Origin of the sequence: Colwellia sp. Bg11-28 (assembly GCF_002836245.1) — a bacterium.
Taxonomy (GTDB): domain Bacteria; phylum Pseudomonadota; class Gammaproteobacteria; order Enterobacterales; family Alteromonadaceae; genus Colwellia; species Colwellia psychrerythraea_A.
This window is the reverse complement of the sequence record NZ_PJBA01000002.1, coordinates 57672-115342: the sequence shown is the minus strand read 5'-3', so window position 1 is coordinate 115342 and position 57671 is coordinate 57672. Positions and strand designations below refer to the sequence as shown.

Here is a 57671-nt window from a genome sequence, read left to right as displayed (position 1 = left end):
TAATATTCGTATTCGTTACTGGTGTTAATTAGGTTTTTATTGAGAAGAAAGCGGCTTAGGAATAGATCCTAATGTTATGGAAGTTGACTCTATATAATTTCATACCATTGGCGAAAATAACGGGAAATAGTCAATAATACGAACAGAGTTAGCATTAAATAATAGGTTTTGTATTAATAACTGCGTTTTAAGTTGAGAGTAATAGAAACATAAGAAGTGAATGTAATTGTATTGAGGCAACTGTAATTTTTCGAATTATTCTAATTAATACAGTGGACTTATCGAACGATGACAAGTCCACTGATAGCATTGTAATCTATTCTGTCGTTGCTGTTTTATCTGAATCCGATGCCTTGCTTTGTTTTAACAATTTAACTTGTTGGTCTTTCATGTACATTGGATGATATGGCCCAACTGGCATACTACCAATAAATCTACCATTCGCTTGTTTTGCATAAGTAGTATAATCCGCTGCTGCGGTATTGATTGCTGTTGCTATTGCACTAACAAGAAGGCCAGCTATTCCGCCGCCACCATTTACTGCTAAATCGACGACAACCGTACCATTGTATTGCCATAAAACCTCTGAGGTTTTAGTTGATTTTATCTCTGCATTGATAGAAACAGTCAGTGTTGAGGCTAAAACAGTATATGACGTATCCCAACTAACAATTTTTGTAAAAAGCACTGCGTCGGCACCAAAGTATTCATGAAACTTATTTAGCGGTACATCATAAACTAACTCACTATCATAAATCCCTTGTTGTCTTAATACATCAGCAGTAAGTTGATAAGGAAAAGTATAATAACCATGTAAAGCAATAGGCATTTCAACAGTCGTTGAATAATAATCCTTTGCTTCAGCATCAGTACTTAGATTTATTGGCGGCATAACAAGCAGTGAACGTGGCTTTTCTTCGTACATTTTAGGGAACTCTTCCCCTTTTGTTATGTAGGTTGGCGCTACGCAGCCACTCAGAAATAATATAGATAGGATTAGTAGTGAAGTTTTTATTTTTTCAATGTAATTCATTTTCTATTACCCTTTCACTTTTGCTTTTTTAATTAAGTTTTCCATAAATCGGCTTGATTCAGGGTAAATACTTTTTTCTTGTTCAAAAAATTCAATCGCTTTTGGGTAATTGTTTGATTTTAATTGAATATAACCTAAGTTCGCGTAAATTCCTGGTGGAACTCTTACCGCTTTCGCATTTGATTTTTGAACGATACTTTCTAATGAACTCTGCCATTGAGCATCACTTTCATGACCACTTTCTTTTTTTAAGGCATAAAAACTTTCAGAGTAATTTTCATACATATACATTGGTGGTGTTGATTTACAGCCACTAAGGAAAGCGGTAAATATCAAAAGTGTTAATACTAATTTCATGTTGATCCTATGATGATTATAATTATTGTTATTGGTATTTTTATTGAGGAATATTTATTTCTTTCTCATGACCATCACCAAGCAATACGTTACGTTGAACAACTACCTTGCCTTGTTTAGTCACTATAATTGTATGCTTACCTGGTGTTACTTTATATTGCTGCTTAGGGCCTGCTTTGGTCACTATAAATGATGGGGCATCATCAATAGAAACTTCAGCGCCGGTAATATTTCCTGAAAAATAAAGATAGGATACGGGTTCAGCCGTCGTTTGACCTGAACTATAAGTATTGTAGCTACTACAAGCTGATGTAATGGCCAGAAGTGAAAATATAAATAATGTCCGAATGATATTCATTTTAATGTCCTTATGTTGTTATTTAATAATTTCTTGAATAAACAAATTTGTATAATCATTTGCTTTGATATAAGAATCCAAGTTGCCTTCAATTATTTGGCTAAATGAAACTTCTGATTCTGGTGTCTCACCAAATGAGCTAGTCACTTTAACTTTGGCAATCGTTTTACCGGGTAAGGTGATAAACATACCTGTTTGTGGATTTTTAACTTTTTTACCTGACTTGACTACTTCAAAAGTTGACCCTGGTTTAATATTTTGAGACTTACCACCAGAGATTATTAAATTACCTTCATCATAAGAAAGAACATAAGATCGCCATGCTTTACCTAACATATTTTCAACAATATTTGAGGCTAAATCTGTAATAGCAACATCTATTACTTTGTCATTTAATGAGCTATCGTAAGCCGCTTTGTCACCTACACCGAGCACAGTACCGGCTTCTGAATAAGCGATGCCTTTACCTTTTTCTGAATAGATAATTTGACCTGTAGATACATCAATAATGCGAATGTTCACAGTAGCATTGGCTTCTTGACGTTTAACACGAGAGAAAACCCCGACATCGCTAACTTCTTTGCGTCCAAATTCAGTAATTGAACCAACAATTATAAAGTCAGCGGCATTTTTTAGTGCCGAACTGCCAGACATTGAAAGTTCTTTTTCAATTTTACTTAAGTCAGCACGCTCAAGCATGATGAACTTACCTGTTTCAAATAATTTAGATGAAAGAATATCCATTGCTTGTTTACCAATACGATTATTATCGCTATCAATAAAAAAGCTCTGTCCGTAGGTTGTTTCGTTGGTGAAACGACCAATCGCTACTTTTCTTTTGAGATATTTAGTTTGATCGGCAGTTGCTGTGATTGTTTTACTTATAGCAGGGGCTTGTACAGGTGTTGTGTGGATTTCCTTTTTCTCAACGGTTGCACAGCCAGTAAATATTAGACTAACCGACATTGCTAGCATTAGTGTTTTATGATTCATCTTATCCCTTGATAACATTAATAATTAACAGGATAATAACATAGATAAATCAAATTATCGTATTGTTTTATGATGATATTTTTGACTACATCTCCAAACCATTTATTCTACTCTACACTGACCATTACTCTTCTTCAATCGATCAGTAGAGGCCAATCAGCCGAATTAAAAACTGACCTTTAATATCATCACAGAGTCCTCTTAGATGGTTTTAATGAAACTACGACTCCCAATATAATAAGCACTTGATTTAAAAGTTTTCAATGCAAGCCATGAAAAGTTGCTCACCCTCATAAAAGTTTAAGGGAAAATGAGTACTTAGAATTCAACAATACTTTGCTTAACCAAAAGTTCAGCAGTTTCTTGTTGAGCATGAACGAAAGATCTAATATTTATATCTGCCAAAGCAGCCTTTTCTTCAATCGTATTCACTTTAACCACTAAATTAGCATCAGGATAGTAATCAAGCACAGACTCACAAATTATTTGCTTATTTTTTAATGTGTTAACAGTAATAATAATACTACTGGTCTGATCTACATTGAGTGATTCCAATACGGGGAGTTTATCTAAATGTCCAAAATAGGCATCATAACCACGCTTTCTCGCGAGTAATACATGTTGTAAATTATCAGAAATAATTAAAAATTTAGCCTCACGTTTTGATAGTTCTTTAGCGACAATTCTCCCTAAAACTGCAAACCCACACACGATAGTATGATTAGTAGTTTTTACCGTGGCAATATTGTCTGCTTCAAAGTATTCGACCACAAAAACTGATGCTATTTTATAAATATTATTAACCATGAAAGGCGTTAAAATCATCGATAACACTGTAATCAATATCAGGAAACTGCCTAATTCATCGGCAATAATATCTTGATTCATTGCCAGAGCAAAAATAGCGAACGAAAACTCACCTACTTGGCATAAAGCAACCGCAGACTTAATTGAGTCACTTTTATTCAGCTGCTTTCTCATCAGCATATAAATGATGATCGCTTTGATCATCATAACCAATACTAAAATCCCCAACACCCAATGTAAGTGGCTGATAAAATATTCAATATTAATTTTTGTTCCAATTGAAAAGAAAAAAGCCCCTAAGAGTAAATCTTTATAAGAAGAAATATCAGACTCTACTTTTATGTGAAACTTAGTTTCAGCAATGATCATACCTGCGATAAATGCGCCTAGTGAATAGGTAAAGCCCATTTCATGAGCAAATAATGATGCACCTAAAACGATTGTAAAAACAGAGCTTAAAAACAACTCCTCCATTCGAGCTTTAGAGGAGAAATGAAGTAACCAAGCAATAATTTTTTTACCTATCGTGAACATGAAGATAATAATGCCGCTGGCATATAACAATGTTTTTAATAAGACATCTGTCAGTGATAATTCATTATTCGAAAGGAAACTCATCAGCAATAAAATAGGAATAACAGCTAAATCTTGAAAGACTAAAATAGCAACAGACCTTTCACCGTAAGGGGTAACAATATCTTTTGATTTTTTAAGGTAAGGTAATACTATCGCCGTTGAAGACAAACTAAATGAAAGCGCAATAACGAGTGACGATACCGCATCAAGAGTGAAAGCATAAAGCGCTATGATAAAAATAATTAAGGCACTGAATGCCATTTGCACAAAGCCATTATAAAATATCAATTTTTTCATTTTATCCAATTTAGAAAAAGACATTTCTAAACCAATAGTAAACATGAGAAAAACAATGCCAAATTCGCCAATGAGATCTAGGGAATGAAGATTTTTACTGCCATTAAAGTCAAAAAGAGTGCTAACCACAGTGCCCGTAATAATGTAGCCAATAATATGAGAAATAGAAAATTTGGTTAGTATAATATTTATAACGCTAGCAATTGTCAGTGATATGGCGATGATTACAAGAATAGAGTCCATTATGTCTCCTGAAGTTAACCTGAAAAGTTACATCAATAATTTATCAATGCTTATGTCGACGAAAAAAAATTGATGAATTCATTTTTTTATTAGTATCTTGCACATTACAGACCATAAAAAAAACAGGTAAAGAAAATTAAAATATCCTTATAATACAATAACATTTTTTATTTTTTGACTATTTAAAAAATGATTTATACAACGATGAGCTAGTTTGCGGTTTATTTTGAGGCAAAAGCACCTCTATGGTGCAAATTAATGGTCTGGGCCATTGATTTTATTCACATTATAAATGACGGTCGCTTAACTTACTTTCACCCAAATAAAAGCCTGCATTTAGCAGGCTTTTTATCTACAATAGTTTGCACTACTCGTTGGTAATTATATACTCGTTACCAATCAATATGCAGGTTTCAGAGTGTTTGAGCTATTTCAATTCAAGGCGCTGTGATGACGTAATGGTTTTTCCATTGTAAATCACTGCAACGATGAAGTGATATTTCTCAAGCGCTTCTTCGATGGGTTTATAATGACTTTATACGGCGTTAAATAATCAAACGATAGAATGACTATGCTTAAATTATTCTCCTTGGCTAAAGTCATTTTAATTCCCACTGAAATCTTGCACTTTGAATGGTAGCGGCTATATGACCTATTGCTCTGTGATTTGATAAACCGTAACCGTTCCTGATACTTCATTACCAATAATTAATAATGGTTTACTCGTTGGACTATCAATAGCCGATACAAACTTGATACTTTCAGGGCCTAAATCACCCGCACTGTTTACCTTAGTACAATCCATACCTTCGCTGCTATCACAAGGGTCAGCTAAATCATCATCCATTTCGTAATCAACAGTAAAGTCACGGTTGTTGTAATGTGTGACAAAAGCTGTTTTAAATGGGTTAGTGATATCATAAACAAATAAATCACCCGCTCGCTCTTGCGCAATAAAAGCGTAAGTTCTCCCTGCTATTTCACCAACATCAATGGCTTCAGGCTCGCCACCTTTGTCATCAGAGCGGTTATCACCTTTATTTTTTGTATGAGCAGCATTGAAATTATTTCCCATTATTGCTGCAGAAATTTTGCCGAAATCATCGCCCGAATCAAAAACTAAATTAGCATTTTTATCCCAGATAGAAAATGAACGAGCTCCATAAGCGAATAACTTTTCAAATTCGTCATTTTGATCTTCATCACCTAATGCGGTAGTAACTTTCAAGCGTCCTAGGTAATTTTTACCCCCTGAAACGTCATATTGACTTTGTAACTCACTTGAGAGTGTTTGGTTTAATTCGTCAGTATCAATAATATCTTTAACGCGAACTTCTTCAGAGAAACCGTCATAGTCTCTAGCATCGCCTTCGTTTGCTGAAACGATGAATGTTGTGTCATTCCAAGTATATGATGCAAGCGTATCAGGTTGATACATGCCATAAAGACCTTGAATACTTTTAAACTCAGGCACTTCATCTTTATTACTAAAATCTAGTTGGTATTTACCCCAATCTTTATAACCGAGGGCTTTCACTTCAATAGTTAACTCTTCAAGGTTGATAATGCCAATGGCATTATTTTCTTGCAGAGATACATAAGCCATTTTGCTGTTACTTGAGGTAGTAATATATTCTGGCTCTAAATCTTTAGCGACAGTATTGCCCGCTGGCCCTGCAAACTTAACACCTGCTTTAGACAAAATAGCCAAGCGCTTTGCATCGGTATCAAAATCTTCGGGCACTAAGTTATCATCACTAAAGACGATGTCTTTACTCAAATTAATTGTTTTGGCAACATTAGCAGGCATTAAATCAACAACAGAAATAACGGAGATAGAGCCCTCAGGGTCATTGGTATAATCAGTGTTTGGCTCGCCTTCATTAGCCACTAATGCTTTACTACCGTCAGGGGTAAAAGTCACCATATCAGGTAAAGCACCAACTTCTACCGCTTTAATAAAAGTCCCTTCTCCTAGTTCATTCAAGCTATAAAACAAAATAGCGCCATGCGCTTGTTTAATCTCACCTTCAACAGCTATGGCTAATAAGTCTTTTTTAATCGCAATGGAATTAACGGCGCCTAGTGACATGTCTTTTTCAACGCCAGCACTGTTTGTTACTGACACATTGAGTGGAAAAATAAAAGCGTTTGAAGTCAAACTTTCATCAGCAACTGGATTACCGACTGCAGTTGTTGAAAGGTTAGTTAAGCTAATAACTTCTATTTGATTGGAAGCGCCATTAATGGCAAAAGCAGCGTTTGAGCTTTTATGGAACTGTACTATTTCTGCGGCACTTTTACCGTAAATACCCGTAGCAAAACGGCCAACAACTTCAACATTCAGATCGCGGGGTAAACTTTTACCGTCATTGCCATCAACACCTACAACACCTGGTGCTCCTTGCTCGCCCTTCAATCCTTGTTCGCCATCATCACCGTCACTAACACAGCCGGTTAATGCCATTGATAACGCCAGCGCTAACACGCCTACTTTATAGCTATTATTTTTAAACATTTGTTGCCTCAGTCTTATCTCATTACTTAAATGAGATAAGACTAGGTAATCTACATGGCAGAATAATGACTTAACGATGAAAGAAAAATGACAAACCTTAAGACTTAATCCACAGTAATAGTGCTAAATTCTTTGTTTACCCATTGGTTTCGTCCCTGACTTTTTGCCTGATATAGCGCTTGATCAGCCACTTTTAACACTTGATTTATAGTTGTCCCTTCACTAAATTTCGTGATAAAACTTGAACCTATGCTGCATGTTAACGAAAGCGTTGGCTCATTGGGTATGTTCACCAATCTGATGTTATCGAGAATTCGTACTATTATTTTTTCTAATTCATCCTTAGATACATTTTTCAAAATAATAGCAAACTCGTCACCACCAATACGTGCGTGGAAGTCACTTTTTTGTCTTAGCGCCTTCGAAACAGCATTAACAACAGCGACTAAACACTCATCACCAATATCATGACCAAAACAATCGTTAACCGCCTTGAAATAGTCTAAATCATAAAAAATCAAAGCAATTGGCAGTATCGGATCTACATCATTAATCATTGCCTTACTAACCTCATCAAAATACCGTCGGTTAGCAATTTTTGTTAACGCATCTTTATAGGCTAATTCGTTGAGTAGCAGCGTTCTTTCTTCCACTTTCAGTTCAAGTTCTTTGGTGAGGTTATTTGATCGCTTTAAGGTAAAAAACATACAAAATAAACCAATCCCAGAAAAAGAGGTAAACATCACATAAGCGTAACCAACAGTCATAGCAACATCATCAGTATCAGCGGTTAATGGAATAGTTATATCAAGAGCACCGCGTACATCACCTACTTTCCAATCCTTTCTTGGGCTTGATAAATGACTATTATGGCAACCTATGCAGCTTTCCTTCATAAAGATAGCTTCAGCGCGACGCAAAACAGGAAGCCCATTAAGTGTTTCTACTCGTTCAAAAACATTGTTTTTCGTTGATAATTTTTCGAGTGCATCTTGTTGAAAGTCATCTTGTGGACCCGCTGAATTTTTTCGCCCTTTAAATGGATATTTACTGTAAGTACTGAGAATGAAGCCTTCATCTGGCCTTGATATTGACTGACCTAACTCAATAGCAAAAGTAGCAGGGTTAGGAATGGCTAGATTATGGTCACGGTAATTAGCTTGAACGTGAATATCGGGGTGTAATCTTATTTTGGCAGCAGCATTAACACTGTAAGAAACTCTTGCTTGATTTATAGCTGAAGCCAGAACTTCAGCGGTTCTTGAGGCAAGCGCTCTTGAGGCTGAATATTCCAACTTTTGAATAGCGATTAATGAAATTATGGCCATTAAAATAAAGAACAATGCAAAGAAACTCAGCACTTTATTTTGAGAACTACTCATAAGAATGAAGTAAACCTTATAATAATCAATTGAGTTAGGCTTAAGATATTGACCTTTGAATAAAATGAAACATCACCGACATACTCCAATATTCAAAGCAATATCAAATGGTCAATGAAGTTAGATTTGGCAAGCTACTCTTAATAATAGTCGAGTTTTATTCATCTATGATGATAAAGCTCAATTTCAGATAGTTTCTACTCGATATACTTAGAAACGCTGTAACAGATTCGTTAATTAGCAACGAGCTTATATCCATAATGGCAAAGACACTTTATTGGAAACTAAAAGCTAATAACAATAGTTGAAATTAGCTTTTGATTAGCTCAACCTTTACTTTTGTGCAGCCAGTTTACGTGCTTGATGCAACTTCTTGTAGCTTTCAATCAATCTTAAGTGTTTATCTAAACCTTCTAATTTCATGCTGGTTGGCGTTAGACCATAGAATCTAACCTCACCGTATACTGAGCCAACTACTTGCTCCATGTTTTCTGCACCAAACATTCTATTAAAGTTACCCAGATAGTCTTCGAGTTCCATCTCTTCATCAAGCGTGACTTCAAGAACAGCATGTACGGCTTGATAAAATAAACCACGTTCAACGGTATTATCATTATATTGTAAAAACTCACCCACTAGCTCAGTCGCATCTTCAAGTGCACCTAAAGCTAAACAAATAAGAATTTTCAATTCAAGAATAGTAAGCTGGCCCCAAACAGTATTTTCATCAAACTCAATACCAATTAACGTGCGAATGTCGATGTAGTTATCTTGTTGGCTTTCTTCTAAACGGTCAAACAAACTTGTTAATGCTTCATCATCTAAACGATGAAGATTTAAGATATCTTCGCGGTAATCTAATGATTTGTTGGTATTATCCCAAATAAGATCTTCTACTGGATACACTTCTGAATAATCAGGAACTAGAATACGACATGCGGTAGCGCCCAATTGATTGAACTCAGCTATATACACTTCTTTGTCTAAATCTTTTAAAATGTCCATTAAACCGGCATTTTCTTCTTCATTCGTACCAGAAAAATCCCATTCAACAAATTCATAATCATGCTTAGCACTAAAGAAACGCCATGAAACTACACCCGTTGAGTCAATAAAGTGGTCAACAAAGTTCTCAGGCTCAGTCACTGCCATGCTATTAAAGGTAGGTTTAGGTACATCGTTTAAACCTTCAAAGCTTCGACCTTGTAATAACTCAGTTAAGCTGCGTTCAAGCGCTACTTCAAAACTTGGATGTGCTCCAAATGAGGCAAAAACACCGCCCGTTTTCGGATTCATCAAAGTAACGCACATTACTGGGAATTTTCCGCCTAATGAAGCATCTTTTACGACCATAGGAAAGCCCTGCGCTTCTAGACCTTCAATGCCTGCTAATATAGCTGGGTATTTAGCGATAACGTCTTTAGGTACATCAGGTAAAACAATTTCTTCAGCAATGATTTGTTTTTTAACTGCGCGTTCAAATATTTCTGACAAACATTGCACTTGTGCTTCAGGTAAGTTGTTACCTGCACTCATGCCATTACTTAAGAATAAATTCTCAATAAGATTTGAAGGGAAATAAACCGTTTCACCGTCTGATTGACGCACATAAGGAATTGAACAGATACCGCGTTCAGTCATACCTGAGTTAGTATCAATCAGGTTTGAAGCACGTAGTTCATCGTCTGGGTTGTAAATAGCTAAACAATAATCATCTAAAATATCGCTTGGTAGTGCATCATCTGCGCCCGCTTTAAACCATTTTTCATTGGGGTAATGCACAAAATCACTGGTGGCAATGTCAGTACCGAAAAATTGATCGTTATAAAAGAAATTACAATTAAGGCGCTCAATGAATTCACCTAAAGCTGAAGCAAGTGCACTCTCTTTCGTTGCGCCTTTACCGTTAGTAAAACACATAGGGGATGCGGCATCACGAATATGTAGAGACCAAACATTAGGTACAATATTACGCCACGAAGAAATTTCAATTTTCATACCAAGGTCAGCCAATAACTTTGACATATTGGCGATGGTTTCTTCTAGTGGTAAATCTTTACCTAAAATAAAGGTGCTAACACCGTCATCAGGTTGTTGCATCAACATTGCTTGGGCATCGTCTTCAAGGCTAGTAACAGCCTCAACTTTAAACTCTGGCCCTTGCTGAACTACTTTTTTCACGGTGCAGCGGTCAATTGATCTTAAAATACCTTTTTTGTCTTTTTCAGAAATACTTTCCGGCAACTCAACTTGAATTTGAAAGATTTGGTTATGTCTGTCTTCTGGGTCAACAATATTGTTTTGTGATAAACGAATATTCTCTGTCGGAATATCACGAGAATTACAATAAACCTTAACAAAGTATGCGGCACACATAGCTGATGACGCTAAGAAATAATCAAAAGGACCTGGTGCTGAGCCATCACCTTTATAGCGAATAGGCTGATCAGCGATGACACTAAAATCGTCAAACTTGGCTTCAAGTCTAAGGTTGTCGAGAAAGTTAACTTTGATTTCCATTGAATAATTTCCACAGTTATTTACGGCCAATCGGCGTATTGAGCTTTATGGCGCTAATTATCGGATTTTTTACCGCAATAGTCTTGGAAAACTTGTATTAATTTTCTAAATAACAGTCAAAGAAGTGATATTTATTTTACATTTGGTCGATAAGCAGCAACACCTTCAACAAAAAAGCACCTTGTAATCATATTCCAAGGTGCTTTTTATGTCTCAAAATTACGATTTAATCAATCGTAAGCAATTAACTTAGGTTTTTAACTTTTTGCTTGCTCTGATAAATAAGTCAGTGCCTCTAACCGAGTAGAAAAGACATGTTCTGCTGATATTTTATCGAGTAACTTCAATTTATCGAAATCAGCTTTCACTCGCTCGCAAACGCTTGAGAGTAAAATGTCCCGCCCTTGATTTCGATAGCTGACAATAATTTCTTCAATGGCAATGGTACTGGTAATGCCAACAAAACGAGCATCCGTTAAATCGATCAACAAGGTTTTATTTTGATCCGACTCTGAAACGCTTTGCTTCAATCCGCGAGCTACGCCAAAACCGATAGGTCCAGAGATATTGAGCAATAAAACGCTATCGTCCATTGAAGCAAGTAATTCTCTTTCCGGGGCTGATAAATGCTCCGCTTCTTTAGCCGTGCACAACTTAATATTATCAAGCTGTATTTCTGATAAGCGACGAATAGTTACTAAGTTTGCTAAAAACACGCCAACTAATACTGCTGTAACTAAGTCAAAAGCGACTGACATAACTAAAGTCGAAAGCATCAAACCAGCACTAAACAACGGAACTTGATGAAGTCGCTTAAGAAAATTCCAATCAATAATGCTGATACCCACATGAGTCAAAATAGCGGCTAAAACAGCCACAGGAATATACGCAGTGTACTCCCCTGCCCACAAAACAATGGCTAAAATAAAAATAGCATGAAGAATGCCTGACAACGGCGTAGTACCACCAGCCCTTAAATTGGTTACCGTACGCATGGTTGCGCCACCACCTGGTAAGGCACCGAATAAGCCCGCAACAATATTACCGATGCCTTGACCAACCAGCTCTTGGTCAGAGTCATGTAATTCATTGGTAATACTGTCAACTGTTAACGAAGTCATTAATGAATCTAAGGTACTTAAGGTCGCAATTAATAACGCTGATTTAATCATTTCACTGGCTAAGACATTGTCCCAAATAGGCATATTAAACGAAGGTAGTTCGCTGGAAATAGCACCAACTACAGGCATTTCAGCACCCGAAAAAACAAAAAATATCGTTGCCCCTGTAACTGCAATAATACTGGCAGGTACTATACGGCTAAATCGTTGTGGCCATAAAAACAAAATGACCAAACAAGCCAGCCCCAATAAAGTATTGGTACTTGTTAATGTGCTTAATGACAACTGCAATTCTGGTAATGAATGACCAAATAATGGCTCTAGCTGGGAAAGGATAATTAATACGCCAATACCCGAGGTAAAACCTGAAATAACCGGGTAGGAAACAAGAATAAAGTACTTTCCTAGCTTAAAAATACCGAAGAGCATTTGAAATAGCCCCGCCAAACTCACCACGGTAAATGCCGCCGCTATGCCGTTATCAGGAGACTGCGCTACAAAGCTAGTTAAAATGGCAACCATGGCAACCGTTAAGCCGGTGTTAGGGCCAGAAATTTGTTGGTTTGTTCCGCCAAATAATGAGGCGAATAACCCTGTTAAAATTGCACAATAAATTCCTGCACTTGCACCAGCGCCCGAAGTAACCCCGAAAGCCAAAGCAAAAGGTAAAGCAACAATTGTTGATGTTATTGCACCAAAAATGTCGCCTTTAATTGTTTGTCGATTAAAATGTGATAAAGAGAGCATGGTTACCTAATTTAAATGTTTTAGTTAATGGCACTATTAATCCTGTTTCAGGTATTAAGTGCTAGATATCTTAGTCGAAATTACAAGTGCTATAAAAATATTCAGTTAAAAACATTCAACAATTGTTACGACCTCTCAAGAGAGAACCAGACACTAACTGTACACTAAAAACCATTTCTTGACACTATTGACAAGTTTTCTAGTTTAGGTATAGGATTACTGGGTTGTTCATTAGTTAGGCACATTAAATACCAATAAAAATATTAGTAAAGTAAAACGATTAAGGAAGCTGTACGGATACCTTTAGATTACTTATAATTAAAGCTAACAAGGTCTTACGAGGTAAAATTTGACTATTTTACCTTTCACCATTTTCTCTAGTTACCTCTAATTTTATAAGATATAGCAAACATCTTAAAATCTACCCAGGTTTCACTATATGGAATTGACAAAGTGTTTTACTTGTTAACTTTGCTTAGTATTTATGTATTAATAAATCAGCTTCACTGAGGTTGGATACAACACAGTCTCTTTCAATGAATTAGCAACCGCTGGCATTATCGGCTTTAATTGATAGAACAGCGATAGGAAAGATAAGTTTTAAAATTATTACAAGCAGGTCAAACTTAAAAAAACACAAATAAACGACCTTAAATATAAATCAACTAGAGAACTGTAGTTATGGAACAGGTTAGCAAATCTCACGAAAATAAAGCTGAAGAGCAAACTGAAGGCGTCGGTCTGTTAGAGCGTCTTTTTAAACTATCACAGCATAAAACCACTGTAAAAACTGAACTCATGGCCGGTCTTACCACCTTCGTGACCATGTCTTACATTATGTTTTTAAACCCAATCATTATGTCTAAAACTGGCATGCCATTTGATGGATTATTTCTAGCAACGTGTTTAGGTGCTGCAATTGCAACCATCTTAATGGGGATGTACGCTAACTGGCCGGTAGGTCTTGCGCCAGGCATGGGATTAAATGCCTTTTTCACCTTCTCAGTCGTTGGTTCCATGGGTTACAGTTGGCAAATAGCCTTAGGTGCAGTATTCCTTTCTGGTGTTATTTTCGTCTTAATGAGTGTCACTCGACTTAGGGAATGGATGCTTGATAGCATCCCCATGAGTTTGCGCCTTGCCATGACTGCAGGTGTTGGTCTCTTCTTAGGTTTCATAGGTTTACGTTTCACCGGCATTGTTGTAGCGAACCCTGACAATGTTGTTGCATTAGCTGACATGACACATTTTGGTTTTGGTCAATTTGGACCTGAAGCCCCTGCATTAGGCTTCCTAAGTTTCTTATTAATCGCTATCTTAAGCTACCGTAAAGTATTTGGTGCGGTACTCATCGGTATAGCAGTAACAACGTTCATTGCCTTTGCGATGACTTGGGTACTCCCTACTGATTTCTTCGTTGTTGCTGAAGCGGCTAAATCATTTGCCCCCGCTTCTGGTTTTGTTGCCTATAAAGGACTACTAGCCATTCCTGAGTTTTCTGCGCTTGAACCTATTTTGTGGAAAGCTGATATTGTTGGCGCTTTTGAAGTTGCTTTAATTCCTGTCATCGTCACCTTCTTATTTGTTAACATCTTCGATACTGCAGGTACCTTAATGGGTGTTGCTGAGCGTGCTAACTTGCAAGACGAAAATGGTAAAATTGAAGGTTTAAGCAAATCTTTAAAAGCTGATTCTATTTCATCTGTTATCGGTACCGCTTTTGGTTGTCCTCCTGTTACCTCGTATGTTGAGTCTGCTGCAGGTGTTGCTGCGGGTGGCCGAACTGGTCTTACTGCCGTTACTATCGGTTTGTTATTTGCTGCTGGTGTGTTCTTCTTACCACTAGCACAAATGCTACCTGGCTTTGCTGTTGATGGTGCACTTATTTATGTAGCCATGTTGATGATGAGCTCTCTTAGAGGCTTAGATTGGGACGACTTAACTGAATATGCTCCTGCAGTATGTACTACGGTTATGATGGCATTCACCTTCTCTATCGCTAATGGTATTGCCTTTGGTTTCATCACTTACACTGTGTTAAAAGTAGGTGCTGGTAAGTCTAGCCAAGTATCTAACGGTGTTTGGGCGTTAACGGTATTATTTGTTGCTAAGTTCATCTTTTTAAATTAAAGATACAATAAGCACAAGTTATGTTTATTATGAATAAAAGCCTTTGCTAGCAAAGGCTTTTTTCGTCTAAACATCCTATATAACCAAACTACCTGAAGATGCTTAGGTATAGCCTTTTATTAGTTTTAATTACTCACTTAAAAGAAGCAATTATGAAACATACAATTGAAGTAATGATCTCAGAAGAAAAAATAAAAACACGTGTCGCACAATTAGGGCTTCAAATTAGTGAGCATTATCAAGACAGCGATAACTTAGTTATGGTCGGCTTGCTTCGCGGCTCATTTGTTTTTATGGCTGATTTGGCAAGAGTCATTACCGTTAATCATAGTGTTGATTTTATGACGGCATCGAGCTATGGCAATGGCATGGAGAGCTCTCGTGACGTTCATATACTTAAAGACCTTGATGATAACATCGAAGGCAAAGACGTCTTGTTGGTAGAGGACATTATTGATACTGGCAATACCTTAAGTAAAGTATTACAGATCTTAAATTTACGTGGACCAAATTCTATACAAATTTGTACGTTATTAGATAAACCTACTCGCCGAGAAGAAGATGTTGCGGTTAAATGGATAGGCTTTGAAATCCCCGATGAATTTGTCGTTGGTGTTGGTATTGATTACGCACAAAAATATCGTCACCTACCCTATATTGGTAAAGTAATACCTACCGTTTAAATAAAGTTGATGGTAAATTTAGCATATAAAAAATCCGATACTGAATCGGATTTTTTGTTCTTATCTCAAAATTTGATAATAATAGTGACTTTTTAATTAACGACGTGAACGTTTATGTTTCATTGAACGAAATTTTGCTAATTGTTCCTCAGTTAATACACTTTTCATAGCAAATTTACTTTTTGCTTTAGTCAACGCCATCGCAGCAAAAACATCTTGGTTGCCTGCCTGTAATTGCACAAAAGCTTCCTCGTCAAAGTTATCAGCAGACATTAACGTTTTAACTTGCTCTCTAAAAGCTTTCATCGCCGGCTTTAAGACTTCCATCTGCGCTTTCTCTTCGCTTCTCAGTGCTTTAATATCGGCTTGTTGGCTTTCTGACAGATCTAATTTACGACTGAGCTTCGCGAATTTTTTTTCACTCATTTGATGATAACTATTATCGCGCTCACCTTGATAGTTAACACCGTTATGACCTGCGAAGCTGGCAGGAGCTAAAACCAATGCTGAACAAAGTGAAGTGACTACTGCAATATTTTTGAATGTGATTTTCATTTGATAGTTCCTTTTGGGTATATTGTTTTTTAACTAATAATTAAGTTCAGCGTTAGTATATCGAGCCTTTGTGCAAAGCAGTGCAAGACTATGTAAAGCTATGTAAAGTTATTCTCTGCTTCACTATAATCACGTAAACTAGCTGGTAGTTACTACTAAGCAATTGCAAAATTAATTTATTATTTCTAAAAAGCAGCCACTCATATGACACAATCCACAGTGCAAACTAAACACATTTTATTAATTGATGATGATGCTGAACTTGCCGAATTATTAACCGAGTACCTTGATAGTGAAAATTTCAAGGTAACTTCATGTTTAGATGGTGCTAGTGGTTTAGCAAAAGCGTTTGACGATAGTTTCGATTTGATTTTACTCGATGTCATGATGCCAATATTAAATGGCTTTGAGGTATTAAAGGCCCTAGGCGGTAATCATAAAACGCCTATTTTGATGTTAACGGCTAAAGGTGATGATAATGACCGAATTTTGGGGCTTGAATTAGGCGCTGATGACTACTTAGCAAAACCGTTTAAACATCGTGAATTATTAGCACGTATTAAAGCGATATTAAGACGTATCTCCATTGTTAAAAGTCAAAGCACATTAGCAGTAAATGCCCCAACCAAACAACTTACCATTAATCAGGTCAAAGTTAACCAAGCAACCCGTGAAATAACTTGTCGAGAGCGTTTACTTGAATTAACAGGTACCGAATATTTAGTGCTGGTTTATATGATTGAAAATCACAGTAAAATCATCAGTAAAGCTGAAATATCTGAAAAAGTACTACAACGTAAACTCAGCCCATACGATAGAACTGTTGATGTGCACGTGGGCAATGTTCGTAGAAAACTGCTCGTTATTGATCCCGTAGATAAGATGAAAACGGTACGTGGGGCTGGTTATGTCTTTTTACAAGGAGAAGAATAGGTATGTTCAAGTTACCACCGGCATGGTCTAAAAAATTTTCCTTAGGCATTAGCTTAAAGCTATTTTTGGCTTTCTGGCTAGTTATACTTACCTCTGTGCTTATTAGTTACCTCGTTACTATGCAGTTTCGTCATAGTCCTATCCAAGAACAAGCTAACCCACAACAATTAAAACTATTAAAGCAATACACGCAAAAACTAGCAGATAAGGATCAGGTAAGACTTAAAAAGGTACAGGAGAACTTCCGCCGTAAATATCACCAGTATTTACTCATAAAAAAAATAAGTAACAACAAAGTTTATACACCAAGAAAACGAGGCTGGTCAGAAGTAAGAGATTATTTAACAAAGCATCCGCTCGAAAATCCCGTCACTGTTGATTTTGCTTTTACCAAAGTGACGTCTTCTGAGCCCATAATAATTAATGGCGAGCAGTTCCAACTGTTCATTGCCAATGAAGTTCACCGTAAACGTTTAGTGAGTTTGGTCAATCAACTACCTGTTGCTTTGCGTTTATTGATGTTATTAACGATTAGTTTCCTATCATGCTGGTTACTAGCGAAAAGCTTTACTAATCCATTAATAGCCATACAAAAAGCAAGTGAGAGTATAGGCGAAGGCAAATTAGCGACTCGTATAACAAAGTTTGACCAGCGCTCTGACGAGTTTGGTACCCTTGCACGTAGCTTTAATAAAATGGCTGAGCAACTAGAAAATAATATTACTGCGCATCAGCGTTTATTGGGTGATGTGTCTCATGAGCTTAGATCGCCATTAACTCGTTTACAACTTGCCGTTGCCTTAGCTGAAAAAAATATGGGCAATGACGTTGAACAACAAAAACATTTGAACCGCTGTGAAACTGAAGTTGAGCGATTAGATGAAATGATAGCCGATGTGCTTACCCTTTCAAGACTAGAACATAACCAAAATGTTTTTGCTGCTGATGATATTGATCTCAGTACTTTAGTCGCTCAAGTTGTTAATGATTGTCAATACTTTGCGACCAGCAGAAATGTCACTATCGATCTCAAAACTCAAGCTAACTGTGCTCTTTTAGCTGACAGTAAACTGCTGAGCAGTGCGATCAGTAATGTGGTAAATAACGCAGTAAAATATTCGCCAAACGACCAAGTAGTGACAGTTGAATTACGTCAGATAAATGAGCAGATAATATTAAGTGTTTCTGATCAAGGACCTGGTGTACCGAATGAAATGATAGAGAAACTTTTCACTCCTTTTTTTCGTGTAGCCGATGGTAGAGAAAGAAGTAGCGGAGGCACAGGTTTAGGCCTAGCAATAGCCCAACAAGCCATACTATTCCACCAGGGTGACATAGTTGCACAAAATCAAGAATCAAGCGGTCTTAAAGTCATCATTACCCTACCGACTTTATTGAAGCAGAATAAAAGTAATACCTAAGTAACAATGACTAATACCAAGTGCATTAATTTATTGACCACTTAGCGAGAATCAAAAGGTTTAGAAGCAAGGCATTGGTTGAAGAGAATGGTTTTCAGGAGAATATACTCCTGCATTCTCTAATAAGCTGCATCCATGCAGCGTCCTTGTCAAAATCAATAACGCCGCATGTAAGCCTTTACCTTTTATTAGATACTCGCCCTTCGGGAGTTTATTAGCACGCTGATAACATCACAGAATGAATGAAATATAGAATAACTATGTTTAAGTAATTTTACTTGTTCTAAGCTCGCAAATATAACTCTAAGTTGACCAATTAATTAGTGCAATTGGTATAAACGGGTGTGTAGCGCATTAAGTAGGCAACTGGTCGTATTAAGCTGTCATTACCGAAAGATTAAAGATAGCTTTATGGTCTTATACCAAACGGATTAATACCAATAACTACAATAGGAATTGTCATGTTACGTCTAATAACTACTTTATCATTCGCAAGCCTGCTTATTACCGCAAATAGCTTTGCTGCTGAAATCACGCTAACCACCCCTGATAACTTCGCTTTAAAAGCTGATTATTATCCCAGTAACAATGGCGTAAAACCCGCTATTAAGCGTGCCGTGTTGATGCTCCATCAATGCAATTACAACCGCACTATGTATGACAATATTGGTGCTCAGCTAGCTCAACAATCTATCCATGCCTTGAGTCTAGATTTTAGAGGTTTTGGTGAGAGTATAAGTAGCGAATTTAATGTTGCAGACGTTCGGAAATTACCACAAGCAGAACGAGGAAAAGCTTGGTCTAATATGTCATCACACTGGCCTGAAGACGTACAATTAGCTTTTAATTATTTAAAAGAGAAAGTGGGTAACAACGGTAAAGTAGGCATCATCGGTGCTAGTTGCGGAGGAAGCCAAGCTATCAACTTAGCAGAAAAAGAAAGCATCAGTGCGATCAGCTTTTTCTCTTCCTCTCAACGAGATGAAAACATTGCTCGCTACGGCAAAACACTTATTGATACGCCTACCTTAATCATCGCCTCAGAAGATGATGGTAGAACGTTCACCAGTGCTCAACAGTTATTTTCAACCGCGAAAAATCCTAGTAGTAAAATGATATCTTACAAGGGCAGCATGCACGGCTATCCATTACTAGATAGTGATAAGGCATTAGAAACAACCATTGTCACTTGGTTTTCTAGTGAATTGAACAAATAGCCTAGAAACGTTTAGAGTGACGGTAAACACCAGTAATTAACTACGCTTGTGTTTACCAGTGCTGACTGCCTATAGAGCAGTAAACGGAGAAGTAGCAGAGTCCCTAAAGTTGTTTTTATTAACTTGATAGCAGGTAAATATCTTTCCACATTTAATTTTGCTAGATTCAATGACAATATCATCCTCAGCGATGACTTTTTTTATATCAAATGAAGTGTAATTAAACACGTTTTCAAGTGAATCATTTTTCATTCTATTGGCTGTGCTATTTGGCAAGTTTAACCATTGAATTTCGGTCGATGGTTTAGATAACCTTTCTGTAAACTCTTCATCTTTAATAGTTTGAACTGACAATTTACTAATAACTTTATTGACTTTAATATAATGTTCTTTATCAACCTGACCCGTTTTATACAAATAAGCAGCATATTTTTGTGCGAGCAGGTGTTTATCTTCAAGCGCTTTTACCAGCCACTTGTCCGATTCACCTACGTCTTTAATGCCCAGTTCGCCTGTGCCAAAAATAGCCCCTAATAAAAAGGCTGATTCAACATTGCCATTTTTAGCGGCTTTTCTTAAATACTTAATGCCTTTATCCGTATCAATAAAGTCCTCTTCCATTAAATAAAAAATTCCTACTCGATACTGTGCATAAGCAGATTGGTATATTGACGCTTTACGAAAGTATTGAATGGATTTCTCGAGGCTTTTTTTAGTACCATGACCTTGATAATAAAGCTCAGCTAGCATCGACATTGCATCAGCGCTCTTCCCTTTAGCCATAACTTGCCATTTATTGAAATAATCGACACATTGTTTTTCCATGCATTCTTCGACAGGCAGGGCCAAACTTGGTATAGGTGCGGCAGTGAGGGTGAAAATGGTGACAAATAAATATAGCTTGAAGTAAGTAATTGTTATTATTCCGTTAATACAATAAGTGACTTAAAATCATACTATATAAAAAGCGATAGGACTACAATTGGAATTTAATAAATAATAACGTTAAAATCTTTGTTCACTGTTAACAAAAATGGACATCAAACGCTTTTAATTCAACATCGGTGACAACTGTCGTTATGTATCATCTAACATTAGTTACTCGTTATTGAACACACTACTAAAACGTTATTAACAACAGTAAAAGGCCATTGACTAACTTTATAACTCAAATAATTAATAAGGTTTTGTAACCTTAGCTACAAGTTTTATTAAAATTACTATATTCTCAATTAAGGTAATACCTCGTTTAAGTGGCTAACCCTTCAATAAATCAAGGACATCATCAGGCTCACATTATGATAAAAATCACCCATTCAGAAAGTTTTAAAAAGCTATTTTTTACTTTATTTAGCGTGGTTATCCTTTTATTAAGTGTCAATGTGCCAGGTACTTTGGCCGCTAATAATGATGAAGATTACCTCGCGGTTACCACTGAAAACCCCAATATTGACCTTGGCGAATTAGAGTTTTCCCTTACGCCTTTAACTAAAGGTGAATTAACGATAGAGGTAGATGCTTGGTTAGCCATTTTAAAAGCAAGAGCCACTATTGTTAGTGAAGCAGAAATTCTAGTTAGTCAAAAACAAAAAAAGATTTTGGCTGCCCAAGAGATTTCTGATATCAGCACTGAAAGTGCAATCCTACTTGATAAAAGTAAAAACGATAAAGCGGCAGCGAAAGAATTAAAAGAAGATTTGGATGAAATTAAATCGCTTGCCAGAGATATAAAGCACAAAAAAGCAGATAAAGCGGTAGATGAACTATCAAAAACACCTGAATCTCTCAACCAGCTCGCCAAAAAAGCAGACTTGTACAGTCATAAAATGCAAAAAAGGCGCGAGTTGTTAATTAAAAATCTTACTCAATTAAGAGAAAAGAAAAATGATGCGTTAGAGCGTTTTCAATTGGTGCTTAGTAGCTGGGAAAGCAAAGGTGGAGATGGCACTGAGTTGCACCTATATGCCAACGCACTATCAGGTACAAACGTTGATTTAACTGATAGTGATGCAGCTTGGTTAACGATTAAAGGCTGGCTCTTATCCCAAGATGGTGGCTTACGTTGGTTAGCAAATATCATCAAATTCACTTTAGCATTGTTCTTTATATACATACTTTCTAGAACCGCCGGAAAAATAACTGATGCAGCACTTAATCGTAATAGTAATTTATCAACGTTACTAAAATTATTTATCAAAGTATCTGTTCGTCGAGTAATTTTAATTATAGGTTTTATTGTTTCACTGACTTTAATTGAAATAAATGTCGCCCCGGTATTAGCTCTAATTGGTGCCGCAGGTTTAGTGGTTGGTTTAGCGCTACAAGGTACGCTAAGTAACTTTGCCAGCGGCATGCTCATTCTAATTTATCGCCCATTTGATGTCGGTGATATCATTGAAATTGATGGTGTGACTGGAACCGTTCATTCTATGACCTTATTATCTACGTCTATCAAAACATTTGATAACCAACACTTGGTGGTGCCTAACAACAATATCTGGGGTACAACTATTGTTAACGTGACAGGAAGTAGAACACGCCGTGTTGATCTTGTATTTGGCATAGGTTATGGCGATGACATGGTTAAAGCTGAAAAGATTATGCTTGATGTAGTAAGTAGGCATGAACTCATACTCGAGAACCCGGCTCCTGTCGTTAAAGTTAATGAATTAGCTGATTCGTCAGTTAACTTTGTTTGTCGTCCTTGGGTGAAAACAGAAAATTACTTAGATGTTTATTGGGATATTACTCGCCAAGTTAAAGAAGAGTTTGATAAACAAGGTGTTTCAATACCATTCCCACAACGCGATGTACATGTCCATCAGGTTGCTGAAATCACTGAGAAGTAACACCTATCAACTAGGATGAGTTTACATTAGTTACACTAAACCAGTAAGGTGGGTTTAAACCACTGCCTTATTGGTGAGTAACATTAACCACTGTAAGCTTTACTTGATAGAAAATATCTAAGAAGTAGATTCTAATAAATTGCGGTGATTTCCTACCAAAGAGTTAGTTCAGCCAATTATCATTTTAGATGGCAGCACTGCAAAAAAATTAGGAATATTCGAATTGAGCTTTTAACTTATATTGTCATGGTCAAGGTATTTGGGATCTTCAACTTGAATATGATTTACTAACCAATCATTTAAAAAGTAAAGTAACTCCAAAGAAATAGTACCTATTCTTAATGATTGCTGCTTTATTTTATCAAGCTCATCGATAAAAAATTGATGCTCACTTTTATGCTGTTCAATCCCCCCTTGAGATAACGTAGTAAAGTATTGCTCTTCTTCATCGAAGTGGTATTTTGTGTAGTCTTGAAGCTCATCAAATAGAGGCATAATAACGTCTATGTCACTGTCTTCTTCAGAAGCGACATAAATCTTATTCATTATGTCAAAGAGCTGTTTGTGTTGGGTATCTATCATATCAATACCAATAGAATAACTATCCTGCCATATTACCTGTGTCATGCTGCTTCCAATAATGTCTTTGAGCACATTATATACAACTAGATAAATACTTAAATTAACGTTCACTACGTTTTTGATTTAAGTCAATGTTTTAGGAGGAATTTGAAAGTGTTGATTTAAATCAGCGTTAACTTTTAGTTTGTATGTATACTAAAATACTTAATTAATTATGAAATATTTACAGTCTTTATGAAAACATTTATTTGGAATAGTAATTACGAAACAGGTGTTGCTAAAGTTGATGATCAACACCAATGTCTCGTCGAAATAATTAATGAATATAGTCACTTATTAGCAAACAATACAACAACCGAAACGGATATCGAACTAACACTGAATAAGCTCATTGATTACACCAAATTTCATTTTAAGGATGAGGAACAGTTGATGCGCAGTGTGGGTTTAGATACTCGTCACATCACGCATCACGAAAAATTACACCGTGATATTCTTGATGAAATATCTACCTTATTGTCTGATCAAGTGACGGATAAGTTATCTATCGCACGCTACATTTTAGACCTTATTATACACTGGCTTGTTTATCATATTCTGGGCACAGATATGAATATGGCAAAACAAATGAACGCAATACAAGGAGGGCTCTCAGCACGCGATGCTTATGACTTTGAAGAAAGGATTAAAGACAAGTCTACAGAGCCATTACTTGAAGCACTTAATGCACTATTTATTCAAATCTCCGAAAGAAACAAAGATTTAATGGAGCTTAATAAAACCCTTGAAGCCAAAGTTATTTCACGCACCCAACAATTAAGTGAGCGTAATAAGGAGTTAGCGATATTATCATTAACGGATCCTCTCACCAACATGGCAAACCGTCGTCATGCTATGCAACAGTTAACCTTGTTATGGGAAGAGTCAGTAAATAATAATTTACCACTTAGCTGCTTGATGATAGATATTGATTACTTTAAGCAAATTAACGACACCCATGGTCATGATATAGGCGATGTGGTGTTAATTGAATTAGCCAGAGTATTTCAACATGCGATAAGAACGGACGATATTGCTTGTCGTTTAGGTGGCGATGAATTTTTTATAATTTGTCCCGCTACGGAGCTCGAAGGTGGTTTGCTTATTGCTGAATTAATAAATGAACAAGTAGAGTCGCTAAGTATTGATATATCTGACAGCCAACTTTCACTAAGCACCAGTATAGGCGTTGCAACAAAAACCGCACAAATGACAAGTATTGAAGATCTGATGAAAGCTGCTGATGATGGGGTTTATTCTGCTAAATCAAATGGCCGTGGTTGTGCTAAAAGTATTCAATAATTAGTATTTTAAACGTCCAAACTTAAAGCCTATTAACTTAAAACCTACTGATTACCATATTCAAAGTCAGTTAAGTACTGAGGAAGTAACTCAGGTGCTAATGGCTTTGAAAAGTAATAACCTTGGATATAATCACAACCTAATGAGACAAGAATATCAACTTCTTGTTTTAATTCGACACCTTCGGCAACAACAGAGATACCAAGTGCTTTAGCCATTGAAATAATAGCTGACACAAGCACTTTATCACCTTCTACTTTTGTCATTTCAGAAATAAAACCTCTATCTATTTTTAAAGTGTCGATTGGGAATCTACGTAAATAATTTAAGGATGAATAGCCAGTACCAAAGTCATCTAATGCGATGGTACAACCCGCGTTTTGCAGTTTATTGAGTAAAGTTATGCATCTATCATTTTCAGGCGCAAGAACACTTTCAGTTAACTCAAAACATATGCTTTCAGGGTTAAGGTCATATTTTTTTATCGTATCAAGCCATGAAATATCATTCAGACCAGAAGTGAATTCATAGATAGATCGGTTTACATTAAAAACGATATCACTAAAGCCCATTTTTCTGAGCTTGCATAATTCGGTACAGGCTAGATTTAAAACCAAGTCTCCTATTTTCGATATCAAACCAAACTTTTCGGCTGTCGGAATAAAATCTACAGGAGAAACCCATTTGCCATGCATATTCCATCGAATTAGGACTTCAAATTTAGTAACCGATTTATTTTTCAGTGATACGATAGGTTGGTAAACCACACAAAAGTCATTATTTTCAATAGCGGACTCTAGCGATAGCTTTAATTGTTCTTCTTTATTTGCTTTATCAGATAGCAGTTGACTATAAAATTCATAAGAATTTCGGCCATTGTCTTTAGCAGCAAACATAGCTTGTTCTGCTTTTTCAAATAACCGATGTACATCCTGTGTATCTTGTCTAAAGCAAGCAACACCGATACTCAATGTTATTTTTATATTAATACCTTCTATGACAAAGGGTTTTAAGAATGCATGCGTCACTTTGTCGATAAAATAAACTATCGAATCCTGATTAGTTATGTGGTTAATAAATAATGCAAAATTATCGCCACTAGTACGCGCTACAATATCGCTTGATCTAATCAATGACTGGAGCCTACTAGATACTTGCATAAGTACTTCATCACCGAATGCATGACTATAAAGACTATTAAACTTATTAAAAAAATCAATATCTATAACGAGTAAGGCCGCAGGAGTAGTACATTCAAGCTGATTTGAGTATTGTATTATTGACCGTTCGATAAAGGTGAATAATGTTTTTTTATTGGCTGTTTTGGTTAAATCGTCATATGAATCTTGAAATTTTATTTTTTCTTTCGCTATATATTGCTCTGTGATATCAGAAAAAAAAGCGGTGTAATGTGTCAATTCATTAGACTCATCTACAATAGCAGTAATAGAAAGCCATTCTAAATATTCACTACCATTTTTACATTTATTCCAAATCTCACCTTGCCAGTGACCATTTTATTGATGTCTGCCCACATGGTCTGATAAAAGGCTTTAGTTTGCTTTCCAGAATTTAAAATTTTGGGTGTTTTGCCATGCAAATCAGCTTGTGTGTACCCAGTCATACGCGTAAATGACGGGTTAATATAAGTTATAAATTTGTCTTTATCGCACACCATGATAGCTTCGTGAGTATTAGCAATGATATTATTAGAAAATTCTATTTTTTTTAAGTAGCTACTTTTATGTATTTCTTTCTCTATCAAACCAGAAAAAAGCATAAAGAGTGTTTCCACTTCCAGAACATTACTAATATTATCTTCAAACAAAGCGACCAAAATTGCACTAACTTGCCCTTTACTCGTTTTTAAAGGAATGCCTACATAACCATCAATTTTCATATCTTTGAGTAAGAGGTCATCTGGATACAGATGTTGAATATTACAACGATGGGTACAAATAGATTCATTAGAAACTTCAGCACAGGGAGAAGATTTAAGTGCATAAGTAAAGTTGTCAACTATGCAACCTCTATTAGCGACAGCAATAGAGGTTGCATTGGTTTTGGAGTCATCAATACTCGCTATAAAAACAAAATCTGCATCAATGGCACGACTTAGTGACAAACAAATTTCATCAAAAAAATTATCACTATTGATGTCTGAAATGCTTTTTACGATACTTGTTATTCGATGAACATTCATAAATATCTTTCACTCAGATAAGTTTTTTATAAGAGAACTATATTAAGGATATTTTATTTAGAAAGCCCTTTTCCACCGATGGCTAAATCCTTTTTTATACAATATAACAAGTTAGTTCAGTTATTAATATGATGGGTGTCAACAAACAATCGTTTAAATGAACGTTGAAATGCCCATCTAGGTTTAGATGTATGCTTTACTGATGAGTGGGGATTGAGCTAAGTAATTTGGAAGTAGCAATATAACTTGTCTTTTTTGTGACAGAGTTATGTGGCAGAATTTTTACCGTAGTTAAGAACGAAAAAGCCCCTGTAAAACAGAGGCTTATCTATAGAATATGGCGGTGAGCGAGAGATTCGAACTCTCGAAAGGGATAAACCTTTACACGCTTTCCAGGCGTGCGCCTTCAGCCACTCGGCCAGCTCACCAAATTTTGTATGATATTTAAAATGTTATCTTCATCATTGCTTCCAATTCAGTACTCAGTTGATATACACGTTATACATGTAAAATCACCATACTAACCATTAAGCTAGGTACCTTAACGTCAACAGGCGCTATGGTAGAAAAAAAGCCTTGCTGGTGCAAGGCTATTTTAATTTTATCGTTAAAAAATGGTTTAAGTGCTGTTTATTTATTCATAAATATTAAAAATGAATGAATTACACGACAAAGCTAGGCATTACCTTTTACTTTTAATTTATTTTCTGCGGCAAAGTTAAGCATTCTATTTAAAGGAATTAAGGCCTGTGCAGCTAGATTTTCATCAACGTTGATTTCTTTACCAACAGGGCTGACTAACGCATCATGAATCGATTTAAGACCATTCATTGCCATCCAAGGGCAACTAGCGCAACTTCTACAGGTTGCACCGTTACCGCCTGTAGGAGCGGCTACAAAGGTCTTTCCAGGGTTAGCTTGTTCCATCTTATAAAAGATACCTTTATCCGTTGCGACGATAAAGTGGGTATTAGGCATGTCTTGGCTTGCTTTAATTAGCTGGCTGGTTGAGCCTACAGCATCGGCCATTTCAACAACGTTAGCAGGTGACTCTGGGTGAACAAGTACTGCTGCCTCGGGGTATTGTAGCTTGAGATCACGAAGTGCATTTGCTTTGAATTCATCATGAACGATACAAGCGCCCTGCCACATCAGCATTTTGGCACCTGTTTCTTTTTCGATGTATGAACCCAAGTGACGATCTGGCCCCCATAGAATAGGCTTACCTTCACTCTCAAGCATATCAACTATTTCTAGTGCAATACTCGATGTTACCACCCAATCAGCCCTAGCTTTAACTGCTGCTGAGGTATTTGCATAAACAACAACCGTATGGTCTGGATGCTCATCACAAAAAGCAGAAAACTCTTCAATAGGACAACCTAAGTCTAACGAACAGGTCGCTTCAAGCTCAGGCATTAAAACAGTTTTTTCTGGTGTTAAAATTTTAGCCGTTTCGCCCATAAACTTCACACCAGCAACAATTAAGGTCTCTGCCGAGTGCTGTTTACCAAAACGAGCCATCTCTAGAGAATCAGCGACACAACCACCGGTTTCTTCCGCAAGAGCTTGAATCTCAGGGTCAGTATAATAATGCGCAACCAATACGGCATTCTTTTCAATTAAGAGCAGTTTAATTTTCTCTATGTATTGTGCCTTTTCATCATTGGCTAAAGGTTTTGGTTTGGCTGGAAATTGAAAATCAAAATCTACCGCAGTATTACTTATACTCATGGATTCTCTCTAATTCAGGACACGTAAAAACGCGGTAATTATAAGGGAAAGTAATACTAATGTGTAGTGGAGAATGGTCAGCTTAAACGGTTAAACGCTTTGGTTATGAGTTATGTGAATCTTAAAGGGTATTTAGAATAGTTATTGAATTACTGATTGAATTAAAAGTGGATAGCTGTGCAGGGTTTGAGGCTTGGCTTTAATTCTAAGAAGTTATATCACTGTAGAAATTTATGATAAGGCTTATCATTATTCTTTAAATTAGAAGTGGTCGGCCGTGGAGGATTTGAAGCTTTGAATCAATTGGACTTAAACGGTTAAAAGCCTTGGCTTTAATTCTAAGAAGTTATATCTCTGTAGAAATTTATGATGAGGCTTATCATTATTCTTTAAATTAGGAGTGGTCGGCCGTGAAGGATTTGAACCTTCGACAAATTGGTTAAAAGCCAACTGCTCTGCCAACTGAGCTAAGGGCCGTTCCTAATTATAACTAAATGATAAATGTTCTTGAATTGGTCAGCCGTGAAGAATTTGAAGCTTTGAATAAATTTAGCTTAAACGTTTAAAAGCCTTGGATTTAATTCTAAGAAGTTATATCACTGTAGAAATATGATGAGGCTTATCGTTATTCTTTAAATTAGGAGTGGTCGGCCGTGAAGGATTTGAAGCTTTGAATAAATTGGACTTAAACGGTTAAAAGCCTTGGCTTTAATTCTAAGAAGTTAAATCTCTGTAGAAATATATGATGAGGCTTATCGTTATTCTTTAATTATGAGTGGTCGGCCGTGAAGGATTTGAAGCTTTGAATAAATTGGACTTAAACGGTTAAAAGCCTTGGCTTTAATTCTAAGAAGTTATATCTCTGTATAAATATATGATGAGGCTTATCGTTATTCTTTAAATTAGGAGTGGTCGGCCGTGAAGGATTTGAACCTTCGACAAATTGGTTAAAAGCCAACTGCTCTACCAACTGAGCTAACGGCCGTTCCTAACTATAAATAAATGATAAATGTTCTTGAATTGGTCAACCGTGAAGAATTTTAAGCTTTGAATAAATTTAGCTTAAACGGTTAAAAGCCTTAGCTTTAATTCTAAGAAGTTATATCACTGTAGAAATATGATGAAGCTTATTGCTGTTCTTTAGATTAGGAGTGGTCGGCCGTGAAGGATTTGAACCTTCGACAAATTGGTTAAAAGCCAACTGCTCTACCAACTGAGCTAACGGCCGTTCCTAATAATATACACTTTTACTTTCTTGAAATGGTCGGCCGTGAAGGATTTGAACCTTCGACAAATTGGTTAAAAGCCAACTGCTCTACCAACTGAGCTAACGGCCGATTCAAGATTTGTTTCGATTTACATGCTCAATTATCTATTATAATAACGAGACTTTTAATTCAAACTCAAAGTTATTACTTTGAATTAGAAAGTGGTCGGCCGTGAAGGATTTGAACCTTCGACAAATTGGTTAAAAGCCAACTGCTCTACCAACTGAGCTAACGGCCGTTTTATCTTATAAGTAAATATTAATCGTTCTTGAATTGGTCGGCCGTGAAGGATTTGAACCTTCGACAAATTGGTTAAAAGCCAACTGCTCTACCAACTGAGCTAACGGCCGATTCAAGAGTTACATTATAAATTTACTTGCTCCCTTATCTTTACGATAAATCGATTACGATAAAGAGACTTTTTATTCAAAATAAAACATCACTTCAACAAGCGAATATTTTACCTTAGAAATTGGTCGGCCGTGAAGGATTTGAACCTTCGACAAATTGGTTAAAAGCCAACTGCTCTACCAACTGAGCTAACGGCCGACATGCATTGAGTCACTGCCTCAATGCGGGGCATATAATACTCATAATTTATTTAAGTGCAACAATAAACTTCGTTTTTCTTAATATAATTTACTGTTCGAGCAATTTGTCAGCAATGCGCTAGTTTTATCATCAACAAAAAGCAATTTAGTGCCAATAGCCTATAAATACTTTACTTAGTTAAACTGGCTAAACGTGGCTTGCCAAGTTTTGCCGCTGTTGATTCTGGGTACTCTTTTATCAACTGTTGATAGGTTGAAATCGCTTTTTTAGCATTATTTTGCTTTTGAGCAACCATAGCAAGCTTTAATAGTGCATCAGGACGCTTAGTTGAGTCTTTATGTTTGTTAACAACAATTAAGAACTCTTGTTCAGCTTGTGCAAGTTCGCCTTGATTAAAGAGTAATTGGCCTAACCAATAATGGGCGTTAGGTGCATAGCTTGAATTTGGAAAGCTTTTATTAAAGGCTCTAAATTCAACAATAGCTTGCTGGTAACGTTTATCTTTTAAAACGAGATTAAGTGCATGGTCATAAGTTTCATTTTCAGTTAAGTTATTACTGTAACTAGTTGCATTGCCTGCGGTGCTAATCGTCGCAACTGGGCTCGTAGTAACTGAAGCAGTTTTACTTGTTGATTTAAGTACTTCATTAACTCGTCTATCAATTTCTTTATACAGCTCTCGTTGACGCTCTAATACTTGACTTAATTTGTGGGTATGCAATTCAGTCACGCCACGAAGTTCATTCACTTCATTTTGTAAAAGATCCAACTGACGTTGTATATTCACTTGTGCCTTATTACGTGAGTCTAACTTACGTGACAAGGTTGTTAATTGCTCTGTTAACGCTGAAGAGTCGATAGAATTGGCGTTAACATCAATGACTGGCGCTTGAGCTACAGCTAACGCACTAACGGCGCTAGCTGTAAACATCATGCCAAATAAAACTTTATTCAGTTTCATTCAGTTACCTGCTTAGTTGAGACTTATTAAGTCTTAGTAAGTATTAGTAAGTATTAGTAAACTAGTACGGCACGACGGTTTTTAGAGAAAGCATTTTCGCTACGATCTTTAACCATTGGTTTTTCTTCACCGTAGCTAACTACAGTAAGTTGGCCTGCAGCAACACCCATGTTTTCTAAATAAGTAACTACTGATTTAGCACGACGTTCGCCTAGTGCAATATTATATTCAGGTGTACCACGTTCATCGGCATGACCTTCAATTAATACTTTTACATCTGAGTTAGCATTTAAGAATTTAGCATGTGCATCTAAAATAGCTGAGAACTGGTCGTTTACGTTAGAAACATCAAAATCAAAGTAAATGATGTGTTCTGAACGTAATTGCGCTAATTCTTGACGTTTTTGTTCTTCAATTTCTGCAGCACGTTTTGCCGCTGTAACTTGAACTGCTTCTTGAGCTTTTTGAGCATCTTCCGCATTTTTAGTAATTTGGGCATTAGTATCGACTTGGCTTTGCTCATCGGTGTCAGAGTTTGAGCTACAAGCAGATAGAATGGTAAGAGGTAAAGCAATTGCTAAGCATTTTACTATGTTATTAAAGCGCATTTTATTTTCCTTTGTTCTAAAATTATAAGTTAAAATTCAATTAGTTATTTGTATATCTTATTATTATAAAAATGGTGACCAAGCAGGTGCTTTCACTTGACCATCAAGTGCAGGCAATCTAGCTTTAAAGCGACCATCTACCGACACTAAACCCAATACTTGTCGATTATTATGTAAGGTACTGTATATGATCATACCACCGTTTGGTGACACACTTGGCGATTCATCTAAACGAGTTTCGGTTAACACCTGAAATAAACCAGATGATAATTCTTGCTTCGCTAAACGATATTTACCACGCGTTCTGTTGACCATAATCAGTTGTTTACCATCAGGTGTTACTGAACCTCCTAGGTTCACCTCGCCATCAAAAGTTAAACGTCTTACTTTCCCCCCGGCTAAATCTACGCGATATAGCTGCGGTTTTCCACCCCGTTCTGAACTAAATATCAATGAATTACCATCTGGAGTCCAACTCGGCTCAGTATCTATCGCTCGATTACGTGTTATGCGACGTAATTTCATGGTAGCTAACTCCATAACATATAAATCTGGATTACCATCTTTTGATAAGACCATTGCCATGCTCTTTCCATCAGGAGAAAATCGTGGGGCACTGTTTATACCATTAAATGAGCTAATTGATTTTCTCACGCCGGTATAAATATCAATACTGTGGATTTGTGCTTGACGGTTTTCAAATGAAACATACGCTAATTGGTCACCATTAGGATGCCAAGATGGTGACATTAATGGTTCTTTAGAACTTAACAATACATGTTCATTAAAACCATCATAATCAGCAAAAGCGAGTTGGTATGGATACTTTCCTTGATCGCGAACAATAACATAGGCAATTTTGCTTAAAAATGCGCCTTTACTTCCCGTAAGTTTTTCATAAATAACATTACTGATACTGTGTGCATAACGACGTGCTTGATTCAGTTGTATGTTAGCGCTACTTTGCGCCAATATATGATCCTTAGGATTAACTAATTCACCATTACTGAGCATTGAGGTTTCACCGCCGGTGATCTGTCCGCGTATCACGTCAACTAACTGGTAACTGACTTGATAACGACCTGGTGCAACTTCGTTGATATTACCTAATAATACGGCTTCAGCACCCAAGTTAGCCCAAGCACTGTAATCAATTGCTTTAGCATCCGAGATAGTTTGCGGAAATCTATCTATTGCAATAGGGCTAAACTTGCCACTACGTAATAAATCATCACTAATAACTTTTGATAATAATTCTGGTCGCTCGCCGGTACCAGTCCAATTGAAAGGGATTATAGCTATTGGTCTTGCGCTATCTACGCCCCCGGTAATGACAATTTCTAATGCCGCCATTGCCTTAACAGAAGTGAATGCAATCAAGGCACCAAATACAATGTTTGATAATAATTTCATATTTTTAATACTTTTCCTTTAAATAGCTTGAGGTATTGCTATTAAATTAACTGGTTTAATATTTTAATAAAACCATGTAGCCAAACACGGTCCTATAATCTCTATTAAAATATACTGATAAATAATATCAGTTAAAATTTGGGTTCTACCGTAACCGCAATTTCTCGCATTTCTTTAAATACTTCAGGATCTTTAGAAACTGGTAACGTACCTGCTTTACCAATGGCTATATTGGCGGCATCACACACCACTTTATCGCCTTGCCCTACTTTTACATCAATAACGAAGCCAGAAGGTGCCAGCGTGAGCGTTAATCGACAAGATTTATCTGCCATAGTGCTGCGATCTGTAATCATACGTTGATTAATACTTTGTTGAATCAACGCTGAATAACGTTGTACTTCCGTCATCACTTGTTGGTGTCTTGCTTTATTACGGGTCGCCATTTCATCAGCCATTTGCTCTGCTAACATAGCATCTTGAATAGCTTGTTCTTTTGCTGCTATTTCTTGACGTTTTCGATCTGCAATTTTTTTAAGGCGTAAATCCTCTGCTTTTTTGGCATCCGCTTCTTCTTTTATACGTTTACTTCTGGCAGCAGCAGCGGCCTTTTCAGCAACTTGTTTCTCCTGCTCTTTTTGTTTACGTACTTTTTCAGCTTTAGCTGCTTTAGCTTTTGATGATTTAGCCGCTTTATCTGCCTTAATCTTTTCTTGTTCTTTTTGCTTACGTTGTTTCTCTAATTTTTTAATGCGTGCTTGTTCTTGTACACGACGCTTTTTAGCATCTGACGCACGTTTTTCAACGGCTTTCAGTCGCTTTTTCTCAGCATCACGCTCATTAATTTTCTGTCTCTTAATTTTGTTTACTGCTTGCTCAAACTTTGCCTTATCAATAACTACTGCCTTAATTGGCTCAGCTGATTGGCTTGTTGGCGTAGGTAATGGTTTAGGCTCTGAAGAAAAGTCTCCTGACAATAAACCAACGAGTAAAACAACATGCAATGCGATACTTAGCCACACAGCTTTAAAATAAGGTGACTTCATATTAAAAGGAGAAGTTGATTGCTGGACCACGCTATTCCCCCACCGAATCTGTCATTAAACCAACCGAAGGAACACCTGCAACGTTCTGTAACATCACCATCAGTTGTATAACTGCATCATATGATACCGCGCCATCGCCATTAACAACTACCGGAGTACCTGGTTCAATAGCTAGGTGTGCTTTAACTAATATCGCAACTTCTTCAGCAGACATTGGCTCTTTATCATTGGCTCCAACGGTCAAATAGTAACGCCCTTGCGCATCTACGCTGGCAACCAGAGGTGTTTTACTGTCTTCATCAAGCGGCTCTGCATCTGCTTGCGGTAGATCAACCTTAACCCCTTGGGTTATTAAAGGTGCGGTAACCATAAAAATAATGAGTAATACCAACATTACATCAATATACGGAACCACATTTATTTCAGCCACTTTGCGGCGTCTAACTCTTTGGTACATAGTAATACCCTATTTAGTAGATTGCTCGGCGGCTGATTGTCGTTGTAAAATACTCGAAAATTCATCCATAAAATTACCGTAGCTATTTTCTAACTTCTCAACTTTATGACTAAAACGGTTAAAGGCAATTACCGCAGGAATGGCAGCAAATAACCCCATTGCGGTGGCAATCAATGCTTCCGCAATACCTGGAGCAACCATAGCAAGCGTGGCTTGCTTTACCGCACCTAGAGCAATAAATGAATTCATGATGCCCCAAACTGTACCGAACAAGCCAATGTAAGGACTAATAGAGCCTACTGTTGCCATAAAAGGTAAATGCGTTTCTAGACTATCTACTTCACGTGATAGAGCAACACGCATAGCTCTGTGCGTACCATCAACAATAATTTGAGGGTTATCAATATGGCTTTTTCGCAAACGGGCAAACTCTTTAAAGCCTGCTATAAATAAACTTTCAATGCCTTGTATTTGTGACTTTGCAGAAGTTTCGCTATAAAGCTTACTTAAATCAGCCCCACTCCAGAATTTATCTTCGAATGCTTTCAATTCAGCCGCGGCGGTACGTAAAATTTTTCTACGTTGAAATATCATCGCCCAACAGACAATAGAAAAAGTAAGCAAAACAAGCATTACAAATTGCACTAATATGCTTGCTTCTAAAAACAAATGGAAAATAGATATTTCAGCTGACACGTTTAAACGCTCCTAGTATTAATTCGGGAATAGCACAGGGTTTATTTTGACTAAAATCAACGCACGCTATACGTATTTTAGCAGTACACAATACTTGTTTTTCTTGGTTGGTAATTTGTTGTTGAAACACTAAACTTGCACGCTTCAGCGTTATGATGGTTGAACTCACTTCAAGTAAATCATCAAGTTTTGCCGAGGCAACATTGTCCATTTCAACCTTTCTGACCACAAAACCCAACTTTTGTTGCAAAAATACTTCTTGGTTTATGCCTATTTTTCTAAGCCACTCTGTTCGCGCGCGTTCAAAAAATTTCAAATAGTTCGCATAATAGACAATTCCACCGGCATCGGTATCTTCGTAATAGACACGAATTGCGAAATGATGGGCTGATTCAACGTTTGGTTGGGATGTTATTTCAGACATTACTATTAGAATTATTTTTATTGTACTTTGGGCTCTATAGTAATAGATAAAGCAATAGGCAAACAAGGCGACGGAGATAAAAACTTACACTTTTTAGCATAAAAAGCCCTAAACCAGCTTTTATCATTGCGAAAAACAAAAAAAGCGCCATAAGGCGCTTTTTAAAGTGACACCATCTCACATAAAAAAGTATTCACTCTTTTATGTGCAATGGTATAAAGCTATCGCATCAATTAAGTATGACGTGGTGCTTTTTCAGTACGACGAGCTGGACGCTGTTGTTGGCTAACAACTGCTTCATCTGAAGTAGTGATAGAAAGAGGTTGACGACGAACGCGCACTCCTTTCAACTGGTTAAACAAGTCAGTTGGGATACCTTTAGGTAACTGAACAAAACTATGTTTGTCATGTAAATTAATAGCACCGATGTAGCTACTATCAAGCGATATTTCATTAGCAATAGCGCCAACAATATCACCTGGACGAGCGCCATGCTCTTTACCGACTTCTAGGCGGTAAGTTTGCCAATCAACATCACTGCGATTAACTTTAGCTTTACGTGGTTTTTCATCACGGTTGCTACGGTTCTCACCACCACGTGAATCACGACCAGCACTACGGCTATCATTACCACGGCTATTGCGATCATTACCACGGCTATTACGATCGTTACCACGGTCATTGCGGTCAGTACGTTCACGCGCATCACGACGAGGCTTAGGATCTTCTTTTGGTTGAAGTGGTTGCTTCATTTGCTTTTGGAAAAGCAATGCTGCAGCAAGATCAATCATAGAAACTTCAGATTCAGCAGCCATGCCTTCAACAATTTCACGCATGCTTGAGATATCTTTATCAGCAACAATTTTTGCTACTTCAACACGAGTACGCTCAATACGTATTTTACCAATATCTTGGATATTTGGTAAATCATAATTAAGAACAGTACCATTCGTTAAACGCTCATAATGACGAATTGAGTACATTTCACGTGGACGTACAAAAGCAATTGACATACCTTCACGACCAGCGCGACCAGTACGACCAATACGGTGAACATATGCTTCGTTATCGCCCGGTAAGTCATAGTTAATTACCAAAGAGATACGAGGAATATCCAAACCACGAGCAACAACGTCTGTAGCAACTAGGATAGATGATTTACCAGATTTCATTTGGTCAATACAACGTTCACGTTGTGCTTGGTTCAAATCACCATTTAGTGCTAATGCAGGGTAACCGGCACGTTCTAATTTTTCAGCAATATCAACAGTATCGTTACGAGTACGAACAAAGATAATCATTGCATCGTATTCAACTACTTCAGCAATACGCTCTAACGCAGTCATTTTAGTGATGCCACTAACTTTCCATGCGTACTGAGTAATGTTAGCTTTTGCTTTTTTAACAGCAGCAACTTTAATGTGCTCAGGATCTTTTAAGAAACGGTTAGCAATTTTACGAATCGCTGGTGGCATGGTCGCAGAGAACAAACACATTTGTGCAGTTTTTGGTATATGATCCAAAATCCACTGGATGTCTTCTAAAAAGCCCATGTTTAACATTTCATCTGCTTCATCAAGCACACAAACACGTAATTCATCTAATTTAAGGCTTTTGCGACGTAAGTGGTCCATTAAACGACCAGGAGTACCAACAACAACTTGTGCGCCACGCTCTAGTTGTTGAAATTGTGGTCCATAAGATTGGCCACCGTATAATGTAGCAACACGTAAACCTTTCATGTCTTTACCGAAAGATTCGATTGCTTCAGCAACTTGCATTGCTAATTCACGAGTCGGTGCTAAAACCATTAATTGTGGTTTTTTAATTGAAGTATCAATTTTTGCTAATGCAGGTAAACCAAAGGCAGCAGTTTTACCTGTACCTGTTTGAGCTTCACCTAACACATCTTTACCAGCAAGTAATGGTGGTATAGTTAGTGCTTGAATATCGGTAGCAGAAGTAAAGCCAATAGAAAGAACGGCAGATAATAAGTTTTCAGGTAAGCCTAAAGAGGCAAAAGCTACAGCTTCAGGTTCTGTTACAGTTTCAGTTTTTTGATCAGTCATAAATAATTTTCATCTTCGCAAGGCAGGCGCATTACTTGAGCATAATTACTTGGCCGTAATTATAAAAATCAATCACAAAGCTGCCGCCAAATTAACGGGTGTTAATTAGCTGCACTTAATAGCATTTGATTTAAATTGCTAAGTCTTAACCTGCGTAAAATATATACGAGGAAACCACCAGGAAGACTTAAGGCGCATAGCGTTCTATTGACGCTATATTTCTTGCTAATTCTAGGGGCGAATTAGCTGGGAAGTCTATTGGGCGGTAAAACCCCACTCATCTCAATATACTTATACATCCATTAAACTATTGCTAGTTAGTATAAGTAAGTCGCTTATTGGACTAACTTTGGCTGAAATTCATTCAACCTGTTATCGAGGCGCGCATTATACAGAGATATTGCTATTTGACAAGAACTTTATTAAATAACGTCTTGATAAAGGTTGGAGTACTTCAGTTGATGTGAGTTGAATAGGAATTTTCTTAATGCTTCCTTCCCCTCTTGTAAATCTTTAAATTTAGCTGCAACAATATTTTTATCACGTCTGACTAAGTCTAGCTCAAGCTTCAGCGGTTCTTCACCTGCTAAACTCATTTCAAACGAATACTGCTGTAGATCAATATAATTGTTACCTGAGTTAGGTACTTTTAACGTTAACCCTGTGGCCGAAAGTGACAAAATTTCAATTTTTTGATCATGAAAAATATCAATAACGGCTACATTTTTAGGCGTTTTTATTCGCCAGCTACGCTCGTGCCCTCTTATATCAATAACTTCAGGAGTACCTAATTTAGGTGAGAAATCACCTTGCTCATTTATTGATAGAGAGATAGGGAACCATAATTGGTAATGACTAATTTCTGCTAATAGCGTTAATTGACTACCCACTAAAACTTGTCTTAAATTCTGAGGCACACCTGATTTCACACCAAGCTTGTGATGTGAGTCACTAGTCATACAATCTGTTGATTTTTCAGCAAAGATATTGTTGAAAAATTCCAATTCTTCCGTCGAAAATTCCACTTGAATTCCATGCTACTTGTTGTTTTGTTTTACTATTATAAACAAAAGCACTAACAAGAGCAATTTTCGAACTATTTGCGCCTACTTATCAATCATAACTGAAGATTATAATATTACTCTTCAGAGCCATTAAGTATATCGGAAAAATTCTCCAACTTATCAAGCGCCAGGCCATGAATAGATTTACGCGGATAACGACCGGTCTTACTAATAATGCCAGCATCCACATTCATCAATAACTCCAGTGCTTGATCAATACTTTCAACGGCATGTATTGAAAACTCTCCGCGAGCTACAGCATTAATCACTTCATCATTAAGCATTAAGTTAATGACGTTAGTTTTCGGAATAATAACTCCTTGTGTTCCTGTTAAACCTTTATCTTGGCATAACTGAAAGAAGCCTTCTATTTTCTCATTTACACCGCCAATTGATTGCACTTCACCGTGTTGGTTAATGGAACCAGTTATCGCAAGACTTTGATCTATTGGTAATAAAGTAATAGCAGAAATAAGAGCACAGAGTTCAGCCATAGAAGCACTGTCACCGTCTATATGTCCGTAAGATTGTTCTATGGCAATGTTGGCAGAAATACTTACAGGGAATGTTTGTCCATACTTGTGGCCCAAATAACCCGTTAACAGTAAAACACCTTTGGAGTGAATAGACTTACCTAAGTCAACCTCTCGTTCAATATCTGTAACGCCTTCACTACCGGCATAAACGGTTGCAGTTATACGTGCAGGAGTACCAAAAACACTATCTCCTATCTCAAGTACCGTTAAGCCATTCACTTTACCGATAAAGCCACCTTCGGTATTAATCAGTACTTGTTGCTCTTTAATTTCACTGAGCCATGTTTCGCTCAACCGACCGATACGACGTTTTTTAGCAGCTTGTGCTAAAGCAATATGTTGAGCCTTTAATGGGCCTTCGCTACCCTGCTTTTGCCAACAGTAATTTGCTTCGTCGAGTAAATCATTCACCTGTACAATATTTGCTGACACTTTATATTTATGTTCGCCTCGTCTAAGGGCATAACGAACTAGTTCTAAAACTGCATCATCACTCACTTCAGGATAATTATGTTTATCAGCACGTTGTCTGATTAATTGTCCAAACGCAATTAAATTACTATCTGTTTTATCAAGATGGCGGTCAAAGTCGGCTAAGACTCTAAATAACTCAGTAAACTCTTGGTCGTAATCTTGTAAGGTGTAATAAATTTCTGCATCACCAAGCAGTACTACTTTAACTTGCAGCGGGATTTTTTCTGGCTGTAAGCTATATCCGCTAGGTGGGCTATATTCTGAATAAGGATTTTCAATGGTGATCTGTTGAGTTTTTAACGCTAACTTCAAGCGTGACCACACCATAGGTTGGCTTAACACTTTATCAGCATCTAATAGTAAGTAACCACCATTAGCTTTGTGCAATGCGCCTGGTCTGATCAAGCGGTAACTGGTATAGCTACTCCCTTGAAAACTAGCAAAGTCGACATGACCAAATAAGTTTTGATAAGTCGGGTTTTGTTCATAAACTACAGGTGCCCCTTGTGTGTTATCTCGTGGTACCAGTAGGTTTGGTAAAAATCGTTCAACCATTAATTTACGTAATTCTTTATCTGTAGGGGTATCATCAGACTCGGTTACTAAAATCTCTAAAACGGCATCGACTACGTGGCTTTTCACTTTGCCTAAATAGCTTAGTACTCCTTCGTTATTACTAAACTCTTTTTCTAATTCAGTTATATAAGGTTTGATGGCACTCTCGGCGGTATCACTTTTAAGTTTTCGTAACTGGTCAAAAGAAAGCCGCTTCCATAAGGGTAACTCTAATAGTTGCTCAGACAGCACGTTTTCTAATTCATTTAATGATTTATAAAAATTAGCTCTATCTGTTTCATTTAGATTAGAAAATTCTTTATCACTTAATGGCTTGCCTTCAACTAAAGGTGAAAAACCTACTTCGCCATTTTCTTCATACAGAACCACATTCTCTTTTAGAGCAAGCTCTTCAACCACTGAAATAGCTTGATCGTATTTTTGATTAAACTCTCGATCAATGGCTGATTTTTGTCTTTGGTAGCCCGGATTATCAAAAACCTCTGGAAATAAACTCAGTAAGCCATCAATAAATTTATTCATGCTTACTAATAATTTTTTACCATCAGCAGGCTTAACCGACAACGTTAACGGAATATGACTTTCGTCAAAGTTATTGGTATAACACCATTCATCTGGTGCCGTTTTCGCACTAGCGAGCGAAGTTAACATTTGTTTAATTAATGTTTGCCTGCCTGTGCCATGTTCCCCCATAGCAAAAACATTAAAGCCAATAGCAGACATAGATAAGCCAAATTCTAAAGCCTCTTTTGCTCTTTCATGACCGACAAATCCCTGTGCGTCAAATTCATTGCCTTTATTGACTGGTTTTATCCCATCGGAAAATAATGAAGCTGACAAAGAAGAAGTGAGATCATCAATACCCAGACGGGTTTGATCTGCAAGGCAAGTAGGCATTTTAGTCATATAAATCCTTTAAAGAGCGTTATGAGTCACGCTCCTAATAATGAAAGAATCGAACTTAGCATATCGAAATTAACATTTCTAAATATGCGCATCGAAATTTTGGCGCTAGTGTACTTGCTAACATTTATGCTAACAAGTAATTGTAAAGTTAAGGTTTGAGAGGGAGGCGAACAAACTCTTTTGAACCACAATGAACACAGTCACTAATTTCACTAAAATGCATAATTGTTATTTTTTCATCACATTGTTCACATTGCAGCTCACCAAAACCAATGAAATCACCGCTTTTGTATAAACCGTCATGATTAAAGTCATCAACAAGCTCTGCCCATTCCACTTGGGATTTATCAGTTAATTGAGCGAGGTTATCCCATAATGTTTCATTTAATAAACCTAAATAGACCGAATTTTTGGCTTGTGCTCGGTTTAATTGATAAAAGTCATGCAAATCATATTTTAAATTATCGGTAAATTGTTGCAGTTTTTCCTCTGACATTGTTTCAGCAGCACCCGCATATAACTTAGCCTGCTTGATAAACTCGTCAATATGTGGCTTTTGCTCAACTTTTATCTCGACCAACCAGTCGTTCAGCTTTTGATAAATATCGGCAAAGTAATCATTTTGTTGTGACATTAGTATTCTCCCTTAAGAGTATTACTTTAACTATAGGTTCAAGTATAGGAAAAGTTATAGTTTACGCTTAATTATGCTTGTTGTTACCCAGTTATATAAGGTATTCTACAGCGATAATCTAACATCGATTTGGCCGCTGTTTATACAATTTTATGTCGCATAGCAGGCAATTCGGTAACATCTTAAAAGCATTAGAGAAAGTCTTAATGGAAGCCATTTATAATCCCCAAGCGATTGAAGCAACAGTACAAAAATTTTGGACTGATAACAACACTTTTCAAGCTATTGAAAACCCAGACAAAGAAAAATTTTACTGCTTAGCTATGTTCCCTTACCCAAGTGGTCGATTGCACATGGGTCATGTACGTAATTACAGCTTAGGTGATGTTATTTCTCGCTACCAACGTATGCAAGGCAAAAATGTCATGCAACCAATGGGTTGGGATGCTTTTGGTTTACCCGCTGAAAATGCTGCGATTAAAAACAAAACAGCGCCAGGGAAGTGGACCTATGAAAATATTGACTACATGCGTAATCAATTACAATCACTAGGTTTTGGTTATGACTGGGGCCGTGAGTTAGCTACCTGTAAACCTGATTACTATCGCTGGGAACAGTGGTTCTTTACCCAGCTTTTCGAAAAAGGTTTAGTGTATAAGAAAAATGCCACGGTAAACTGGGATCCAGTCGATCAAACTGTACTTGCAAACGAACAAGTGATTGACGGTAGAGGCTGGCGTTCAGGTGCGCTTGTTGAGCGTAAACAAATTCCACAATGGTTTATTAAAATCACTGATTACGCCGAAGAATTACTTGATGATTTAGATCAATTAACCGAATGGCCTGAGCAAGTAAAAACCATGCAACGTAATTGGATTGGTCGCTCTCAAGGTGTTGAGATGACTTTTGCCGTTGCTGACTCGACTGAAAGCTTTGATATTTACACCACTCGACCTGATACGTTAATGGGTGTTACTTATGTTGCGCTTGCTGCTCAGCATCCTTTAGCAGTAGCTGCCGCGGTGGATAATGCAGATTTAGCTGCTTTTATTGATGAATGTAAAAACAGTAAAACCACTGAAGCTGATATGGCTGCAATGGAAAAGAAAGGTGTTGATACCGGCCTTAAAGCCATTCACCCGCTTACTGGTAAATTAGTGCCCGTTTGGGCCGCTAACTTTGTGCTAATGGATTATGGCTCAGGTGCTGTAATGTCTGTACCAGGACATGATCAACGCGATTATGAATTTGCGCTTAAATATGGTTTGGCTATTGAGCAAGTTATTGCTGGGCAAGAGTCTGATGATATTAACAAGGCTGCTATCACTGAAAAATCTACCTTAATCAATTCTGGTGAATTTGATGGCTTAGATTTTGAAGAAGCGTTTAAAGCCATCAGCGACAAGTTAATCAGCGAAAACAAAGGTAAAACGACGACTAACTACCGCTTACGTGATTGGGGTGTTTCTCGTCAACGTTATTGGGGTACGCCAATTCCAATGATTAACCTTGCCAATGGTGAGTCAGTACCCGTACCGACAAATGAATTACCGGTAGTATTGCCAGAAGATGTGGTAATGAATGGCACCACTTCACCGATTAAAGCAGATCCAGAATGGGCAAAAACCCTTTATAACGGTGAAGAAGCCCTTCGTGAAACCGATACCTTTGATACCTTCATGGAATCTTCTTGGTATTACGCACGTTATTGTTCACCAAATGACGACACCCAAATGATTGATCCTGCCAAAGCAAACTACTGGTTGCCAGTAGATCAATATATTGGTGGTATCGAACATGCAATCCTACATTTATTATACTCTCGCTTCTTCCATAAGTTATTGCGAGATGTCGGTTTAGTTAAATGTGACGAACCGTTTAAAAAGCTTTTATGTCAAGGCATGGTGTTAGCTGAAACCTACTATCGTGAAGCTGACAACGGCGCACAAGAGTGGATTGCACCAACGGATGTTGAAGTTGAGCGTGACGAAAAAGGTCAAATAACTTCATCCATTAGTAAAATTGACGGCCAACCTGTGTTATCTGCAGGTATGAGCAAAATGTCTAAATCGAAAAACAACGGTATTGACCCACAAGAAGTTATCGAGAAATACGGTGCTGATACGGTACGTTTATTTATCATGTTCACTTCACCACCAGAGCAAACCTTAGAATGGTCTGATGCCGGTGTTGAAGGCGCACATCGTTTTGTGAAACGTGTTTATAAATTAGCGCATGAATTTGTTGAAAGTACCAATAACTCTGCCGTGGTCGATATTGCTGAGTTAACATTAAACGCTGATCATAAAAAGCTGCGTCGTGAGTTACATAAGACCATTGCGAAAGTGACCGACGATATAGGTCGTCGCAATACTTTCAATACCGCCATTGCTGCCATTATGGAGTTAATGAATCATTTGGGCAAAGCTAAAGTAAACAGTGATGAAGATAAAGCGGTAATGCAAGAAGCTGTTCGCGCAGTGGTATTAATGTTAACGCCAATTACCCCACATCTATGTCACCATTTATGGCAATTAGTTGGCGGTAGTGATGAGAATGTTGAAGATGCTAGCTGGCCTGTCGTCGACAATAGTGCTTTAGTTGAAGATGAAAAACTTATCATTGTACAAGTTAACGGCAAGGTACGTGCAAAAATAACTGTTGCCGCCGATGCGAGTAAAGAAGATGTTGAGGCACTTGGCTTAAATGATGAAAGCGTTTTGAAGTTTACTGATGGTAACACCATACGCAAAGTTATTTATATTCCAGGTAAATTACTTAATATTGTCGCCAACTAACGTATGCAGCAACTAACAGGTTATAGATAAATGTATAAATTAAGCCTTGTCATTAAAAGCTTAATTATCGCATTGTTGACCACAAGCTTATTGTCCGCTTGTGGTTTTCAACTACGTGGTGATTACTTGCTCGATGATGACTTACAAACGCTTTATGTTAGCTCAAGTGATATTCATGGAGAGTTAACGCGCCTAGTTAAACTCAATTTAACACGCAACCAAGTTAACGTATTAAAGCATTCAAAAGCTGACGTTCCTGAATTGCGTATTCTTTCTGATAAATTAGATAGACGAACGTTATCGTTATTTTCTAATGGTCAAGTAGCAGAGTATGAACTGATCTATTCAGTGCATTATCAGGTCCGTTTTACTGGTGAAGATGCGAGAGATTTTCGCTTTGAACTTTATCGCGATTATCAAGATGATCCTAATATCGCTCTAGCAAAAAGCCGAGAGTTATCTTTATTGTTAAGTGAAATGAGAACATCGGCTGCCGATAAAATATTACGTGATTTAGCAAGAATTCAACGCTAGGGTCTATTGACCTTTCGAGATTGTTTTTGCAGTGGTTTGTTGGGTATTTATACAAGGCAGAGCCTTTGTCATGTGGTTGTTCCACATAAAAAGGCGATGACGCCGTAAAAATGTCCAACAAACGCTGTCCGATGGATTCGACTAAAAGCGTCTTACTCATTGTTGAGTAGTATTTGCTTAGAGTAACTAGGCTACACACTACTCGCCGCGATTAAAACGCTTTTATCTCGAACAAAATTTAACCGAGAAAGATCAACAGACCCTAGTTAAAGTCATTAAATTTTGATTAGTTTTACAACTCACTGTAAAAAATTTATAGCAAGTTATTATAGATAATAAAGGCCTTCATGAAAATTTACCATAACCAACTAGACAATACGCTACGACAGGGTTTTAAACCTGTGTGGTTGGTTTTTGGTGATGAGCCATGGCAAAAAGATAACAGCTTAGCTGCCATTAAAAATAATGCTAAAAGCCAAGGATTTAGTGAGATCATTCGTTTTAGTAGTGATACTGCTTTTGATTGGCAGCAGTTGCTTGATGAATATCAATCACTAAGCCTTTTTGCCAGCCAACGTATCATTGAAGTAGAGTTAACAACGGTAAAAGTTGGCGATGCAGGAAACAAGGCTTTACTCGCTTTGGCTGAGCGCTTAACGCAAGACATTAATAGCGGTCATGTTCCACAGGATGTTATTTTTATATTCCATGGCGCAAAACTTGATGCAGCTAGTGCAAATAGAAAATGGTTTAAAAGTCTAACCCAATTAGGCTGTTATTTACCCTTGTATGATATCGAGCTAAAGCTCATGCCTCAATGGTTGAATAATCAAGCCAGACAGTTGAAACTTAATATATCTCCCGAATTAAACGCGCTACTTATTGAACTGTTTGAAGGTAATTTACTTGCCCTTGCCCAAGAGCTAGATAAACTGGTGTTACTCTTTGGTTCACAAACAATTAGTGTTGAACAAGCAGAGCAGTTAATCATTAAACAAGCGAAGTTTAATCCTTTTCAGGTCATCGAAGTTTTATTGCGTGGTGATTGTGCTAAATGTATCACTATGCTCGATCAACTGCAGCAAGAAGGCATGGCGCCCGCACAACTGATTTGGGTGTTCCATAAAGAGATAAACCAGTTATACGCCATGTTAAATCAGTTAGCCCAAGGTGAAAGTATTGCTAATATTTATAAACAATACCGTATATGGGATAAACGTAAACCTTTGTACCAACATGCCTTAACACACATCAAACTTGATAACGTAAAGCGAGCCATGATGCGTATTGCTGATATAGACTTATTAAGTAAAACCAGCAGCGAGTTTAATATTTTTATTCTATTAGCTGATTTGTGCATCACCTTGTATCACGGTGAAAAAACAGCAGCCTTTAGTCTTAATTATGGCTAATGCCACAATATAAAATGCAGATATAGCTAAAGAGATGATGACGAATCGAAAAATGGCTAATAAAAGTAAAGAAAACAATTTAGACAAACTTGGCCTAGATAAAGGTATTGGCATTTTAGGTGGAACCTTTGATCCTATTCACTTAGCCCATACTCGATCAGCTCAAGCCGTTGCCAATGAGCTCGATTTACAAAAAGTACTATTAATACCGGCACACATTCCACCCCATAAAATTTCACCTGACTTAGTCCCCCACGCAAGTGCCGAGCAACGTGCAGCTATGGTTGAGATTGTTTGTGAAGATAGTACATTATTTACCTGTGACCAACGAGAATTAAAGCGTTCGGGACACTCTTACACGGTAGATACGCTCAATGAACTGAAACAGCAATATCCTAATCAGCCTTTATATTTTATTATTGGCATGGATTCTCTGATGTCATTTACTCATTGGCATCGATATCAAGAAATTTTGTCCTTATGTCATCTGGTCGTTAATACTCGACCAAATTATCCTGTTGAACGATTAAATGATGAAACAAAGGCATTACTGAATAATCATCAAACAACTGACATGACTGAATTAATGCAACATGAATCAGGTAAGATATATTTTGTCCATAAATGTTTTTTTGATATTTCATCAACACATATTCGTCAAGAATTGGTGCAAAAACAAAGTTGTAATCATCAATTACTCCCTTCAATTTCAGAATTTATTAACAAAAATAATCTTTACCGTTAACCCTGCGCGCAAAAAGTGTTAATATCGCACTATTATTTATAGTCGCTCGATAAAGAGCACATCAAAAGTTACGATTAACGATAGGAATAACACCTTGCAAACTGAACAACTTAAAGCATTTGTCATAGAAAAACTTGAAGACATGAAAGGCAGAGATATCATCGCTCTTAATATTAGCGACAAAGCAAGCTTTGCTGATTACATGATTATTTGTTCAGGTAATTCAAACCGTCATGTAAAATCTATTGCCCAATCAGTTGCTATGGAGTGTCGTGCTCAAGGTACTGAGCCACGTGGCATGGAAGGTAACGATGTTGGTGAATGGGCATTAGTCGACTTAGCCGATATCATCGTTCATGTAATGACTGACGAACAACGTGATAAGTATAACCTTGAGCAGCTTTGGGCTGAATAAGTTACTTGTTAACATTGTTTAATAATAAAACGAGTGTAGTGCGGTGTAAATCTAAATAGACGATTACTCCTCTATAGCCCCTGCTCTCGTTATTTTATCAAAATTTCGATCTAGTCAACTTCAACCTAGTTACTTAAATCGACTTATTTCAATCGGCTAAGTAGCTCAAAAACCTTTCATGATAATAAACCTAATAGTTCACATAGATTTATGAAACTCACTTTATATGCCGTTGGTAGTAAAATGCCTGCATGGGTTAGCCAAGGGTTTGCAGAATACAGCCGTCGTTTCCCTCGCGATTTAAGTTTTAACTTAGTTGAAATTCCTGCAGGAAAACGTGGTAAAAATGCTGACATCAGCCGTATACTCGCTAAAGAAGGTGAGTTATTACTTGCTGCAATTCCTAAGGGAAATCGTATAGTTACCCTTGAAGTTGAAGGGCAATCCTGGACAACACCAAAACTTGCCAAACAGCTTGAACAGTGGCAACTTGATGGCAGAGATGTCGCATTACTTGTTGGTGGACCCGAAGGTTTAGCGCCCGCTTGTATTAAAGCTTCAGAGCAAAAGTGGTCATTATCAGCACTTACGCTACCTCATCCAATGGTTCGAATACTCATAGCTGAGAGCTTGTATCGTGCTTGGAGCGTAAACACTAACCACCCTTATCATAGAGAATAGCTTTTGTTAATGACTACCTTAGCCATACTTTTAGTAAATATTTTTAATAGAATGCGCTAATGTCTCCACGTCGCATTGTTATTCGAAATCAATCCGCTGAAGCAAATTTATTTGCTCGACGTACCTTCATCGCTTTTGCTGGCGTTGTGCTGGTCATATTAGTGCTTTTTGGCAATGTATTTAACTTACAAGTTGAATCTTTCGAAAAATATCAAACACGCTCCAACTCTAATCGAATTAAGTTACTGCCTGTTGCGCCAAATCGCGGTTTAATTTATGACAGAAATGGTGTCTTACTCGCCGACAATAAACCGGTATATAGTTTAGAAGTCATCGCTGAAGATGTTGATGATATTAAAGCCAGCATTGAGCAAGTCAGTCTGTTACTCAGTATTAGTCCGGAAAGACAAGCTAAATTTTTCAAATCCATGAAAAGTAAACGTCGTTTTAAACCGGTAGAATTACACTCGCGTTTAAGTGATCAACAAGTTGCATTATTTTCAGTTAATCAGCATAAGTTCCCTGGTGTTTTTGTAAGCGCTCGCTTAAAGCGCTATTACCCTTTTTCCGACTTAACCACGCATAACCTAGGTTATGTAGCTCGCATAAACAGAAAAGATGCTAATAAATTAGAACGAGAAGGTAAATCTGAAAATTATGCTGCGACTTATGGCATTGGTAGACTAGGTATCGAAAGATACTATGAAGATATGCTTCATGGCACCATTGGCCATCAAGAGGTTGAGATAAATAACCAAGGCAGAATAATTCGTACCCTCAATTATACTCCGCCAGTGCCAGGTAAAGACCTCACACTAACCTTAGATATTGAATTACAAATGATTGCTAAACGTGCTTTATCAGGTAAGCGCGGCGCAATTGTAGCAATGGATCCTCGTACAGGTGGAATTTTAGCCATGTATTCCAACCCAAGCTACGACGGTAACTTATTTGTGCACGGTATCAGTAGTAAAAATTATAAAAAATTACTTGAATCAAAAGATTTACCTCTAATAAATAGAAGTGTGCAAGGCTATCCTCCAGCCTCTACCGTTAAACCTTTTCTCGCGTTAACAGGGTTAGAAGAAAATGTTGTTACGCCAACTACCGAAATTTACGATCCTGGTTGGTATCAACTAGATGGCTTGCCTAATAAATACCGAGATTGGAAGCCTTGGGGACATGGCATGGTTAACTTAACCAAGGCTATAGAGCAATCCTGTAATATCTATTTTTATGATTTGGCCTTTAAATTAGGCATCACTAAAATCAGTAATATGATGGAAAGGTTTGGCTTTGGTGACTATACCGGCATCGATATCCACGAAGAAAGTAAAGCTATAATGCCGAGCGTTGCTTGGAAGCGTGAACGATACAATAAGTCTTGGTACACAGGCGAAACGCTTTCTGTTGGTATTGGCCAGAGTTACTGGACGGTTACACCACTACAATTAACCCAAGCGCTAACCACCTTGGTAAATCATGGTGAGCGCAAGGTGCCACATTTATTAAAAGCCAATAGTGAATTGATCATTGAGAGTAGTGGTAACGCTTATCACCAAATTACGCCAACAATCTATGAACCACGTGCGCCATTAAAGCTTAAAGATGATAAAAATTGGGATGTTGTGTTACATGCTATGCATAATACCGTACAAAAATTTGGTGCTACCGCATATAAGCCATTTAAAGGGTCTACCTATGATGCATCAGGTAAAACCGGTTCAGCGCAGGTTGCACGCATAAAACAAAATGAAAAATATGATGCAAAAACCACTTCGGAAAATAAACGCGATAACGCTATGTTTATAGCTTTTGCACCTTTTGATAAACCTGAAATTGTTATTGCCGTTGCCATTGAAAATGTAGCTAAAGGTGGTGGTGGAACCAATGCTGGTCCGGTAGCAAGGCAAGTGATGGATCAGTATTTCGGTGATAGAGTCATTACCAGCCAAACACATAAAGCTAAAGCAAAAGTAAATTCAGCCACAGCAACCAAACATCAAGAGGCTGACTGATGCGCAGTAGCGGACAAGACCAACAAAAAATCCACACCCTTTGGCAACGACTTCATATCGATGTTCCTCTATTAATAGGTCTATTAACATTATTGGCTTTAGGGCTGTTTCTTGTGTACAGCGCAGGTGGTCAAGACATAGCCGTTGTTTATCGAAAGGCTAGAAGCATTGGTGTTGCCCTGCTAGGCATGTTTATTGTGGCGCAAATACCACCATTAGTGTATCGAAAATGGGCAGTACCGGTATTTGTATTAGGTTTATTAATGCTGGTAAGTGTATTGCTGTTTGGTCATGTTGGTAAAGGTGCTCAACGCTGGCTTGATTTAGGTTTTATAAAATTTCAGCCTTCTGAGATCATGAAACTCATAGTGCCTATTATGATTGCTTGGTTTGTTAGCCAAGATAACTTACCTGTAAAAATATCCACGGTAGTACTTGCTTTTATCCTAGTGCTACTACCCACTTTACTTATAGCCAAACAGCCTGATTTAGGTACCTCTCTGCTTATTGCCAGTTCAGGTATTTTTGTTATTTTTCTTGCTGGAGCAAGTTGGAAACTGATTTCTGCTTGTGTTGGTTTGGCCTCTGCATTCGTTCCTATTTTATGGATGTTTTTGATGAAACCTTATCAAAAACAACGCGTACTTACTTTTTTAAACCCTGAGCAAGACCCCCTTGGTTCGGGTTACCATATAATTCAGTCTAAAATAGCTATTGGCTCTGGAGGTATTGAAGGTAAGGGTTGGTTGCAAGGTACACAATCACAATTAGAATTTTTACCTGAACGCCATACCGATTTTATCTTCTCAGTATTTAGTGAAGAATTTGGTTTGATTGGTGTTGCTGCCTTACTTGCCGTGTATTTATTTGTGGTAATGCGCGGCTTGTGGATCGCGGTCAATGCTCAGCATGCCTTCACAAAATTACTCGCTGGTAGCCTTACCCTAACCTTTTTTGTTTATGTTTTTGTTAACATTGGTATGGTGTCTGGATTATTACCTGTGGTTGGCGTACCGCTCCCCTTAGTTAGTTATGGTGGAACTTCAATGGTGACATTAATGTTAGGTTTTGGCATATTAATGGCTATTAGTACGCATCGACGCTTCCATGTTTAGATTAAAATAAACGGGTCTATTCAACTGAAGCCTTACTCTTTATTGTGAAACTTATAAAAGTTATGAACGTTATGAACCAAGCTATTAAACACCTGTATTTTATTGTGCTGATTTCTTTATTAAGTGCTTGTAGCTCTGATCGTTATCAACAAAAACATGACAGCACACCGACACGTACACCAAGCCAAGCGGAGCTAAAAGATGCCCTTGCCCGCGCAGAGCCACATAGCCGCGGTGGTAATAAAGACTATCGTGTTTTTGGCAAACCTTATAAGGTATTAGCAAGTGCACAAGGTTTTGAACAAACAGGTACGGCCTCTTGGTACGGCAAAAAATTTCATGGTCATCTCACTTCTAATGGTGAAATTTATGATATGTATACCATGAGCGCCGCTCATAAGAACTTGCCTTTACCGACCTATTTAAAAGTCACCAATACCGCGAATAATAAATCAGTTATTGTACGCGTCAATGATCGCGGTCCTTTTCATCAATCACGAATTATTGATTTATCCTATAGTGCTGCTTACAAACTTGATATGTTAAAAACGGGTACTGCACAAGTAAAAATCACCGCAATAACTGATTTTGATAAAAAAACAGGCAAGGTTATAGTTCCAGCAATAAAACCAGCGTCCTCTGTAGTTAGTTCGGTAACCCCTGCCCTTGTTAAATCAGCGATTCCAAAACAAAGTGCTCTCCAAAAAGAGACTACTATGGGTATTACTACCCCCTATATTCAAGTATTGGCAACTAGCAAAAAAGAGCTTGCTATGAACACAGCTAAAAAACTAGAAATTCAGTATAAACAACAGACCAGTTACCCTGAACATCAAGGGCTTTACCGCATTCAAATCGGTCCTATTGGAGATATTGCAACATTGAATGCCTTATTGCTGTCATTAAAAGAAAATGGCTACCCTAATGCTTACCCGCGAACCTCTCCAAAATAAACATCAAGCACAAATATCCAATAGAGAAGGCAATAGCGTCGATTAACACCAAATATTATAAACGTTGTTACATTTTTAACGTGTTTTCTGCGAAATTATGCACAATATCTATTTTTTGCCCATAGCCAAGTTTTTTAGAAGTGGTATACTTTCGTCCAGTTGATTTTCCTTAATTTCCCCACATACGACTAACACTATGACTAAAAAAATAAAATTCTCTGGCAAATATTCTACCAATAAAGTATTTGCCTTTTTTACTGGCGCTCTATTTAGCACAGCAATTGTACTTATACCGGCCGCACACGCTATTACTATTATCCCCGATGCGCCACAAATCAATGCCAAGGGTTTTATCTTAATTGACTACACCACGGGTAAAATCATTGCTGAAGAAAATGCTGACACCCAGTTAGCTCCTGCAAGTTTAACCAAAATAATGACCAGTTATATTATTGGTAAAGAGCTTGAAAATGGCAATATTAAAAATACTGATAAAGTAATGATCAGTGAAAAGGCTTGGGCTAAAAAATTCCCTGACTCTTCCAAAATGTTCATTGAAGTAGGTACTGAAGTACCTGTTAGCCTATTAAATCAAGGGATTATTGTTGCCTCTGGTAATGATGCTTGTGTTGCAATGGCTGAGCATATAGCCGGTAGTGAAAGTGCTTTCGCTGATTTAATGAATGCACATGCTGAGCAATTAGGTATGTCTAGCAGCTTTTTTGAAAATAGCCATGGTTTAGACAGTACTTCACATATGACTACACCAAGAGATATGGCAACACTGGCTATCGCGCTTATTCGCGAAGTACCTGAAGAATATGCAATTTATAAACAGAAATCGTTCACATATAACAACATTAAGCAGTATAACCGTAATGGCTTGTTATGGGATAAAAGCTTAAATGTTGATGGCATGAAAACTGGTCACACTTCTAATGCGGGTTATAGCTTAGTTACCTCAGCAACAAAAGGTGACATGCGTTTGGTTACCGTAGTAATGGGCACTGCAAGTGAGCGAGCTCGAAAAGTAGAAAGTAAAAAATTGTTGAACTATGGCTTCCGATTTTTTGAAACTATTACACCTTATAAAGCAGGTGAAAAATTTATTGCTAATCGAGTTTGGATGGGTGACAAAGAGAATGTAGATTTAGGCATTATCTCTGATACGCCAATTACCATTCCTCGTGGCCAACGTAAAAACTTAAAAGCTAACTTTGAGTTAAACCAGCAGCTGACGGCACCACTAGCTAAAGGAACTGTTGTCGGAACATTATTTCTACAGCTAGATGATGAAGATATAGCTCAGTACCCATTAGTAACATTAGAAGAAGTTAACGAAGGTAGCTTATTTAGCCGTTTAGTAGATTATGTTAAGTTGCAGTTTGCTAACTAAAAAAAGCTAAAAACACATCAAAAAAAGCCTCTTTATTGAGGCTTTTTTATATTTTGTAATAAAGAGTTATAAACAAAATAATATCAGCCCTGAATTTTTAATGATAAAATGCCGCTATTACGTTTCAACCTAGCGCTAAAAGAAGTAAATAAAATGAATACCAAGTTTGACGAATTATTAGAATTTCCTACAGTATTGAACTTTAAAATCATGGGGGTTGCCTGTGACGAGTTGCCTGATTTGATCATAGCTGAACTACAAAAGCATACACCTGGTGATTACGTACCTAAAATAAAACCAAGTTCAAAAGGCACCTATCATTCTGTTTCTATTGCCGTAACAGTTACCAGCAAAGAGCATATTGAAACTATTTATAAAACATTAACCGCTATTGATCAGGTTCGATACGTTTTATAACCCCGTTTAATACCATTAATTTTTGAAAATCTAGATTGACGAGGTTTGCTGAATGCACTCAAATTCAACAATCGAAAAAAGTGTTAACAGCCTTGCTGATTCATTGGTCATCCGTCAGCTAAATACCATGGATTACAGCCAAGTTTGGCACGCCATGAAAGATTTTACCGATAATCGTGATGACACTACTGCCGATGAACTATGGTTAGTAGAGCATCCTGCCGTTTTTACCCAAGGGCAAGCAGGTAAAGCTGAACACTTATTAGTACCAGGTGATATTGAAGTGGTAAAAGTTGATCGAGGTGGTCAAGTAACTTATCACGGACCAGGTCAACTAGTGGTTTACGTTATGATTAACTTACGCCGTAAAAAAATTGGTGTAAGACAATTAGTAACTTTGATCGAAAACAGTATAGTGTCCGCTTTAACCGATTATGATATCGCCGCTTACGCTAAAGCTGACGCGCCAGGTGTTTATGTTGATGAGAAAAAAATTGCCTCATTAGGATTACGAGTTCGCAAAGGATGCTCTTTTCATGGTTTAGCTATGAATGTGAATATGGATTTATCACCATTTCTTCGTATTAACCCTTGTGGTTATGCTGGTCTAGAAATGGTACAAACTGCCGATTTACAAGGCCCGAAAGATACCGCTAGTGCAAGTACTGCGTTAGTGAAACATTTAATAAACTTGCTTAAAGCTAATAATGTTAGCCATCAAGTAGGCTTACCAAACGAGAATAATAAGTATCATGAGTAACGACTTAACATCAGAATCAAAAACAGCCAACCGTGCTGCTGGCGAAAAATTTCGCGATGCAGATAAATTAGCTCACATCCCTATTAAAGTTGTTAGTTCAACAAAAGCGACCATGTTACGTAAACCAAGTTGGTTACGTATCAAGTTACCAAAATCTAGTGAACGTATTGATAACATCAAAGCTAATTTACGAAAAAATGACCTTCATTCTGTTTGTGAAGAAGCATCATGCCCTAATTTATCTGAGTGTTTTAACCATGGTACTGCCACCTTTATGATTTTAGGTGATATTTGTACGCGTCGTTGCCCTTTCTGTGATGTTGGCCATGGTCGTCCACTGGCTCCAAAAAGTGATGAACCAAAAAAGTTAGCCAATAGCCTTAAAGATATGGGCTTAAAGTACGTCGTTATTACTTCAGTTGATAGAGATGATTTACGTGATGGTGGCGCACAGCAATTTGCAGATTGTGTGAAAGAAATTGGTGAACAAGCGCCAAATACTAAAGTCGAAATATTAGTACCTGACTTCCGTGGTCGTATGGACCGTGCGCTTGAAATACTGAATCAAAACCCTCCACACGTTTTCAACCATAATATGGAAACAGCACCACGACTTTATACTAAAGTTCGTCCAGGCGCTAACTACCAATGGTCATTAGACTTACTTAAACGTTTTGGTGAAGCAAACCCAGACGTAACCACTAAATCTGGTTTGATGGTTGGTTTAGGTGAAACTAACGAAGAAATTTTAGAAGTAATGCAAGACTTACGCGATCATGGTGTAACTATGCTTACCGTTGGTCAGTACCTTCAACCAAGTAAAGATCACCTTGCCGTTGAGCGCTACGTTCACCCTGATGACTTTGCTATGTTTGAACGTGAAGCAAAGAAAATGGGCTATGAACACGCTGCTTGTGGTCCACTTGTTCGTTCGAGCTACCATGCTGATAAACAAGCTGCTGGTGAAGAAGTTAAGTAAGCTTTAACTTTTATAACCTAGCTAGAAAAGTACAAAAATCTGATCTATATAATTGAAAAGCCAGTAGCACTACTGGCTTTTTTAGTTCACAACTAAAAATCGTAAGCATTTTACCTGAAAAATTCATTGATGTAAAACAATATAAATACAAATAACTTACCTTTGTAAACTTTACTCCCCACACAATTGTAAACATTAACATACAACAGTTTGATTACCTCCTATCAGCAAGATTAACACTTAGCGTTAGTTGTGCTTATTGGTTTGAGTAAATAATAACCTGTAAGTGTTTCCCTCCTTAATTTGAATAATATCGTTACACAATAATCACAACACCCACCATTGCTTTCATAGGTCTATATCCACACAGCCATCCTCATACGGACAGATGAAAGCTATCAAGCTTCAACTTAATTTGCACAAACAAGTATATCCAGCCCACTTTGTTTAGTTATTCACTATGCATTCATTTCTAAATTTAACATTTAACGTCACTCACACACAAAATACCGATCAGATCAGACCAGATGCTGTAATGAAAATTTCACACTCTATGCACTAACGTATCGCTGACTAAATAACCATTCAGTATGACTTAATAATAATTCACTACTATGAGTATTGCGCCGATGAAAGTTTTCATTTATGTTACACATTACTTGCGATAATAAATTCAAATAGAACAACTCATAAAAGATTAATGAGTAACAAAAAATGAATATTTATCACTTATAAAGCAAGCCTAATAAAAATACTTAAGGGTCTATAACATGAAAAAACGTTTTAACTACAGTACGCTAGCACTGTCTGTCTGCCTATCTTTAGGTAGCACAGTAACTTTTGCAGCGGAAAAGGACACTTCTGCTGGCGCAGAACATGCTGACATTGAACGTATAGTCAGTGTTGGTACACGTATATCTAACCGTACTGTTGCCGACAGCCCTTCTCCAATAGATATTATTTCATCAGAAGCAATTAAAAATTCAGGCGCAACCAGTACGCCTGATATGTTACGAAAGTTGGCACCTTCATTTAATATGAATAATACCACCACGTCTGATGGACAAGATTTAATGCGTCCCGCTACATTACGTAGCTTAGGGCCAGATCAAGTATTAGTATTAATCAACGGCAAGCGTCGTCATCAACAAGCAGTAGTTGCAG

Annotated in this window: 47 protein-coding genes, 8 tRNA genes and 1 pseudogene (1 of these 56 only partly in view); 21 read left to right on the top strand and 35 right to left on the bottom strand. The window is 37.3% G+C overall.

Translation table 11 applies throughout. The features are described from left to right. Nucleotides 1–316 precede the first annotated feature (316 nt). The 9 genes from CXF79_RS02445 to CXF79_RS02405 form a co-directional block, all read right to left on the bottom strand. Entirely contained in the window at nt 317–925 is a 609-nt protein-coding gene (locus CXF79_RS02445; protein WP_011042591.1) for a GNA1162 family protein, read from the bottom strand. A 114-nt stretch (nt 926–1039) separates the two neighbouring features. Further along, on the bottom strand, nt 1040–1390 hold the full coding sequence (locus tag CXF79_RS02440) for a DUF4810 domain-containing protein (protein WP_011042590.1): 351 nt from the start codon (nt 1388–1390) through the stop codon (nt 1040–1042). A gap of 40 nt (nt 1391–1430) precedes the next feature. Continuing rightward, the gene (locus tag CXF79_RS02435) at nt 1431–1748 is read right to left on the bottom strand and encodes a hypothetical protein (protein ID WP_011042589.1); all 318 of its coding nucleotides are present in this window, start codon (nt 1746–1748) and stop codon (nt 1431–1433) included. Between the two features lie 18 nt (nt 1749–1766). Next, nucleotides 1767–2741, bottom strand: a complete 975-nt coding sequence (locus CXF79_RS02430) for a CsgG/HfaB family protein (RefSeq protein WP_011042588.1) — start codon at nt 2739–2741, stop codon at nt 1767–1769. 318 nt (nt 2742–3059) lie between these two features. Next, the gene (locus CXF79_RS02425; protein ID WP_101153771.1) at nt 3060–4664 is read right to left on the bottom strand and encodes a cation:proton antiporter domain-containing protein; all 1605 of its coding nucleotides are present in this window, start codon (nt 4662–4664) and stop codon (nt 3060–3062) included. A 652-nt stretch (nt 4665–5316) separates the two neighbouring features. Further along, complete coding sequence (locus tag CXF79_RS02420) at nt 5317–7182, bottom strand: choice-of-anchor I family protein (protein WP_101153769.1); 1866 nt, start codon at nt 7180–7182, stop codon at nt 5317–5319. A gap of 104 nt (nt 7183–7286) precedes the next feature. Then, nucleotides 7287–8564: a diguanylate cyclase domain-containing protein gene (locus tag CXF79_RS02415; protein WP_101153767.1), complete on the bottom strand. Its 1278-nt coding sequence runs from the start codon at nt 8562–8564 to the stop codon at nt 7287–7289. Nucleotides 8565–8897: 333 nt separating this feature from the next. Next, the gene (locus CXF79_RS02410) at nt 8898–11084 is read right to left on the bottom strand and encodes an OsmC domain/YcaO domain-containing protein (protein WP_101153765.1); all 2187 of its coding nucleotides are present in this window, start codon (nt 11082–11084) and stop codon (nt 8898–8900) included. 257 nt (nt 11085–11341) lie between these two features. Beyond that, complete coding sequence (locus tag CXF79_RS02405) at nt 11342–12952, bottom strand: SulP family inorganic anion transporter (protein ID WP_101153763.1); 1611 nt, start codon at nt 12950–12952, stop codon at nt 11342–11344. Between the two features lie 681 nt (nt 12953–13633). On the opposite strand from CXF79_RS02405, the gene CXF79_RS02400 reads away from it, so the two are divergent. Together CXF79_RS02400 and hpt are read left to right on the top strand one after the other, a co-directional pair. Next, nucleotides 13634–15082 carry an NCS2 family permease gene (locus tag CXF79_RS02400; RefSeq protein WP_011042578.1) on the top strand — a complete coding sequence of 483 codons (1449 nt, stop codon included), beginning with the start codon at nt 13634–13636 and terminating at the stop codon, nt 15080–15082. Nucleotides 15083–15234: 152 nt separating this feature from the next. Next, nucleotides 15235–15765, top strand: a complete 531-nt coding sequence (gene hpt, locus CXF79_RS02395; RefSeq protein ID WP_101153761.1) for a hypoxanthine phosphoribosyltransferase — start codon at nt 15235–15237, stop codon at nt 15763–15765. 96 nt (nt 15766–15861) lie between these two features. Here the strand turns inward: hpt and CXF79_RS02390 are convergent, their stop codons facing one another. Next, nucleotides 15862–16320 carry a Spy/CpxP family protein refolding chaperone gene (locus CXF79_RS02390; protein WP_011042576.1) on the bottom strand — a complete coding sequence of 153 codons (459 nt, stop codon included), beginning with the start codon at nt 16318–16320 and terminating at the stop codon, nt 15862–15864. A gap of 204 nt (nt 16321–16524) precedes the next feature. Here CXF79_RS02390 and CXF79_RS02385 point away from each other — a divergent pair, with 204 nt between their 5' ends. The 3 genes from CXF79_RS02385 to CXF79_RS02375 all read left to right on the top strand — a co-directional run bounded on the left by CXF79_RS02385 (nt 16525) and on the right by CXF79_RS02375 (nt 19891). Continuing rightward, on the top strand, nt 16525–17253 hold the full coding sequence (locus tag CXF79_RS02385; protein ID WP_101153758.1) for a response regulator transcription factor: 729 nt from the start codon (nt 16525–16527) through the stop codon (nt 17251–17253). A 2-nt stretch (nt 17254–17255) separates the two neighbouring features. After that, on the top strand, nt 17256–18674 hold the full coding sequence (locus tag CXF79_RS02380) for an ATP-binding protein (RefSeq protein ID WP_101153756.1): 1419 nt from the start codon (nt 17256–17258) through the stop codon (nt 18672–18674). 461 nt (nt 18675–19135) lie between these two features. Then, nucleotides 19136–19891: a dienelactone hydrolase family protein gene (locus tag CXF79_RS02375; RefSeq protein ID WP_101153754.1), complete on the top strand. Its 756-nt coding sequence runs from the start codon at nt 19136–19138 to the stop codon at nt 19889–19891. A gap of 69 nt (nt 19892–19960) precedes the next feature. On the opposite strand, the gene CXF79_RS02370 is transcribed toward CXF79_RS02375, so the two are convergent. Further along, nucleotides 19961–20716 carry a tetratricopeptide repeat protein gene (locus CXF79_RS02370; RefSeq protein ID WP_101153752.1) on the bottom strand — a complete coding sequence of 252 codons (756 nt, stop codon included), beginning with the start codon at nt 20714–20716 and terminating at the stop codon, nt 19961–19963. 473 nt (nt 20717–21189) lie between these two features. Here CXF79_RS02370 and CXF79_RS02365 point away from each other — a divergent pair, with 473 nt between their 5' ends. Next, the gene (locus CXF79_RS02365) at nt 21190–22740 is read left to right on the top strand and encodes a mechanosensitive ion channel domain-containing protein (RefSeq protein ID WP_198560017.1); all 1551 of its coding nucleotides are present in this window, start codon (nt 21190–21192) and stop codon (nt 22738–22740) included. A 231-nt stretch (nt 22741–22971) separates the two neighbouring features. Here the strand turns inward: CXF79_RS02365 and CXF79_RS02360 are convergent, their stop codons facing one another. Beyond that, nucleotides 22972–23367, bottom strand: coding sequence for a bacteriohemerythrin (locus CXF79_RS02360; protein ID WP_101153747.1), 396 nt, complete (start codon nt 23365–23367; stop codon nt 22972–22974). A 189-nt stretch (nt 23368–23556) separates the two neighbouring features. On the opposite strand from CXF79_RS02360, the gene CXF79_RS02355 reads away from it, so the two are divergent. Beyond that, a complete protein-coding gene (locus tag CXF79_RS02355; RefSeq protein ID WP_101153745.1) occupies nt 23557–24663 on the top strand; it encodes a GGDEF domain-containing protein in 1107 nt (368 codons plus the stop codon). Nucleotides 24664–24707: 44 nt separating this feature from the next. Here the strand turns inward: CXF79_RS02355 and CXF79_RS23470 are convergent, their stop codons facing one another. The 22 genes from CXF79_RS23470 to CXF79_RS02250 all read right to left on the bottom strand — a co-directional run bounded on the left by CXF79_RS23470 (nt 24708) and on the right by CXF79_RS02250 (nt 42284). After that, nucleotides 24708–26081: a putative bifunctional diguanylate cyclase/phosphodiesterase gene (locus tag CXF79_RS23470; protein WP_198560016.1), complete on the bottom strand. Its 1374-nt coding sequence runs from the start codon at nt 26079–26081 to the stop codon at nt 24708–24710. A 41-nt stretch (nt 26082–26122) separates the two neighbouring features. Then, the gene (locus CXF79_RS23465; RefSeq protein WP_198560015.1) at nt 26123–26866 is read right to left on the bottom strand and encodes a PAS domain-containing protein; all 744 of its coding nucleotides are present in this window, start codon (nt 26864–26866) and stop codon (nt 26123–26125) included. Between the two features lie 338 nt (nt 26867–27204). Further along, nucleotides 27205–27294, bottom strand: a tRNA-Ser gene (locus CXF79_RS02345). A 247-nt stretch (nt 27295–27541) separates the two neighbouring features. Then, nucleotides 27542–28600: a quinolinate synthase NadA gene (gene nadA / locus CXF79_RS02340; RefSeq protein ID WP_011042566.1), complete on the bottom strand. Its 1059-nt coding sequence runs from the start codon at nt 28598–28600 to the stop codon at nt 27542–27544. A gap of 401 nt (nt 28601–29001) precedes the next feature. Beyond that, a tRNA-Lys gene (locus CXF79_RS02335) sits at nt 29002–29077 on the bottom strand. A gap of 432 nt (nt 29078–29509) precedes the next feature. Next, nucleotides 29510–29585 (bottom strand) — tRNA-Lys (locus CXF79_RS02330). 167 nt (nt 29586–29752) lie between these two features. Continuing rightward, nucleotides 29753–29828 (bottom strand) — tRNA-Lys (locus tag CXF79_RS02325). 33 nt (nt 29829–29861) lie between these two features. Continuing rightward, a tRNA-Lys gene (locus CXF79_RS02320) sits at nt 29862–29937 on the bottom strand. Nucleotides 29938–30030: 93 nt separating this feature from the next. Beyond that, nucleotides 30031–30106: transfer RNA gene (locus CXF79_RS02315), tRNA-Lys, on the bottom strand. A 36-nt stretch (nt 30107–30142) separates the two neighbouring features. After that, nucleotides 30143–30218: transfer RNA gene (locus CXF79_RS02310), tRNA-Lys, on the bottom strand. 123 nt (nt 30219–30341) lie between these two features. Beyond that, nucleotides 30342–30417: transfer RNA gene (locus CXF79_RS02305), tRNA-Lys, on the bottom strand. A 172-nt stretch (nt 30418–30589) separates the two neighbouring features. After that, nucleotides 30590–31381 carry a tol-pal system protein YbgF gene (gene ybgF / locus CXF79_RS02300; protein WP_101153742.1) on the bottom strand — a complete coding sequence of 264 codons (792 nt, stop codon included), beginning with the start codon at nt 31379–31381 and terminating at the stop codon, nt 30590–30592. A gap of 53 nt (nt 31382–31434) precedes the next feature. Next, the gene (gene pal / locus CXF79_RS02295) at nt 31435–31989 is read right to left on the bottom strand and encodes a peptidoglycan-associated lipoprotein Pal (protein ID WP_011042564.1); all 555 of its coding nucleotides are present in this window, start codon (nt 31987–31989) and stop codon (nt 31435–31437) included. A 63-nt stretch (nt 31990–32052) separates the two neighbouring features. Continuing rightward, nucleotides 32053–33411, bottom strand: coding sequence for a Tol-Pal system beta propeller repeat protein TolB (gene tolB / locus CXF79_RS02290; protein ID WP_198560023.1), 1359 nt, complete (start codon nt 33409–33411; stop codon nt 32053–32055). A gap of 122 nt (nt 33412–33533) precedes the next feature. After that, nucleotides 33534–34478 carry a cell envelope integrity protein TolA gene (tolA, locus tag CXF79_RS02285; RefSeq protein ID WP_232769055.1) on the bottom strand — a complete coding sequence of 315 codons (945 nt, stop codon included), beginning with the start codon at nt 34476–34478 and terminating at the stop codon, nt 33534–33536. 1 nt (nt 34479) lies between these two features. Then, nucleotides 34480–34905 (bottom strand): protein TolR, encoded by a 426-nt coding sequence (gene tolR, locus CXF79_RS02280; RefSeq protein WP_011042561.1) that lies wholly within the window; start codon nt 34903–34905, stop codon nt 34480–34482. A 9-nt stretch (nt 34906–34914) separates the two neighbouring features. Next, nucleotides 34915–35601 carry a protein TolQ gene (tolQ, locus tag CXF79_RS02275; RefSeq protein WP_011042560.1) on the bottom strand — a complete coding sequence of 229 codons (687 nt, stop codon included), beginning with the start codon at nt 35599–35601 and terminating at the stop codon, nt 34915–34917. Next, nucleotides 35591–36025 carry a tol-pal system-associated acyl-CoA thioesterase gene (ybgC, locus tag CXF79_RS02270; protein WP_011042559.1) on the bottom strand — a complete coding sequence of 145 codons (435 nt, stop codon included), beginning with the start codon at nt 36023–36025 and terminating at the stop codon, nt 35591–35593. Before ybgC ends, tolQ begins: the two co-directional genes overlap by 11 nt. Nucleotides 36026–36258: 233 nt before the next feature. Continuing rightward, on the bottom strand, nt 36259–38094 hold the full coding sequence (locus CXF79_RS02265) for a DEAD/DEAH box helicase (protein WP_011042558.1): 1836 nt from the start codon (nt 38092–38094) through the stop codon (nt 36259–36261). Nucleotides 38095–38516: 422 nt separating this feature from the next. Then, a complete protein-coding gene (locus CXF79_RS02260) occupies nt 38517–39119 on the bottom strand; it encodes a hypothetical protein (protein WP_101153740.1) in 603 nt (200 codons plus the stop codon). A gap of 113 nt (nt 39120–39232) precedes the next feature. After that, the gene (locus tag CXF79_RS02255; RefSeq protein WP_101153738.1) at nt 39233–41650 is read right to left on the bottom strand and encodes a Lon protease family protein; all 2418 of its coding nucleotides are present in this window, start codon (nt 41648–41650) and stop codon (nt 39233–39235) included. Between the two features lie 148 nt (nt 41651–41798). Then, nucleotides 41799–42284, bottom strand: a complete 486-nt coding sequence (locus tag CXF79_RS02250; protein WP_101153736.1) for a zinc ribbon-containing protein — start codon at nt 42282–42284, stop codon at nt 41799–41801. A 206-nt stretch (nt 42285–42490) separates the two neighbouring features. On the opposite strand from CXF79_RS02250, the gene leuS reads away from it, so the two are divergent. After that, nucleotides 42491–45082 carry a leucine--tRNA ligase gene (leuS, locus tag CXF79_RS02245; protein WP_101153734.1) on the top strand — a complete coding sequence of 864 codons (2592 nt, stop codon included), beginning with the start codon at nt 42491–42493 and terminating at the stop codon, nt 45080–45082. Between the two features lie 30 nt (nt 45083–45112). Further along, complete coding sequence (locus CXF79_RS02240) at nt 45113–45616, top strand: LPS-assembly lipoprotein LptE (RefSeq protein WP_011042553.1); 504 nt, start codon at nt 45113–45115, stop codon at nt 45614–45616. On the opposite strand, the pseudogene CXF79_RS23555 reads toward CXF79_RS02240, so the two are convergent. Then, nucleotides 45612–45815 (bottom strand): annotated as a pseudogene (locus tag CXF79_RS23555) (hypothetical protein); the annotation flags it as partial. The gene CXF79_RS02240 and the pseudogene CXF79_RS23555 sit on opposite strands and share 5 nt — an antisense overlap. Nucleotides 45816–45963: 148 nt before the next feature. Here CXF79_RS23555 and holA point away from each other — a divergent pair. The 12 genes from holA to CXF79_RS02175 all read left to right on the top strand — a co-directional run. After that, nucleotides 45964–47028: a DNA polymerase III subunit delta gene (gene holA / locus CXF79_RS02230; protein ID WP_011042552.1), complete on the top strand. Its 1065-nt coding sequence runs from the start codon at nt 45964–45966 to the stop codon at nt 47026–47028. 52 nt (nt 47029–47080) lie between these two features. Then, nucleotides 47081–47773 (top strand): nicotinate-nucleotide adenylyltransferase, encoded by a 693-nt coding sequence (gene nadD, locus CXF79_RS02225; RefSeq protein WP_101153864.1) that lies wholly within the window; start codon nt 47081–47083, stop codon nt 47771–47773. Between the two features lie 94 nt (nt 47774–47867). Beyond that, nucleotides 47868–48188 carry a ribosome silencing factor gene (rsfS, locus tag CXF79_RS02220; RefSeq protein WP_011042549.1) on the top strand — a complete coding sequence of 107 codons (321 nt, stop codon included), beginning with the start codon at nt 47868–47870 and terminating at the stop codon, nt 48186–48188. A 210-nt stretch (nt 48189–48398) separates the two neighbouring features. Further along, nucleotides 48399–48869 carry a 23S rRNA (pseudouridine(1915)-N(3))-methyltransferase RlmH gene (gene rlmH, locus CXF79_RS02215; RefSeq protein ID WP_011042548.1) on the top strand — a complete coding sequence of 157 codons (471 nt, stop codon included), beginning with the start codon at nt 48399–48401 and terminating at the stop codon, nt 48867–48869. A gap of 59 nt (nt 48870–48928) precedes the next feature. Next, the gene (gene mrdA / locus CXF79_RS02210; RefSeq protein ID WP_011042547.1) at nt 48929–50887 is read left to right on the top strand and encodes a penicillin-binding protein 2; all 1959 of its coding nucleotides are present in this window, start codon (nt 48929–48931) and stop codon (nt 50885–50887) included. Further along, nucleotides 50887–52002, top strand: coding sequence for a rod shape-determining protein RodA (rodA, locus tag CXF79_RS02205; protein ID WP_011042546.1), 1116 nt, complete (start codon nt 50887–50889; stop codon nt 52000–52002). The genes mrdA and rodA overlap by 1 nt, the downstream gene beginning before the upstream one ends. Nucleotides 52003–52073: 71 nt before the next feature. After that, nucleotides 52074–52955, top strand: a complete 882-nt coding sequence (locus CXF79_RS02200; protein WP_101153732.1) for a septal ring lytic transglycosylase RlpA family protein — start codon at nt 52074–52076, stop codon at nt 52953–52955. Between the two features lie 196 nt (nt 52956–53151). After that, nucleotides 53152–54351: a serine hydrolase gene (locus CXF79_RS02195; RefSeq protein WP_011042544.1), complete on the top strand. Its 1200-nt coding sequence runs from the start codon at nt 53152–53154 to the stop codon at nt 54349–54351. Between the two features lie 153 nt (nt 54352–54504). Next, nucleotides 54505–54768, top strand: a complete 264-nt coding sequence (ybeD, locus tag CXF79_RS02190; protein ID WP_011042543.1) for a DUF493 family protein YbeD — start codon at nt 54505–54507, stop codon at nt 54766–54768. Between the two features lie 52 nt (nt 54769–54820). Further along, nucleotides 54821–55528 carry a lipoyl(octanoyl) transferase LipB gene (gene lipB, locus CXF79_RS02185; RefSeq protein WP_011042542.1) on the top strand — a complete coding sequence of 236 codons (708 nt, stop codon included), beginning with the start codon at nt 54821–54823 and terminating at the stop codon, nt 55526–55528. Further along, nucleotides 55521–56507, top strand: coding sequence for a lipoyl synthase (gene lipA / locus CXF79_RS02180; RefSeq protein WP_011042541.1), 987 nt, complete (start codon nt 55521–55523; stop codon nt 56505–56507). Before lipB ends, lipA begins: the two co-directional genes overlap by 8 nt. Nucleotides 56508–57277: 770 nt before the next feature. Beyond that, nucleotides 57278–57671, top strand: the 5' end (the start) of a protein-coding gene (locus CXF79_RS02175) for a TonB-dependent receptor plug domain-containing protein (protein WP_011042540.1). The gene runs 2060 nt beyond the window's last position; only the first 394 of its 2454 coding nucleotides appear in the window; the start codon lies at nt 57278–57280; its stop codon lies beyond the right edge, outside the window.

Bases quoted from the DNA above. Each gene is read 5' to 3' on its own strand.
- CXF79_RS02200 (WP_101153732.1), top strand. From the start codon at position 52,074: ATGAACCAAGCTATTAAACACCTGTATTTTATTGTGCTGATTTCTTTA.
- CXF79_RS02375 (WP_101153754.1), top strand. From the start codon at position 19,136: ATGTTACGTCTAATAACTACTTTATCATTCGCAAGCCTGCTTATTACC.
- CXF79_RS02250 (WP_101153736.1), bottom strand. From the start codon at position 42,284: ATGTCACAACAAAATGATTACTTTGCCGATATTTATCAAAAGCTGAAC.
- CXF79_RS02255 (WP_101153738.1), bottom strand. From the start codon at position 41,650: ATGACTAAAATGCCTACTTGCCTTGCAGATCAAACCCGTCTGGGTATT.
- tolR (WP_011042561.1), bottom strand. From the start codon at position 34,905: ATGTACCAAAGAGTTAGACGCCGCAAAGTGGCTGAAATAAATGTGGTT.
- CXF79_RS02380 (WP_101153756.1), top strand. From the start codon at position 17,256: ATGTTCAAGTTACCACCGGCATGGTCTAAAAAATTTTCCTTAGGCATT.
- CXF79_RS02360 (WP_101153747.1), bottom strand. From the start codon at position 23,367: ATGACACAGGTAATATGGCAGGATAGTTATTCTATTGGTATTGATATG.
- CXF79_RS02425 (WP_101153771.1), bottom strand. From the start codon at position 4,664: ATGGACTCTATTCTTGTAATCATCGCCATATCACTGACAATTGCTAGC.
- CXF79_RS02400 (WP_011042578.1), top strand. From the start codon at position 13,634: ATGGAACAGGTTAGCAAATCTCACGAAAATAAAGCTGAAGAGCAAACT.
- lipB (WP_011042542.1), top strand. From the start codon at position 54,821: ATGCACTCAAATTCAACAATCGAAAAAAGTGTTAACAGCCTTGCTGAT.
- rodA (WP_011042546.1), top strand. From the start codon at position 50,887: ATGCGCAGTAGCGGACAAGACCAACAAAAAATCCACACCCTTTGGCAA.
- CXF79_RS23465 (WP_198560015.1), bottom strand. From the start codon at position 26,866: ATGAATGTTCATCGAATAACAAGTATCGTAAAAAGCATTTCAGACATC.
- CXF79_RS02355 (WP_101153745.1), top strand. From the start codon at position 23,557: ATGAAAACATTTATTTGGAATAGTAATTACGAAACAGGTGTTGCTAAA.
- CXF79_RS02370 (WP_101153752.1), bottom strand. From the start codon at position 20,716: ATGGAAAAACAATGTGTCGATTATTTCAATAAATGGCAAGTTATGGCT.
- CXF79_RS02265 (WP_011042558.1), bottom strand. From the start codon at position 38,094: ATGACTGATCAAAAAACTGAAACTGTAACAGAACCTGAAGCTGTAGCT.
- CXF79_RS02240 (WP_011042553.1), top strand. From the start codon at position 45,113: ATGTATAAATTAAGCCTTGTCATTAAAAGCTTAATTATCGCATTGTTG.
- hpt (WP_101153761.1), top strand. From the start codon at position 15,235: ATGAAACATACAATTGAAGTAATGATCTCAGAAGAAAAAATAAAAACA.
- CXF79_RS02195 (WP_011042544.1), top strand. From the start codon at position 53,152: ATGACTAAAAAAATAAAATTCTCTGGCAAATATTCTACCAATAAAGTA.
- CXF79_RS02415 (WP_101153767.1), bottom strand. From the start codon at position 8,564: ATGAGTAGTTCTCAAAATAAAGTGCTGAGTTTCTTTGCATTGTTCTTT.
- CXF79_RS02445 (WP_011042591.1), bottom strand. From the start codon at position 925: ATGTACGAAGAAAAGCCACGTTCACTGCTTGTTATGCCGCCAATAAAT.
- ybgC (WP_011042559.1), bottom strand. From the start codon at position 36,025: ATGTCTGAAATAACATCCCAACCAAACGTTGAATCAGCCCATCATTTC.
- ybeD (WP_011042543.1), top strand. From the start codon at position 54,505: ATGAATACCAAGTTTGACGAATTATTAGAATTTCCTACAGTATTGAAC.
- holA (WP_011042552.1), top strand. From the start codon at position 45,964: ATGAAAATTTACCATAACCAACTAGACAATACGCTACGACAGGGTTTT.
- CXF79_RS02365 (WP_198560017.1), top strand. From the start codon at position 21,190: ATGATAAAAATCACCCATTCAGAAAGTTTTAAAAAGCTATTTTTTACT.
- CXF79_RS02440 (WP_011042590.1), bottom strand. From the start codon at position 1,390: ATGAAATTAGTATTAACACTTTTGATATTTACCGCTTTCCTTAGTGGC.
- CXF79_RS02435 (WP_011042589.1), bottom strand. From the start codon at position 1,748: ATGAATATCATTCGGACATTATTTATATTTTCACTTCTGGCCATTACA.
- nadD (WP_101153864.1), top strand. From the start codon at position 47,081: ATGGCTAATAAAAGTAAAGAAAACAATTTAGACAAACTTGGCCTAGAT.
- pal (WP_011042564.1), bottom strand. From the start codon at position 31,989: ATGCGCTTTAATAACATAGTAAAATGCTTAGCAATTGCTTTACCTCTT.
- rlmH (WP_011042548.1), top strand. From the start codon at position 48,399: ATGAAACTCACTTTATATGCCGTTGGTAGTAAAATGCCTGCATGGGTT.
- CXF79_RS02430 (WP_011042588.1), bottom strand. From the start codon at position 2,741: ATGAATCATAAAACACTAATGCTAGCAATGTCGGTTAGTCTAATATTT.
- CXF79_RS02390 (WP_011042576.1), bottom strand. From the start codon at position 16,320: ATGAAAATCACATTCAAAAATATTGCAGTAGTCACTTCACTTTGTTCA.
- ybgF (WP_101153742.1), bottom strand. From the start codon at position 31,381: ATGAAACTGAATAAAGTTTTATTTGGCATGATGTTTACAGCTAGCGCC.
- CXF79_RS02405 (WP_101153763.1), bottom strand. From the start codon at position 12,952: ATGCTCTCTTTATCACATTTTAATCGACAAACAATTAAAGGCGACATT.
- CXF79_RS02385 (WP_101153758.1), top strand. From the start codon at position 16,525: ATGACACAATCCACAGTGCAAACTAAACACATTTTATTAATTGATGAT.
- mrdA (WP_011042547.1), top strand. From the start codon at position 48,929: ATGTCTCCACGTCGCATTGTTATTCGAAATCAATCCGCTGAAGCAAAT.
- CXF79_RS02420 (WP_101153769.1), bottom strand. From the start codon at position 7,182: ATGTTTAAAAATAATAGCTATAAAGTAGGCGTGTTAGCGCTGGCGTTA.
- leuS (WP_101153734.1), top strand. From the start codon at position 42,491: ATGGAAGCCATTTATAATCCCCAAGCGATTGAAGCAACAGTACAAAAA.
- nadA (WP_011042566.1), bottom strand. From the start codon at position 28,600: ATGAGTATAAGTAATACTGCGGTAGATTTTGATTTTCAATTTCCAGCC.
- CXF79_RS02410 (WP_101153765.1), bottom strand. From the start codon at position 11,084: ATGGAAATCAAAGTTAACTTTCTCGACAACCTTAGACTTGAAGCCAAG.
- lipA (WP_011042541.1), top strand. From the start codon at position 55,521: ATGAGTAACGACTTAACATCAGAATCAAAAACAGCCAACCGTGCTGCT.